Source organism: Rhodobacter aestuarii (assembly GCF_900156655.1).
In the GTDB taxonomy this organism is placed as follows: Bacteria; Pseudomonadota; Alphaproteobacteria; order Rhodobacterales; family Rhodobacteraceae; genus Rhodobacter; species Rhodobacter aestuarii.
On sequence record NZ_FTOG01000007.1, the window covers coordinates 1 to 55,588 of the forward strand.

Genomic DNA, 55,588 nt, shown 5'->3' on the forward strand with positions numbered 1-55,588 from the left:
ATCGCAGCCGTCAGCGTCGTCTTGCCGTGGTCAACGTGACCGATCGTGCCGATGTTGACGTGCGGTTTGTTCCGTTCAAACTTTGCCTTTGCCATTTCCGGGCGCCTCTGGTTCGGGGGCCGGCGTCGGCCCAATGTGACATGGCGCGTTCCCTATTGCTGAAACGCAGAAAAATCAAGCCCGGTTCGTGGGTTCATGCTGCGACGAAAGGCGAAAAATTCCCTTTGGAATACGGGCGCAGAGCCATTTTGCACGAGAGCGTTTCCGACATCAAAGGCGCGCCGATATTTGTGACAGAAACGTCGCAAAGAACGGGGCTCTGTTTTTCGCGACGAAAAGGGATTCTCACACGCGGAGTAGCCCCACCCAAGGCGCAGCTTTGGATGGGGTGGGATGCCGTGGGAGGGCGCGTGAGCGCCCGTCCCCTCAAGTGAAGCGGTTGTCGCGCGGGAAGCCGCGCGGGGCCATCCGGCCCGCACTCGCACGTTTGGCTTGCCATTCAGCAAGGTCCGGTTCGGTCCGGGTGCGGCCTGCCGGATCTTTCCAGCTCAGCCCCTCGGCCAATGCGAAGGTGATCGCATCGCTCAGGCCACCGTCTTTGTATTTTTGCAATCGCACGCCTTTGCCGCGCGCCATTTCGGGCAGTTCGGAAAGCGCGAAGACCAGCATTTTGCGGTTTTGCCCGACGCAGGCGACCGTATCGCCCGAGACAAGGCGGCACACCTGCGTGCGTGCGCCTTCGGCCATGTTGAGCACCTGCTTGCCGGTTCTGGTGGAGGCGATCATCTCTTCGCCCGGCACCACGAAGCCATCACCGTCGGAGGAGGCGAGCAGGTATTTCTGCCCCGCTTTGGGCAACAGCACATGGGTGATTTCCACCTCATTGGGCAAATCCAGCATCAACCGCACTGGTTCGCCCATACCGCGCCCACCGGGCAAGTTGGCGCCCAAAAGCGTCCACGCGCGCCCGTTCGAACCCATCAGAACAATCCGATCCGTGGTCTCGGCATGCAGCGCAAAGGCCAGCCCGTCGCCGTCTTTGAACTTCACCTCGGCGTCGAGCGGTTGGTGGCCTTTCATCGCCCGAACCCACCCCATTTTGGAGAGGATCACGGTGATGGGCTCGCGCTCGATCATCGCTTCAATCGGCACCTCGGCCACTTCGCCCGCTTCGGCAAAATCGGTCCGACGGGCACCGGCTTTGGTTCCTTTGCCATAGGCTTTGCGGACCTCGTTCAGCTCAGACGAAATCTTTTTCCATTGCGCTTTTTCGGAGGCCAGAAGCGCCTCGAGCCCCTCTTGCTCTTTCAGGAGCGCATCGCGCTCGGCGCGCAATTCCAGTTCTTCGAGCTTGCGCAGGCTGCGCAGGCGCATGTTCAAGATAGCTTCGGCCTGCACCTCGGTCAGATGCACGGGCGGGCCTGCATCTTTCGCCCAATTTTCGGCGATCAAGCTGGCTTTCGGGTCATCTTCGGTGCGGATGATCTCAATCACCCGATCAAGGTTCAGGAAGGCGATGATATAGCCTTCGAGCACCTCAAGCCGATTGGCGATCTTTTCGAGCCGGTGGCGCGAGCGGCGGCACAGCACATCGCGGCGGTGATCAAGGAAGGCGCGCAGCACTTCTTTGAGGCTGCACACTTTCGGCACACGCCCGTCGATCAGCACGTTCATGTTGAGCGAGAAGCGAATCTCCAGTTCCGAGTTGCGGAACAGCATCCCCATCAACTGGCTGGCTTCCACGGTGCGGGCGCGGGGCTCCAGCACAATCCGAACATCCTCGGCGCTTTCATCGCGCACATCGGCAAGGGCGGGGACCTTTTTCGTCTCGATCAACTCGGCCAGCCGTTCAATCAGCTTGGCCTTTTGCACCTGATAAGGGATTTCGGTGACAACGATCTGCCATTGGCCGCGGCCAAGGTCTTCGACCTCCCAACGGGCGCGCAGCCGGAACGCGCCGCGCCCCGTGCGATAGGCTTCAAGGATATTCGCCTTGGGTTCCACGATCACGCCACCGGTCGGGAAGTCGGGCCCGGGGATCAGGTCTACCAGCGCTTCATCGGTGGTGTCCGGGTCGCGGATCATTGCCAAGCACCCCTCGACCAATTCATCGAGGTTGTGTGGCGGAATGTTGGTGGCCATGCCGACCGCGATGCCCGAGGCGCCATTGGCGAGCAGGTTCGGGAAGGCGGCGGGCAGCACGACGGGTTCGGTCAGCGTGCCGTCATAGTTGGGGCGGAAATCGACCGCGTCTTCGGCCAAGCCCTCAAGCAAAGACTCGGCTGGCGGGGCCATCCGCGCCTCGGTATACCGGCTGGCCGCCGGGCCATCGCCGTCAATATTGCCGTAGTTGCCTTGGCCATCGACGAGCGGATAGCGCATCGCAAAATCTTGTGCGAGCCGCGCCATGGCGTCGTAAATCGCGGCGTCGCCGTGGGGGTGATAGTTCCCCATCACATCGCCCGAAATCTTCGCCGATTTCCGGAAGCCGCCATTGGAGGCGAGCCGCAATTCCCGCATCGCAAACAGAATGCGCCGATGCACGGGCTTAAGCCCGTCGCGCGCATCGGGCAGCGCGCGGTGCATAATGGTGGACAGCGCATAGGTCAGATAGCGCTCGCCAATGGCGCGCACCAGCGGCTCTGCATGGGTCGAATGGGGCGGAATATCGTCGTCGCTGCTCATGAGAGCCGTGTAATTCGGGACCGCGCGCCGGTCCAGCACGAAAAGTCGCAGCTATCGAATGTGCGCAAAGGCAACAAAATGGTTAACGCGGCGGTTGACTCGGCTGGGTGCGACATGTTGGACAGAGTATGGTAATCTTTATGTGAGTGGGTCCCTTGGGGGAGGGTATCATGATCCGAATGTCTTTTTTTACGCTCGTTCTTCTTTATTTCGTCTTGGTTTTGCTGGGGCGACCAGACGAGGCCGCGAAATTGGCTGCGGCGCAACCTGATGCTGCACAGGCGAGGCCGAGCCTTTTGGCCAGAGCCGATACTGCGATCTTGACCGATGATTTGCTAATGCAAGCCGTCGTGCGCGAAACGCCCGAGCCGCGTGTTGTGCCTGCGCGCTTGGTGCCGATGCCGGGCCCCGCCTTGCGGCCTGCGCCCGAATACCGTGTCAAAGATGACGTTGTTACCCCGGCGAGCCCGCGCATTTATGCCGTGCAAGCCAGCCGCGCTAATGTGCGGGGCGGGCAGGGCACATCGCATCCGGTGGTGGGAAGCCTAAGCCGTAACGAAGAGGTTTTGGTGGTCGCTGATCCGGGCAATGGCTGGGTGCATGTGCGCGTTGAGGGCGATGGCATCGACGGCTGGATGGCGAAACGACTGCTTCGGCCAGCGTCTTAAGGCGCGCGCTGGCGCGCCAAGGCTGTTGCCCGAAGACGGGCCTTCGCCTATCCCGTGGGGGTGGCTAAATCCGTAGGGGCGCAGCATGGCAAAGACGATCCTGATCACCGGCTGTTCGTCGGGCATTGGTTATGATGCAGCGCATGGGCTGCACAAAGCGGGTTGGAAGGTTTTCGCCACTTGTCGGCGTGAGGAAGATTGCGAACGGCTGCGCGGCGAGGGGCTGACCTCGTTCCAGTTGGATATGGCCGACCCGAGTTCAATTGAGGCAGGCTTTAACGAGGCTTTGGCGCGCGGGCGCGGGCGGTTGGATGCGGTTTACAACAACGCCGCTTTTGCCTGCCCCGGCGCGGTCGAAGACCTGCCCGCCGATGCGCTGCGCGAAGTTTTTGAGACCAACCTTTTTGGCCTGCATGATTTGACAACACGCGCCATCAAGGTGATGCGCGCGCAGGGTGAAAATGGCGAAGGGCGAATTGTTCAATGTTCTTCTGTTCTTGGGTTGATCGGCATTCGCTGGCGCGGGGCCTATGTTGCCAGTAAGTTTGCGCTGGAGGGGCTCACGGATGTGTTGCGCCGCGAAATGCGCGACACGGGCATCCACATCATCTCGCTCAACCCCGGCCCGATCCCGACCAAGATTCGGGTCAATTCGATTCCGCATTTTGAGCGCTGGGTGGATTGGAAAGCCTCGGCCCGCCGAGAGCAATATGAAACCTCGCTGCTCAAGCGCCTCTACAACCCGCCAAACAAGCCCGACACCTTTGAGTTGCCCTGTTCTGCGGTGACCGAAAAGCTGATCCGCGCGCTGACGGATGAGCGGCCGAAATCGCATTATTACGTCACCAACGCGACCTATCTCGCGGCGGTGGCGCGGCGCATTCTCCCCCTGCGGGCCCAAGACTGGCTGTTTGCGAAAGCCTGAGGCATCGGTGTGCTTTTAGCGCAAACAGTTTCCGCGACGTGACGTAGCGACACAGCAGGGGGTCGTTTTTCATCTGTCTTTCGCTGCGGTCGCATTGTAACAAAATTGCCGAAACGGGAATCCGCCCCGCCCGGGGTGGCGAAATAAACTAGGGAGACACCGCAGATGAAGGTCCTCGTGCCTGTGAAGCGCGTGATCGACTATAACGTGAAAGTCCGTGTGAAAGCGGATGGCAGCGGGGTCGATCTGGCGAATGTGAAAATGTCGATGAACCCCTTCGACGAAATCGCCGTCGAAGAGGCGATCCGTCTGAAAGAAAAGGGCGCGGTCTCTGAGATCGTCGTGGTTTCTGTCGGCGTGAAACAGGCGCAAGAAACGCTGCGCACGGCGCTGGCGATGGGCGCGGATCGCGCGATCCTCGTGGTTGCCGCCGATGACGTGCATACCGATATCGAGCCGCTCGCGGTGGCCAAAATCCTCGCGAAAGTTGCTGAAGAAGAGCAACCCGGCATGATCATCGCGGGCAAACAAGCGATCGACAATGACATGAACGCCACGGGCCAAATGCTCTCGGCGCTTCTGGGCTGGAGCCAAGCGACCTTTGCCTCTGACGTCACCGTCGAAGGGGAATCGCTGAAAGTCACCCGTGAGGTGGACGGCGGTCTGCAAACGATCTCGGTCAAGCTGCCGGCCGTTGTGACGGCGGACCTGCGGTTGAACGAGCCGCGCTATGCTTCGCTGCCCAACATCATGAAAGCGAAGAAAAAACAGCTCGACGAGAAAACCGCGGCCGATTACGGCGTTGATGTGACGCCGCGCCTGACCGTTGTGAAAACCTCGGAGCCGGCTGGCCGCGCTGCCGGGATCACCGTGGGCTCGGTCGATGAACTCGTCGGCAAACTCAAAGATGCGGGGGTGCTCTGATGGCCGTTCTCCTGATTGCTGAACTGCATGGTGCTGCGCTTGCCACCGATGCGACCGCTAAAGCGCTGACCGCTGCCAAGCAAATGGGTCCGGTGACGGTGCTTGTGGCCGGTGCGGGCATTGCCGATGCGGCGGCTGCTGCGGCCGCGCTGGATGGCGTCGAAAAAGTGCTGACCGCAGACGATGCCGCCTATGCGCATGGTCTGGCTGAGCCGCTCGCCGATTTGGTTGTTTCGCTCGCCTCGGGCTACACCCATATCGTGGCGCCCTCGACCGCCTCGGCCAAAAACGCCCTGCCGCGCATCGCTGCGATGCTCGACGTGATGGTCCTTTCGGACATCACCGGTGTTGTCGATGCGGACACGTTTGAGCGCCCGATCTATGCCGGCAACGCGATCCAAACCGTGAAATCGGCGGATTCGGTGAAAATCGCCACTGTTCGAACCGCATCGTTCGAAGCGACCGGTGCTGGCGGTTCGGCTGCGGTGGAAGCCGTGGCGGCGGCGGGCGACAAGGGCCTGTCGAGCTGGATCGAAGACAAAGTGGCCGAATCTGATCGTCCCGAGCTGACCTCGGCGAAGATCGTTGTCTCGGGCGGCCGTGGCGTTGGCTCGGAAGAAGATTTCGCGCTGATCGAAAAGCTGGCCGACAAACTTGGCGCTGCCGTGGGGGCCTCGCGTGCCGCTGTCGATTCGGGCTTTGCGCCGAACGATTGGCAAGTGGGTCAAACCGGCAAAGTCGTTGCGCCGGACCTTTATGTGGCCGTTGGCATCTCGGGGGCGATTCAGCACCTTGCCGGGATGAAAGATTCCAAGGTCATCGTTGCGATCAACAAAGACGAAGAAGCGCCGATCTTCCAAGTTGCCGATTATGGCCTTGTGGCTGACCTGTTCGCCGCCGTTCCGGAACTGACCGAGAAGCTCTAATCGCCTTTCTCGAATGGAAAAGCCCCGCCGATTTGGCGGGGCTTTTTGTTTTTCAGATGTATTTGCGGACTTCTGGCGCCAATGCTTCGGCAATTTCCTGATGCACGATCGGGCCGGGCATCGTGTTCGCCGCGGGTTCTTCAAGCGGCGCGAAATGCATGCCCACCGTTCCGGTGGAGCGCGCCATGGTTGAAGGGTTCACCTTCACGAGCCCATCGGCGAGCGGCGCAATTTCTGCCACCATGTCTTTGCTCACCAAAAGCGGTTCCGGCCCAAGCGGGTCGCTTTCAAGCGGGGCATGGTAGTCTGCCACCCACAAAAGCAGCTTCGGCCCGGTCACTTTCTCCAAAAGCCCGCGCATCCGCGCGATCCAAGCGGTGCGCAATTCGGTCACCAACGTGTCAAACCGATCCGGCGCGAATTCCTGCAAAGAGGTCAGCATGTGCCGGGTGAAGTTGAACTCGGTGAAATCGACATCGTCAAAAACCGCGCGCATCAGGTTGGACGCCCGCAAGAACCGATCATTGCGGCGCGGGTGCACAGCGTAGAAGCGGTTCGACATATTCGGCGCGCCCAGAAGCTGAATGATCGTCAGATTCGAGGATTTCGCAATTTCAGGAATTTGCGGCTCGCTGTAAAATACATCAATCCCGGCATTAAGATAGCCGAAGTTCACCACCGGAAATTCCAACCGGTCTTCCAAAAGCGCCGGCCACGGATCGGCAATGAACTTGCCATAGGTCTCGGTGCCGCCCAATGCCCCCACGAAAGGTTTTGTCAGATCGCGGCGCGGCCCCCGGAACAACAGTTTAGATTTGCCATAACGGCATGGAAAATAGTCAAGGGCACCACTGCCCGCATATTCGAAGGCCATTCATCCCACCTCAGATTTTCGACTCACCCACAGGCAGGGTGGCCCGAAAGCCTTGCGAAAGAGCTAAAGGGAAAATTGACACTATTAGAATAGGACTTGCCGCAGTGCAGCATCGGGCTTAGGGTTTTTCCAATCCGAAGGAGGAGCAATCATGACGATTGAAACCGTTGGCGTTGTCGGCGCCGGGCAGATGGGCAACGGTATCGCCCATGTTTTCGCGCTTTCGGGCTATGGCGTTATCCTCAGCGATGTGGCCCCGGCAAGCCTTGAAAAGGCGATGGCCACGGTCCGCAAAAACCTTGACCGTCAGGTGAGCCGCGAGAAAATCACTGCCGAGGCGCGGGATGAAGCGCTGGCGCGCATTCGCACCACGCTCGACATCAGCGAGCTTGGCCAGACCGATCTGGTGATTGAAGCCGCGACCGAACGCGAATCGGTCAAACAGGGCATCTTTGACAGCTTGCTGCCGCATCTGAAGCCCGAAACCATTTTGGCGACCAACACGTCCTCGATCTCGATCACCCGGCTCGCCTCGCGCACCGACCGGCCGGAAAAGTTCATTGGCGTGCACTTCATGAACCCGGTGCCGGTGATGCAACTGGTCGAATTGATCCGGGGCATTGCTACCGATGAGGCGACCTTCAAGACGCTCTTGGGGGTGATCGAAACCTTGGGCAAAACCTCGGCCTCGGCCGAAGATTTCCCGGCGTTTATCGTGAACCGGGTGCTGGTGCCGATGATCAACGAGGCGGTCTACACGCTTTACGAAGGCGTGGGGAACGTGAAATCCATCGATATGGCGCTGAAACTTGGGGCCAACCACCCGATGGGCCCGCTGGAACTGGCCGATTTCATCGGGCTTGATACCTGCTTGGCCATTATGAACGTGCTGCATGACGGGCTGGCCGATACGAAATATCGCCCCTGTCCGCTGCTTACCAAATATGTCGAAGCGGGCTGGCTTGGCCGCAAGACCGGGCGCGGTTTCTACGATTATCGTGGCGAAACCCCGGTGCCGACGCGCTGATCGTGACTTAACGGCCCTGCTTGCGCGTGCTAGGCAGGGCCATGACACACAACCCCATCCCCACCAAAGAACAGATCCTCGCTTGGCTCGCTGATAACCCCGATCACGGGGCAAAGCGCGATTTGGCCAAAGCCTTTGGCCTCAAGGGCACCGCGAAGATCGAGTTGAAACGGCTTTTGAAAGAGTTGGCGGCGGAGGGAAAGATCCAGCGCCGCAAACGCCATTACCATGATAGCGACAGCCTGCCGCCGGTGACGGTGCTTGAAGTGCTCCCCCCCGATGCGGCTGGCGATCTTTGGGCGCGGCCGATGGAATGGGGCGGCGCGGGCGAGCCGCCGCGCATCTTGATGCATTTGCGCCGCGATGACCCTGCAATTGGGGCTGGCGACCGGGTTTTGGGGCGCATCGCCAAAGGGGCCGAGGGCTATGAGGCGCGCATCATCCGCAAAATCGGCGTGGCGAGCCACCGCGTTGTCGGCATTTTCCGCAAAGGGGCCGAGGGCGGGCGGATCACGCCGATCGACAAGGGCGATATGAAGGAATGGATCGTCCCGGCTGGCGCTGCGGGCGAGGCCAAAGACGGTGAACTGGTCGAGGCAGAGCAAACCGGGCCGAAGGGTCGGATGGGCCTGCCGCGGGCGCGGATCATTGAACGGCTGGGCGACCCAAGCGCCCCGCGCGCGGTCTCGCTGATTGCCATTCACCAGCACGGCATCCCCGATGATTTCCCCGATGATGTGGTGGCCGAGGCCGATGCGGCAACGCCCGCCGAACTGGGCAAACGCGAAGATCTGACCGATTTGCCGTTCGTTACCATCGACCCGGCGGATGCGCGCGACCGCGATGACGCGTGCCTTGTGTTGCCCGATGAAGATCCGGCGAATGAAGACGGTTATATCCTTTGGGTGGCGATTGCGGATGTGGCGCATTACGTCCGCCCCGGCTCGGCGCTGGATCGCGAGGCGCGCAACCGGGGCAACTCGACCTATTTCCCCGACCGGGTTGTGCCGATGCTGCCCGATCGCCTTTCGGGCGATCTGTGCTCGCTTCATGAAAACGTGCCGCGCGCGGTGCTGGCGGTGCAGATGAAGATTGGGTCTGATGGCCGCAAAATCTCGCATCGCTTCACGCGGGGTATGATCCGTTCGATTGCCTCGCTGGAATATGCGCAGGTGCAAAATGCCCGTGAAGGCCGCCCTGATGAGAAAACCGCACCCTTGGTGGACGATATCATCGCGCCGATTTATGCTTGCTACGGCGCGCTCAAACGTGCGCGCGCGATCCGCCAGCCGTTGGAGTTGGACCTGCCCGAGCGGCAGATTGTGATTGATGCGGCGGGCAAGGTCGCTTCGATCAAGTTCAAGGAACGGCTCGACGCGCACCGCTTGATTGAAGAGTTCATGGTGCTCGCCAATGTCGCCGCCGCTGAGGAACTGGAGCGCCTGCGCAAGCCGCTTTTGTATCGTGTCCATGAAGAGCCGCCAGCGGATAAGATTGAGGCCTTGCGCGAAGTGGCGCAGGCTTCGGGCTTCAACTTGGCCAAGGGGCAGGTGCTCAAAACCGCGCATCTCAACCGGCTTTTGGAGGCGGCAGAGGGCAGCGAGTTCGATGAGTTGATCAATATCTCGACCTTGCGCTCGATGACCCAAGCCTATTACGCGCCGCAGAATCTGGGGCACTTTGGCTTGGCGCTGCGGTCTTACGCGCATTTCACCTCGCCCATTCGGCGCTATTCCGACCTGATCGTGCATCGCGCGCTGATTGCCGGGCATGGCTGGGGCAAGGACGGGTTGAGCCAAGCGGATATCGAAACGCTCGACGAAACCGGGCAGCATATCTCCGATACCGAGCGTCGCTCGATGACCGCAGAACGCGACACGACCGACCGGTATTTGGCCGCCTATCTCAGTGACCGGGTCGGCAGTGAATTGACCGGGCGGATTTCCGGTGTGCAGAAATTCGGTGCCTTCGTGAAGCTCGATGACACCGGGGCCGATGGGCTGATCCCGATCCGCTCGGTCGGGCGCGAGTTCTTCCATTATGACCGCGAGGCGCAGCAGCTTGTGGGGGCTGATACCGGCACGGTGATTGGCATTGGGCAGCGCGTCGTGGTGCGGCTTGCCGAGGCGATCCCGGTCACTGGCGGGCTTGAGCTTGAACTGTTGGAGTTGGACGGGGCCAGCTTGCCCGGTGGTGGCAAAGGCGGGCGCAGGCCATTTAAGCACGGGCGCAAACAAGGCGCGCTCAAAGCCAAGAAACGCGCTGTCGCTCGCAAGGTGAAGCGCACGCGCAAATAGCAAAAGGGCCGGGAAATCCCGGCCCTTCGCTTATCTGATCTTGGCCTTAGCCGATCGCGACGGCTTTCACTTCGTCATCGACGTAAGGCACATATTGGGCGAAGTTCTCAGAGAACATTTCGACCAGTTTTTGCGCTTGGGCGTCGTAAGCCGCGCCATCGGTCCAAGTCGCGCGCGGGTCAAGCAGCGTGGTGTCAACGTCATGCACCGCCACCGGCACGTCAAAGCCGAAGTTCGGATCTTTGCGGAATTCGGCATTGTTGAGCGAGCCATCCAGCGCGCCGGTCAAAAGCGCACGGGTCGCTTTGATCGGCATCCGTTTGCCCACGCCGAAAGCGCCGCCGGTCCAACCGGTGTTCACCAGCCAGCACGACGCACCGGTTTTCGCGATCCGCTCGGCGAGCAGTTTGCCGTAAACCTCGGGGCGGCGCGGCATGAAGGGCGCGCCGAAGCAGGTCGAAAACGTCGGGATCGGCTCAGTCACGCCCACTTCGGTGCCCGGGGTCTTCGAGGTGAAGCCCGAGAGGAAGTGATACATCGCTTGCGCCGGGGTCAGCCGCGCGATCGGCGGCAGAACGCCATAGGCGTCGCAGGTGAGCATGATCACGTTTTTCGGCTGGCCACCCAAGGCGGTGTCCGAGGCATTGTTGATGTAGTGCAGCGGATAGGCGCAGCGCATGTTTTCGGTCAACGAGCTGTCGGTGAAGTCAAGCTCCAGCGTTTCCTCGTCATAGACCATGTTTTCGACCACGGTGCCGAACATCGAGCAGGTGTTGTAGATATCCGGCTCGGCTTCTTTCGACAGGTTGATCGTCTTCGCGTAGCAGCCACCTTCAAAGTTGAAGATGCCGTTGTCCGACCAGCCATGTTCGTCATCACCGATCAGCACGCGCGACGGGTCAGCCGACAGCGTGGTTTTACCGGTGCCCGACAGGCCAAAGAACACCGCCGAGTCATCGGGGTTGCCGATGGCGTGGTTGGCCGAGCAGTGCATCGCCATAATGCCTTCGCCGGGCAGGATGTAGTTGAGCAGCGTGAACACGCCTTTTTTGTTTTCACCGGCGTAAGCAGTGTTCGCGATCAAAATGGTTTTCTTCGCGAAGTTCAGCGCGATCACCGTTTCGGTGCGGCAGCCATGGCGCTCCGGGTCGGCTTTGAAGCTCGGGCAGTTCACGATCGTCCAATCGGGGGCGAAGGTGTCGAGCTCTTCGCGCTCGGGGCGGCGCAGCATGGTGCGCATGAAGAGGCTGTGCCAAGCGAGCTCGGTCACCATCCGCACGTAAAGGCGGTGTTCCGGGTCGGCGCCACCATAAAGGTCTTCAACGAAGTAATCTTTGCCCTTCATGTGCTCGAGCATGTCGGCGTGCAGCACGTCGAACTTGTCGGCTTCCATGGGCTTGTTGTTTTCCCACCAGATCGTGTCTTCAACATCGGGGGTACGCACAACATGTTTGTCTTTGGGCGAGCGGCCCGTATGTGCACCCGTGGAGCAATAGAAAGCGCCGCCTTTGCCAAGCTTGCCTTCACCGCGCTTGATTGCCTCCTCGATCAGCGCGGGCTCCAGCAGGTTGTAATAGACATTGCCGAGACCAGTAATGCCCTGATCTTCCAGGCGTTTGGCTGGGTTCACGCGTCCGATGGTCATTTTTCGCTCCCGTTGCCGCAATACGCTGCGGCGCAGTGATTCCTCCCGGCATCCGTTACGTAGGGATGCCGATCCGCGCAAGAATATTGCGGACACATGCGCTATAGCATGCTGCCTTTGCAAAAGAACAGAAGCCTTTGTCACAGCTAGCGCAAACACCCAAGATTTAGCGCAACCAATGTCATGAGGTGAGACATATTAGTCAAACCTTCGCTTTTTTAACCTCAACTGATTCCGTCACGGGCTCCGATTCGCACATCGGAGTTGATTCCGTTGCATGGAAAAGAGACAATGACGATCAAAGATAAAACTAAAACGACGTCATGAGGGTGCAGCACATGTCGAGGATCGCACTGGTCGATGATGACCGGAACATTCTAACTTCCGTTTCAATGACTTTGGAAGCGGAAGGTTACGAGGTCGAGACCTATAATGACGGGCAGGCCGCGCTTGACGCTTTTAACAAGCGTCTGCCCGATATGGCTGTGCTGGATATCAAGATGCCCCGGATGGATGGGATGGAGCTGCTGCAAAGGCTGCGCCAGAAGACCTCAATGCCGGTGATTTTCCTCACCTCTAAAGATGACGAGATTGACGAAGTGCTCGGCCTGCGCATGGGCGCTGACGACTATGTCAAGAAGCCCTTCAGCCAGCGGCTCTTGGTGGAGCGCATTCGCGCGCTTTTGCGGCGCCAAGAAGCGATTTCCACCGGCGAAGTGCCGACCACCGAGGAAACCAAGGTGATCGTGCGCGGGTCTTTGACGATGGACCCGCTGCGCCATTCGGTGACGTGGAAAGGCAAAGAAGTCACGTTGACGGTGACCGAATTCCTTTTGCTGCAAGCTCTGGCACAGCGTCCGGGCTTTGTGAAAAGCCGCGATCAGCTGATGGATGTGGCCTATGACGATCAGGTCTATGTCGATGACCGCACGATTGATAGCCACATCAAACGCCTGCGCAAAAAGATGCGTGCCGCCGATGATGATTTCACCGCTATCGAAACGCTTTACGGTATCGGCTATCGTTACAACGAAGAATGACACTGGCCGAGCGCATAGGGTTTGGACGGTCGGAGATGCGACGCCCTGCGAAATCCGAAACGGATGTGGTCCTTGGTGAGGATTGGGTCGGCCCGACAAGCGCGGTCGATGCAGATCTGGCCAAGGGGCGCAAGCGGCGTAGTTTCATCTCGCTGAACCATTCGCCGCTGGCGCGGAAGATCATTACCTTCAACCTGCTCGCCATGGTGGTGATGGTGGCGGGGGTGCTTTACCTCAACCCGTTCCGTGACAGCCTCGTGTTCCAGCGCGAAAGCGCGATCGTGAGCGAGGCGGAACTGGTTGCCGATGTATTCGAGGCGCATATGCCCACCGCCGCGCCCGTCAACCTTGCTGCGGGCGATGGGATTGACGTGATTGAAGCGATGCGCGGGATTGAGTTGCCGCCCGGCGCAACGATCTATGTGTTCGATGCCGCTGGGAACTTGATCGCGGATTCCTCGGTCGTGGGCACGGATGACCGGGAACCTGTCGCGGGGCTCGGCATCGACACCCGCTCCACCATGCTGACGGATCTGTTGAACCGAGGCTGGGATTGGGTGGCCTCTTTTGTGCGCCGCGACCATGAGGCGACGCAGCCGGTCAATACCCGCGAAATCGCCGAACAATTGGCGCCCCAAGTGCGCGCCGATCAAACAGTGATTTCGACAAGCCGCGATCCGTCGGGCGCGACGATCTTTTCTGTCGCGACTGGGCTTTATCAAAATGAGCGGCTCGTGGGCACGATGGCAATGACCTCTGCCGCAGGCGAGATTGACCAATTGGTGAGGGTCGAACGCGAGCAAGTGCTGCAGATGTTCGTGATTGCGATCATCGTTTCGATTGGGCTCTCGCTTGTTCTGGCCTCGACGATTGCCAATCCGCTTTCGGATTTGGCCGCCGCCGCCGAGATCGGGAGGGATAAAAACTCCCGCAAGGTTTCGCCGGGTCGGGTGCGCATTCCCGATCTGACGGCGCGGCCGGATGAGATTGGTCGTCTCTCTGGGGCGCTGCGCGGTATGGTGGCAGCGCTTTACGACCGGATCGACGCGAATGAACAATTCGCCGCCGACGTGGCCCATGAGATCAAGAACCCGCTGGCCAGCCTGCGCTCTGCCGTGGCCTCGCTTTACGTTGTGAAGCGCGAAGACCAGCGTGTCCGGCTTTTGGAAGTGATCGACCACGATGTGAAGCGGCTCGACCGGCTGGTGAGCGATATTTCCAACGCCTCGCGGCTCGATAGTGAGTTGGTGAAGGAAGAAGAAGAACGCTTCGATCTGATGAAGATGGTGATGAACCTTGGCGAATATTTGGGTGGCCAAGCGGCTGACAACGGCGTCGAATTTATCACCGATCTGCCGAAAGAGCCGATCTTTATCACCGGGCTAGAGGCGCGCTTGGCGCAGGTCTTTGTGAACCTGATCACCAATGCGATCAGCTTCTGCGAAGACGGCGATGCGGTCCGCGTTTGGGCGCGCAAGCGCGAAAATCGGGTGCTTGTTGTGGTGGAGGACACCGGGCCGGGCATTCCCGAAGAAGCGCTGACCAAGGTCTTCAAGCGGTTCTATTCGCAAAGGCCCGAGGGCCAGTTTGGAGACCATTCGGGCCTTGGGCTCGCGATCTCCAAGCAGATCGTCGAGGCACATGGCGGCGTGATCTGGGCCGAAAACATCCGTCCGACCGATGCCGATATCACCTCTGAGCCGCTGGGCGCCCGTTTCGTGGTCGGCCTCCCGGTCTAAGCGATGCGCGGCGCGGCGGATAGGGTTCATGCCACCGTCGTTGCGCGTCATCCGGATGCGGGCGTTTTGATCCTTGGGCCGTCTGGGACCGGCAAATCGAGTCTTGCGCTACGCTTGATGGCCTTCGGGGCACATCTGGTGGCCGATGATCGGGTCATCTTGAGTGCCGAAGGCGGTGCGCTTTTTGCACGCTGTCCCAATACCCTTTCAGGGCTGATCGAGGCGCGTGGCGCGGGCATCTTGCGGGCAGATGCATTGCCTGTTGCCAAAATCACGCTGGCTGTCGATCTGGGGCAGGAGGAAACGGAGCGCCTTCCCCCTTCACGTGAGATTGCCTTTTGTGGTGTCACCCTGCCCCTTGTGCTGCGCTTGCAACATGGTCATCTTGAGGCGGTCATCTGGCAATGGCTGAAGGCCGGGAGAGAGATGTGACGCAAAGCGCGGGAACCGGGGCGCCGACACGGCTGGTGATTGTCACCGGCCCTTCGGGCGCAGGCCGCACAACCGCGATCGCTGCCATGGAAGATATGGGCTATGAAGCGATCAACAACCTCCCGCTCAGCCTTGTGTCGCGATTGATTGATGGTCCCCTGCCGCGCCCGATGGCGCTGGGCATCGATGTGGGGAACCGCGATTTCTCGGCCGCTGCGCTGATTGAATTGATCGACCGTCTGACCCGTGCGCCGCAGTTGCGGCTCGAAGTGCTTTACTTGGATGCCTCTGCCGAGGCGCTGATCCGCCGCTATTCGGAGACGCGGCGCCGCCATCCGCTTTCACCCGAAGCGCAGCCGGTGGCCGGGATCGAGCAAGAGCTTGATCTGCTGGAACCCATTCGGATGCGGGCGGATGTGTTGGTCGATACCTCGGCGCTTAGCCCGCATGAATTGCGCGCCGAAGTGGCGCGCTGGTTTGATATGGGCGAGATCGCGCGCCTTGCGATTTCGGTGCAGAGTTTCAGCTACAAACGCGGCACGCCGCGCGGGCTCGATATGATGTTCGACTGCCGCTTCCTGAACAATCCGCATTGGGTGCCCGATCTGCGCCCGCTCACCGGGCTTGATGCGCCTGTTGCCGCGCATGTGATGGGCGATCCGCGCTATGAAGAGTTCTTTTCGCGCGTGCGCGACCTACTCTTATTTCAACTTCCAGCGCATCTGGAGGAGGGCAAGGCTCATCTTGCGGTTGGGTTCGGTTGTACCGGTGGGCAACACCGTTCCGTTGTTATGACCGAAGCTGTCTGCAAGGCCCTTGCACAGGCTGGCTGGCAAGTGTCTAAACGGCACAGGGAATTGGAGCGGCGGGCACAAACGCAGCCTGCACAGAAAGGGGCAAAAGGCGCGTGATCGGGATCGTGATCGTGGCACATGGTGGGCTGGCGCGAGAATATCTTGCGGCGGTGGAACATGTTGTGGGCCCGCAAGAGGGTATCCGCGCGATCACCATTGAAGACGATCACGACCGCAGCGCCAAGCAAGCCGAAATTCGCGCCGCCGCTGACGCGGTGGATGCGGGGCAAGGTGTGGTGGTGGTCACCGATATGTTTGGTGGCTCGCCCTCGAACCTGAGCCTGATGGCCTGTGAGGCGGGGGGGCGCGAAATCATCTATGGCGCGAACCTACCGCTTCTGATCAAATTGGCGAAATCGCGCAGTCTTGGCGTGCATGCGGCGGTGGAAGCCTCGCTGGATGCGGGGCGCAAATATATCAATTGCTATTCGACGGGCGGAGTCGCGGGGAAGTGAGCGTCTCGAAGGTTTTGAAGATCGTCAATGAAAAGGGCCTGCATGCGCGGGCTTCGGCGCGTTTTGTGGAAGTGGTCGAAGATCATGATGCCCGCGCCGAGGTGGAAAAAGACGGCATGAAAGTCTCTGGCGATTCGATCATGGGGTTGTTGATGCTGGCCGCGTCGCGTGGCACCTCGATTGAGGTCACCACCTTTGGGGCGCAGGCCGAAGAACTGTCCGATGCGCTGGAGGCCTTGGTGGCCGACCGCTTCGGCGAAGAAATGTAAGCCGCAAGGCAAGAGGTTCAGTGTGAACGCAGATGGGCGCGTCAGCGCAGAGCAGATAGAACAGAAACCCTATGACAAGGGGCGTCTGTCCTATGCTGGCACCTTCACCAACCCGTGGAAAGCGGGCACGATCCGCGCGATTGAATGGGCCACTGCAAAGCTGAAATTGCTTAGCCTGATCCGCAAGTTTGAGCGTCGTGGCGCGCCCTTTGGGCAGCCGTTTTGGCCGCAAGCGCTTGAGATCATGGGGATCAATGTCACAACGCCGCCCGAGCAGATTGCCCGCATCCCGAAAGAGGGCCCGCTTGTGGTGGTGGCGAACCACCCGCATGGCTTGGTGGATGGGATGGTGCTGGCCTATCTGATTGGCCAAGTGCGCACGGATTATAAAATTCTGACCCGGTCGCTTTTGACGGGCATTCCGGAAATTGCTGAATTCATGCTGCCGGTGCCCTTCCCGCATGAGCCAAATGCGCAAGAAGAAAGCCTGAAAATGCGGGCGGAATGCATGTCTACGCTGAAGGCGGGGGGCGTGATTGTGCTCTTTCCTGCGGGGGCAGTGGCGCATTCGAAGACCTATTTCGGCCCGGCGATTGAGGGTGAATGGAACCCATTCACCGCGAAAATGCTGGCGCGTTCGGGCGCATCGGTCTTGCCGATCCATTTCCCGGGCAAGAACTCGCGGCTTTATCAAATTGCCAACAAGCTGAGCCCGACTTTGCGGCAAGGCTTGTTGCTTTATGAAATCCGTCGCGCGCTCAACAAGCCGCAGCATCCGGTGATTGGTCATGCCAAATCGGCCGAAGATATCGCCGCCGCGCTGAAGAACCCGCGTCAGTTCTTGGCCGATCTGCGCGCAGAAACGCTGGCCTTGCGCAACTAAGCCAGCACTCGCTCCATGTCGCGGTGCGGGATGCCCGCATCGTCATAAACCGGGCCAAAGGCGACAAAGCCCAGCTTTTCATAAAAGCCCATCGCTTGCACCTGCGCGCCGAGTTGCACGCGGGTGCAGCCTGCCGCGCGCAACCGCTCACAACCCTCTAAGATCAGAAGCTTACCAAGCCCCGTGCCGCGCGCGGGCATGGCCACGCAAACGCGCCCGATCTTGCCCAGATCGCCCTTCACAAACAGCCGTGCGGTGCCCATCGGCGCATCGCCTTCGAGCGCCAGAAGGTGGATCGCCTCGCCATCAAGGTCATCCCATTCCTCGGCCTCGGCAATGCCCTGTTCTTCAATGAACACCTGACGGCGCAGCGCATGGGGGGCCGTCAAATCGCTTGTTTCGATGATCTTCATGCGAAGTAATCGCGCAAAATGCGGGTGTAGATGCTTTTCAGCGCGGTGATTTGCTCAACCTCAATGCGTTCGTCCACTTGGTGCATGGTTTTGCCCACAAGGCCAAATTCCAGCACCGGGCAATGGTCTTTGACAAAGCGCGCATCGGAGGTGCCGCCCGAGGTGGAAAGCTCCGGCGTCACGCCTGTTTCCGCCTCAACCGCACGCGCGACCAGTGCCACAAATTCGCCCGGCGGGGTCAGAAAGCTTTCGCCAGAAACCTCGGTGCGTAGGGCGAATTTCACCCCGCTTGTGGCCTCGATCCCTTCCACCAGTCCGTCGGCCCACGCGCTGATCGTGGCGGAGGAATGCGCATCGTTGAAGCGGATGTTCACCGTGGCCCGCGCTTTTGCCGGGATCACGTTATTGGCCGGGTTGCCGCAATCAATCGTGGTGATCTGCAGGGTTGAGGGTTCAAAATGCTCGGTCCCCTCATCAAGCGGTTTGGCGGTCATCTGCCCAAGCAGATCCACCAGCCCATGCAGCGGGTTTTTGGCGCGATGCGGATAGGCGGAATGGCCCTGCACCCCCTCGGCTTCAATGTAAAAGGTCATCGAACCGCGGCGGCCAATTTTCATCATCTGGCCCAAGATTTCGGGGCAGGTGGGTTCGCCCACGAGGCAGACTGACATCGCCTCGCCCTCAGCGACCATCCAATCCAAAAGCGCGCGCGTGCCATCGTGGCCCGGCCCTTCTTCATCGCCAGTGATCGCCAGCACAATCGCGCCCTCGGGCGGCGTTTCGCGGACAAAATCCACGGCTGCGGCGGCAAAAGCGCCAACGCCCGATTTCATATCGGTTGCGCCGCGCCCCCAAAGCACGCCATCGACAATGTCCCCGCTAAAGGGATCATGCGTCCACGCCGCCGCATCGCCCACCGGCACCACATCGGTGTGACCATTGAAGCCAAAGGTCTTGGCGCCCCTTTCGCCCCAGCGGGCAAAGAGGTTTGGCACACCGCCACGATCCACCCGCGTGCAGGCAAACCCGGCTTCGCTCAGCAGCTTTTCCAGTAGCACCAATGCGCCGCCTTCTTCGGGTGTGACAGAGGGGCAGCGGATAAGATCGGCGGTGAGCGCTATCGGATCGGTGGTCATGGCAAGCTCCTGTTTCATGCAAGCCTTAGCCGGGCTGCGGGCAAGGCGCAACGCGCGCGCGATGTTGCTTTGGCGCAACCTCCGAGAATGGCCGGAAATTTCTGTTTTGAATCAGTCCAAAACTATCCTAACGTATAAGCAATAAACGACCCGAGGCAGGGCAACACGAGCAGGGCAAAAGCCCCCAATGAAAAGGCCGAATGGCCACGGACGGACCGGCAAATTGCCGGAGCGGAGCATTTGTTGCTCTGCCCTCTAGGAGAGGGCAGGACATGGCAACCGGGCGCGAGCTTGGATACAATACCTCTGCGTCGGCAACGCAGATGGCGCAAACGATTTTTGGCGATGGGGTGAGCGTGGTTTCGGCCAGCTACACCGGCGCATCCTCATCCGCAGCGGTTTACTATTACGGTGATTCCCGCGCGCCAGAGACGACACCAAGCGATACGGGCGTGATCCTATCGACCGGGAACGTGTCGGATTTTACTCAGCGCAATGGCGATCCGAACCGCTATTCCAACACCTCCACCAACACTTGGGGGCAGGATAATAACTCCGGTTTCAACGCTTTGGCGGGCACGCGCACCTATGATGCGGCCTATCTAGATGTGACATTCGTCCCCGACAGCGATGTGATGACGATCAGCTTCACCTTCGCCTCGGAAGAATATCCCGAATACGTCAATTCGATCTATAACGACGTGGTCGGGCTTTGGGTGAATGGCAGCTCGGTTGATGTGGAGCTGAACGCCTCGGTCAACGGGGTGAACGGCACCAATAACGAGAACCTCTACATTTCCAACACCGGGGATGACTACAACACCGAGATGGACGGGTTCACCGTCACCATGTCTGTGACGTTCAAAGTTATCCCGGGGCAGGTGAACAGCCTGCGCATCGGTATCGCGGATGTGAGCGACTCGAGCTATGACTCGAACCTCCTGATCGCGGCGAATTCTGTGCAGACGGTGCTGATCGCTGCCGATGATGAGATCACGCTTGGCGAGAATGGCAGCCGCACGCTGGATGTTTTGAGCAATGACATCAATGGCACCAGCGGGACGCTCACGATCACCCATATCAATGGGGTGGCGGTCAGTGCGGGCGATACGGTTCAGCTTGCGTCGGGCGAAACCGTCACGCTGAACGCCGATGGCTCGCTACAGGTCACCAGCGACGTGGGCGAAGAAAGCGTCAACTTCACCTATGAGATCGCCTCAACCTCGGGTCACACCGATGTGGGTATGGTTTCCGTCAATGTGGTGCCTTGTTTCGTCGCAGGGACATTAATCGCGACGCCCAATGGGCTGCGCGCGGTCGAGGCTTTGATGCCGGGCGACCTTGTGGAAACGCAAGATGCCGGGCCGCAGCCTTTGTGCTGGGTGGGGCGCACGCGGGTTGCCGCTGCGGGGGCCTTTGCCCCGATCCGCTTTGCCAAGGGTGCCTATGGCGCGGCGCGTGATGTTCTTTTCTCGCCGCAGCATCGGGTGTTGGTGCGCGATCCAGTGGCCGAGTTGATGTTTGGCGAGTCCGAGGTTTTGGTCGCGGCCAAGGATTTGGTCGATGGCCGGCAAGTCACGGTGCGCGAGGGCGGTTTTGTGGAGTATGTCCATATCCTGTTCGACCGCCATCACATCGTCTTCTCGGAAGGTCTGGCGACCGAGAGCTTTCTGCCTGGCCCTCAAGTCATGGGCGGGATGGAGAGTGAGGCGCAACAAGAGATCCAAACTCTGTTCCCCGACCTCGACCCGGCTACGGGGGAAGGCTATGGCCCAGCGGCGCGGCGTATGCTGCGCAGTTATGAGGCACAGGTGCTGCAGCGGATGGTCGCCTGAGCATGGCGCAGCGGGACGTGGGCTGGTTTGCGGCGCATTTGCCAAGTCGCGGCGCGGTGAGTTTCGCCGAACCGGGCCTTGGTGCGCAGCTTTCGCGCGGCAGCCTGATGTTGGAATTCACCCTGATGCAGGGGGAGGTGGGGCCTTTAGGGCTTGTGCACCTTGGTTCGCGCGAAGGCTGGCTGCGGTTTTTCTCGCTCGCGCTTGATGGGGAGGGGCATCTAAGCCTTGTGCAGCGTCAAGGCGACGCGGTGCATGCGCTTTCGCTTGATGTCTCAAGCGCCTGTCAAGCGGGTGGGCGCATGCGGGTGACGTGGAGTTGGGACTGTGAGAAGGGCCTCAGTCGTCTCAGCTTAGAGGCGGTGGATGGTGGCAGCCTGCGCCAAAAGCTTGGGCATGATCCACTGGCAATGCCGCGCGCGGATTTGGCGGCTTTAGCGGCAGCGCAAGACGGCACGCAACTTGGGCCGCGGGTCGAGTGGTTGGCGCTCGGCGATCATGTTCAGCCCGTCGGGCCCGGGGCTTGTTTTGCACCTGCAACACCGATTGCGACGCCGAAAGGCGAACGCCCCGCCGCCAGTTTGAAAGCGGGAGATTGGGTCGAGACCGCGGATGCTGGGCCGCAGAAGGTTTTGTGGTCTGGGCGCGTTTCCTTGCCTGCGCTTGGCGCCTTACGTCCGGTGCGGCTTTGTGCGCCGTTCTTTGGAGCCACGCGGGATTTGTGGTTATGGCCGCGCCATCGTGTGGCCTTGGGAGGCGCGGCGGTGGATTACCTTTTTGGCGAGGATGAGGTTTTGATCGGCGCGCAGCATTTGGTGGATGGCGTTAGCGCGCAGCAACCTGACCGACCTTGTGTTTTGAATTGGCACGGAATTTTGCTTGAGGGGCACCATCTTTTGAGTGCCGATGGCTGCTTGATCGAAAGCCTGAGCCTTGGGCGGCTTGCACGCACGCCCGCACTGGCGCGCACCACCGCCTTGGCCGATTTGGGCTCGGAGTTGCCGTTGCATGGGGCTGCCGCGCGGCGGGTTTTGCGCACTTACGAAGCCCAAGCTTTGGCGGCAGAGCGTCGCCGCCGCGATGGCCCGGTTGCCGCCTGAGCAAAATCGGACGCGACACATTCGGTCTTTGATCAAGCTTCGCGCGAATTTTTATTGCGCTGCACCTGCAAAATGCCTAAGCACTCGGGAACCGCAAAACAACCGCGCCGAATCCCGGCGCAGATGGGGCTGACATGACCGAGACGATCCTTCTTGCCGACCTGCTTGCGCTGACTGAGGCGACGCTTCCCGAGATTGCGAAACTGACCGCCGAGGCGACTGCGGGCCTGAAGGCTAAAGTCAGCCGGGGCGACAAAATTTCCAATGCCGCGCTGGAAGAGGACCAATTTACGGCCCATGCTTTGGCGTGGCTTGCCACCTATAACCAGTCGCTGATCCAACTGCGCGGCTGGGCGGGCCGTGTCGCCGAGGCGGGCCAGTTTGGTGAGATGGAGCAGCTTTTGCTGCAAATCGGCTTTGGCGAATACCTCAACCAGATCGCCGGTGGCATCCCGATGAGCCAAGGCGAAACCGCGCGCCTGACCGACCTTGGCGTTGCGTGGGAGCCGTCGGAGGCCGCGCGCAGGCTGATGGCCGAAGGCAATACCAATGCCGCGCGCATGGCGCTGGTGGCACGGATGCAAGACAACCAAGGCCGCGCGCTCTTTGGCACCTCTGGCTTGGATGAAGAGTTGGAAATGATCCGCGATCAGTTCCACCGTTATGCCGAGGAACGCGTGATCCCGAATGCGCATGAATGGCACCTCAAGGACGAACTGATCCCGATGGAGATCATCGAGGAACTGGCCGAACTGGGCGTCTTTGGCCTCACCATCCCGGAGGAATACGGCGGGTTGGGCCTGTCCAAAGCCTCGATGGTCGTGGTGACCGAGGAGCTTTCGCGCGGTTACATTGGCGTCGGTTCGCTTGGCACGCGGTCCGAGATTGCCGCGGAACTGATCATCTGCGGCGGTACCGAAGAACAAAAGCAAAAATGGCTGCCGGGGCTGGCCTCGGGCGAGATCCTTTCGACCGCTGTTTTCACCGAACCGAACACCGGCTCGGACCTTGGGAGCCTGCGCACCCGTGCGGTAAAGGATGGCGATGACTGGGTGGTGACGGGCAACAAAACTTGGATCACTCACGCCCAACGCACCCATGTGATGACGCTTCTGGCCCGCACCGAGCCTGACACCACCGATTGGCGCGGCCTGTCGATGTTCTTGGCAGAAAAGACCCCGGGCACCGATGACAACCCCTTCCCGACGCCGGGCATGACCGGCGGCGAGATCGAGGTTTTGGGCTATCGCGGCATGAAGGAATATGAGCTGGGCTTTGATGGCTTCCGCGTGAAGGGCGAAAACCTTCTGGGCGGCGAGACCGGCAAAGGCTTCAAACAGCTTATGGAAACCTTTGAATCGGCGCGCATCCAAACCGCTGCCCGCGCCGTGGGTGTGGCGCAGGCGGCCTGCGAGATTGGCATGCAATATGCGATCGACCGCAAGCAATTTGGTAAATCGCTGATCGAGTTTCCGCGCGTCGGCGGCAAGCTCGCGATGATGGCCGTTGAAATCATGATCGCGCGGCAGCTGACCTATTTCTCGGCTTGGGAGAAAGACCACGGCCATCGCTGCGACGTTGAGGCGGGTATGGCGAAACTGCTTGGCGCCCGCGTGGCTTGGGCCTGTTCGGACAATGCTTTGCAAATCCACGGCGGCAACGGCTTTGCGCTTGAATACACGATCTCGCGTATCCTGTGTGACGCCCGCATCTTGAACATCTTCGAGGGTGCGGCGGAAATTCAGGCGCAAGTGATTGCGCGTCGCCTGCTGGGTTGAGCCGTTTCAAATTGCATCAAGCGGGGCCATTCTTGGCCCCGTTTTTTATTGCGCCTCCAAAGGTTTCGCGCAATCTGGCGGGAAAGGAGACCGCCATGATCCGTGATGCCCGCCCTGAGGATGCTGAAGCGATTTGCACGATCTATAATGACGCCGTGCAAAACTCGACTGCGATCTGGAACGAGATTTTGGTGGATGCCGAAAACCGCCGTGCGTGGATTGCTGAGCGCCAAGCAGCAGGCTTTCCGGTGCTGGTCTGGGACGAGGACGGACAGGCCTTGGGCTATGCCAGCTTTGGCCCGTTTCGCCCGCATGATGGTTATCGGTTGACGGTCGAGCATTCGGTCTATGTCCACCCCGATCATCGCTCCGGCGGCAAGGGCGCGCAGTTGATGGAAGCGCTGATTGCCCGCGCGCGGGCGGAGGGCTTTCATGTTATGGTGGCGGCGATTGATGCGGCGAACATAGGCTCAATCCGCCTGCACGCGCGGCTCGGCTTTGCTGATGTGGGGGTGATGCGCCAAGTGGGCAAAAAGTTCGGGCGTTGGCTTGATTTGGCGCTGATGCAATTGCTGCTAGATGATCGGCCTCAGCCCTGACGGGCAATGGCGTCGATCAACCGCCGCCGCGCCTCTGGCAATTGTTTGCGGGCGTGGTCTTCTGCAAAGCGGGTCAGGAAATGGCCAGTGAGGGAGAGGCCCTCGCCAATCTCCCCCCAAGTGGCCGGGCCTTGGCCCAAAAGGCAAAGCGGCAAAGGCAACAGGCGTGGGGCCCAATCGCCCGCGCCACCGCGGCTCACTGCCCGGCCTGAGCGAGGTGAAACATAGGCCAGATCATCGCGCGTGCCGGTGACCGCGCAGCGGGTGAGGTCGAGTCCGCTGCCAAGCTCTTCAAGCAGTGCCATTTCCCAGTGCAGGTAATCCACCACCCAGCCCTCTGCCGCTTGCCCGATGACGGTGAAAAGCGGCTCGGTTGCTGCGTAAAGACGCGGATGCGGGTCGCGCTCGGCCAGCACAAAGGACAGCATCGCACAAACCGAATTGAGCCCCATCAGCGCGAGCCGATCAGAAAGCGCGCCCGCACGCGAGGCCAACGGCTCAACGGTGAAACTGCCCAAATGATCCTCAAGCCGCGCGCGCCAAGTGAGCGCGACATGGCTGCCCGGCATCAATGTGGCCGCCATCTTGCGCGATGCCCCGCCGCGTACCACGCCAAGGTGGCGGCCATGCATGGCCGTAAACACCTCGACAATCGCCGAGCTTTCGCCATGCAGGCGGGTTGAAAGGATCGTGCCTTGGTCTTGCCAGTCCATCTGTTTCGCCACAGGCGGGGGGCTGTCTGCCCCCCGAACCCCCCGAGGATATTTGGACAAAGTCGAAGGGGAAAGTCAGTCTTTCAGACCGTCTTCTTCCAAAAGCGTGCGGCCATGCCGGGCCTCGAGCTCGATCACCCAAAGATCGGGGTCAAAGCTGCGTTGCTTGCGGATGCTTTCATCCACCTCGCGCTCGGGGCCCTCGGTCAGCACCGCCCAAGCCTCGCTATCGGTCATCAGGTCAAAGCGGCGCGTATAGAGCTTTGCCTGCCCATCCAGCGTGGCGCATTTCACCATCACCGCACCACTATCGGGTTGCCCCTTGGCGGCGATATAGGCGGGGATATTGTTCAGCTCCAACCGTTTGAGATAAGCCCGCACCCAAAGTTCGGCGCGCAAACGGGGCGGCATAGTCAGTTGCCGTCCTTGAAGTCGAGCCCCATTTCTGAATAGCGCTCGGCTTCATCTTGCCAGTTCTCGCGCACCTTCACCTGCAAGAACAGATGCACCGGGCGGCCCATGAAATCGGCCAGATCATGGCGTGCGGCGGTCGAGATGCCCTTGATCGTCTCGCCACCCTTGCCCAGCACAATGCCCTTATGGCCATCGCGGCTGACATAGATCACTTGATCGATCCGGGCGGAGCCATCGGGGCGTTCTTCCCAGTTTTCCGTCTCGACGGTCAACTGATAGGGCAGTTCTTCATGCAGCCGCAGGGTCAGCTTTTCGCGGGTCACTTCGGCGGCGATCATCCGCATCGGCAGGTCGGCGATCTGGTCCTCGGGGTAATACCACGGGCCAACGGGCAATTCACCCGCAAGCCAACTCCGCAGATCATCCACGCCATAGCCCTTTTCGGCCGAGATCATAAAGGTCCGCACAAAGGGGAATTCGGCATTGGCTTTCTCGGCCAATTCCAAAAGCCGCTCGGCTTTCACCTTGTCGATCTTGTTGATGGCAAGCGCGACGGGTTGCGTGCCTTCGCGCGATTTTAGCGCCTCAAGAATGGCCATCACCCCATCGGTCAGGCCGCGATGCGCCTCGATCAAAAGCACCACAATATCGGCATCGGCGGCACCGCCCCAAGCGGCGGTGACCATCGCCCGGTCAAGGCGGCGGCGCGGGCGGAAGATGCCGGGGGTATCGACAAAGACGATTTGGCTTTGGCCCGCCATGCAAACCCCGCGAATACGGGCGCGTGTGGTTTGCACCTTATGGGTGACGATCGAGACCTTCGCGCCGACCATCTGGTTGAGCAGGGTAGACTTGCCGGCATTGGGTTCGCCGATCAGGGCAACAAAGCCCGCGCGGGTGGTTTCGGTCATCTGGACTCCTGAAGTTTGCTGCGGGATAGTCCATTCCTTCCCGCAAGGCTAGCACGAACCTGCGGGATTGCTATCCAGATCATTGTGGAGGGGCGGCTTAGCCCTGTTCCAGCCGCGCTAGCAGCGCCTTGGCGGCAGCTTGTTCGGCTTGGCGTTTGGAGCCAGCCACGGCCTCTTCGCTATCGCCTGAGTCGAGTTGCACGGCGATGCGAAACTTGGGCGCGTGGTCGGGGCCGTCGCGGCCAAGCGTTTCATAGCGCGGCGGGGCCATGCCGCGCGCCTGCGCCCATTCTTGCAGCGCGGTTTTCGGGTCACGGGCATCTTGTTCGACCGTGTCGATACGCTTGCCCCAAAGCCGCAGCACAAGCGCCTTGGCGACCTCAAACCCGGCGTCCAGATAGACGGCGGCAATCACCGCCTCCATCGCATCGCCCAAAAGCGCTTCCTTGCGGCGCCCGCCTGACATCATTTCAGAACGGCCGAGTTTGAGCACCGCGCCAAGGTCGATCTCGCGCGCGACGGCGGCGCAGGTTTCTTTGCGCACCAGCGCGTTGAAGCGCGGCGCAAGTTGGCCCTCAGAGGCGGCACGGTCGGCGCGAAACAGCGCCTCCGCCATCGAAAGCCCCAACACCCTGTCGCCCAGAAATTCCAGCCGCTGGTTGTCGGGCCGGGTCGGGGAGCCCAGCGAAGAATGCGTGAGCGCCCGCACCAGAATTTCTGGTTTTTCAAAGCTATGGCCGAGCCGCGTCATGAACGCGGCGAGATCCGCCGAGACCTTCATTCAACCGCCTTGAAGAACCGATCCGACCGCCAGGTCCAGAAGTAGAAGAGCGATTTGCCCGCCGAAGAGAACATCACCCGGTCGGCGCGGCCCACCAGATATTCCGCCGGCACAAAGCCCACGCCGCCAATGCTTTGCGGGAAGCGGCTGTCTTCGGAATTGTCGCGGTTGTCGCCCATGAAGAAGTAATGGCCTTCGGGCACGGTGAAGACCGGCGTATCATCGGCGCGACCGCCATTGATGATGTTCAGAATGTCGTGGCTCACGCCATTCGGGAGCGTTTCGATCTGGCGCGGCTTGATGCAATCGGCGCCTTCGCCCACCGGCTCATTGGCGCAGCGCGGGCGGCCCCCTTGCGGACCTTGCGGCTCATAGGTTTCGACGAATTGGCCACCGTCTTGCAGCTTCACCGGCGTGCCGTTGATGTGCAAAATGCCCCGCACCATCTGGATTTTGTCACCCGGCAAACCGATCAGCCGTTTGATGAAGTCGACGTTCTTGGTTGGGTGGCGAAACACCACCACATCGCCGCGTTCGGGCTCAGAGGCGAAGATCCGCCCCTCGACCGGGCAGGGCGAGAAATCTGGCCCTGCGAAGGGGCAAGAATAGCGCGAATAGCCATAGGCCATTTTGTTGACGAAGAGGAAGTCGCCGATCAGCAGCGTGTCCTTCATCGAGCCCGAGGGAATCCAGAACGGCTGGAAGAAAAGGGTACGAAAGACCCCGGCAATCACCAGCGCCCAAAACAGGGTGCGGAGGGTTTCGCCGATGCCGCCTTCGGATTTGCTGGCCATGCTCTGCCTCTTCTTAAAAACTTTGCCTTCCTTGGCGCGTCACGGGGATCAAGTCAAGGAAGCGGGCGGGCCTCGATCACTACGAAAGCTTGTGCCCAAGGGTGATCATCGGTGAGTGTGACATGCACGATGGCCTCATGGCCTTCGGGGGTCATTTTGGCGAGCCGCTCTGCGGCCCAGCCGGTCAGTTCCATGATCGGTTGACCCGTTGGCAGATTGACCACCGCCATGTCTTTCCATGAGATGCCCATCGCAAGCCCGGTGCCCAAGGCCTTGGAACAGGCCTCTTTTGCGGCCCATCGCTTGGCATAGGTGCCCGGCGTATCGGCGCGGCGTTCGGCTTTGGCGATTTCGGTGGGGGTGAAGACGCGGTGCCGAAAACGGTCGCCGAACCGCTCCAGCGTTCCGGCGATGCGTTCGATATTTGCAAGGTCAGAGCCGATGCCAAGGATCATGCGTTGCTCACGCCCGAGCTGCGTCCATCAGCCGCCGCATTTCCGCAATTGCCGGGCCAAGCCCGATGAAGACCGACTCGGCAATCAGGAAATGGCCGATGTTGAGTTCGGCAATTTCCGGGATTTCGGCAATCGGCATCACGGTTTCATAGGTCAGCCCGTGACCCGCATGGACCTCTAGGCCAAGGCTGGCAGCGAGCGCCGCGCCTTTGCGCAAAGCGGCAAGCTCGGCATCGCGTTCGGCGAATTTGCCTGCGTAATGCAGGTCGCAATAATGGCCCGTATGCAGTTCCACCACAGCCGCCCCAATCGCGGCAGAGGCCTCAATCTGGCGCGGATCAGGGGCGATGAACATCGACACCCGCGCCCCCGCCTGACGCAGTGGCGCGATATAGGCGGTGAGCCGCGCCTGATCTTTGATCACGTCGAGCCCGCCTTCGGTGGTGCGCTCTTGGCGCTTTTCCGGCACAAGGCAGACAGCATGGGGTTTGGTCGCAACGGAAATGCGCTGCATTTCTTCGGTTGCCGCCATTTCGAAGTTGAGCGGAATGCGCAAATTGGCCTTCAGTTCCGCCATGTCGGCATCCGAGATATGGCGGCGGTCTTCGCGTAAATGCGCGGTGATCCCATCGGCCCCGGCCTCTTGTGCCAAAAGCGCTGCGCGCAAGGGGCTTGGATAGGACGCGCCGCGGGCATTGCGCAGCGTGGCCACATGGTCGATGTTGACGCCAAGGCGGATCGAACGGGTCATTGGGGCCTCCGGGGGATCATTGGCGCCACTATGCCCAAAGCTTTGCGCAGAGGGAAGATGCCGCTTAGCCACGCCCCGGTTCGTGATCGGTTTTATCGTTGTTTTCGACGGCTTCGTTCGACTGGATCTTCTGCGGCGCAACCAAGGCGCCCTCGGGTGCACATTCCACAGGCTCAGCTTCAACGGTTTTGCGTTGTGGCAGCTTCGCTTTAAGCTTCGCAAGCCGTGCCTTCAGCCGCAATTTGCGTGCTTTTTGATAGGCCGTCACCAGTGGCAGCGCGATGTAATAGCCAATAGCCCCGGCAACCGTTCCCATGACCACACCGCCCAGAAGATAGGGCAAGAAGATGTCATAGAAAAATTCGGACATCCCGCTCCATTGCGTCGGGGCGCTGGTGAAAATGGCGATCAGATTGTGGCGTGTATCGACAAAGGCTTGGGCAAAGATATCTAGCAGCCCTTCGGCATGGCTCGCATCATAGCTTTCCCATGTCATCCAGTGGCCAAGCTTGATGGCGCTTAGCGCGATCAGCGGGAAGGTCAGCGGATTGCCGATCACCGTCGCAAAGAGCGAGGCCAGCACATTGCCGCGGAAAAGCTTGGCCAGCACAGCCGCCACAATCAGGTGAATGCCAAAAAGCGGCGTGAAGGACACGAAGATACCGATGAAGATACCGCGGGCAATCCGGTGCGGCGGGTCGGGCAGACGGTTCAGTCGGTGGCGAATATAAGTAAAAGCCCGCCCCCAGCCGCCGCGCGGCCAAAGCGAGTCTCGCAGCACCGCCTGCCAGCTGCGCTTGTTTCGCCTCTTGAAAACCACGTCTTCCCTTCCGCCCCCATCAGGGCTTGCGCGCCAGATCTCGCCAGCGTTCCACCTGCGCAACATCTGATTCTGCCTCAAGGGCTGTCAGAAGTCTGTGCAGGTGTTCGGCATCGCGTAACTCGACCTCTACGACAAGCGAGTAAAAGTCTGGTTTGCGATCGACAAAATTCAGGTCGGAAATGTTGGCTTTTTGCGCGCCGATCAGCGTGCAGATATGGCCAAGCACCCCGGCATCATTCGAGATCGTGAGCTTGAGCGAAACCGAATAGGCGGGCGGGTGTTCGCCCTCTTGCCAATGCAGGTCCACCCAGCGTGCGGGCTGGTCTTCAAATTCTTCAAGCGCGGGGCAGTCGATCGCATGGATCACCACGCCCTGACCGCGATAGGTGATGCCGACGATTCGCTCGCCCGGCAGCGGATGGCAGCAGGCGGCGCGGCGGAAGCTTTGGTCCGCGCCAAGCCCAAGCACAGCGCGGCTGGGTTCAATCGTGGCCGGGCCGCGCGTTGCAAGTTCGGGATAGAGTGTTTCCACCACTTCGCGCGCAGTAATTTCGGCAGAGCCAAGCTGGGCCAGAAGCTCGGTTTCATCCGGCAGGCCCAAGGTTTTGGCCGCCGTGCGCAAGGCTTTGTCGGAGACTTTGCGGCCAATATGCTCAAAGGCCACCCGCGCGAGCTCGGTGCCGAGTTTGACAAACCGGCCTCGGTCTTCTTCACGTAGGCTTTTGCGGATCGACGCTTTGGCGCGACCGGTGGCCACAATATCAAGCCAAGTGGGCTGCGGGCGCTGACCTGCGGCGGTGATCACCTCGACCGATTGGCCGTTTTTAAGCCGGGTCCACAGCGGCACGCGAATGCCGTCCACCTTCGCGCCCACGCAGGAATTGCCGATCCGGGTGTGGATCGCATAGGCAAAGTCAATCGGCGTGGCGCCTTTGGGAAGTTTGATCACATCGCCCTTGGGCGTGAAGCAGAACACTTGGTCCGAATACATCTCGAGCTTGACGTTCTCGAGGAATTCGTCGTGATCGCCTTCGCCAAAGCGTTCATTGAGCGATTTCAGCCATTTGGCCGGATCCACGGCAAAGGGGTTCAGCGCGCGTTCGCCATCACGGTAGGACCAATGCGCGGCCACGCCCGCCTCGGCCACCTCGTGCATCTGCCGGGTCCGAATTTGCACCTCAACCCGTTTGCCATCGCGCCCCGACACCGTGGTGTGGATTGAGCGATAGCCGTTCGATTTCGGTTGGCTGATGTAATCTTTGAACCGCCCCGGCACCGAGCGCCAGCGCTGGTGAATGAGGCCAAGCACGGTGTAGCAATCCGCCACGTCTTGGGTGATGACGCGGAAGCCGTAAATATCGGACAGGCGCGAGAAGGTGAGGCTCTTCTCTTCCATCTTGCGCCAGATCGAATAGGGGCGTTTGGCGCGGCCAAAGACATCGGCCTCGACCCCCGCCTTTTCCAACTCATGGCGAATGTCGGCGGTGATCTGCGAGATCACATCGCCCGATTCCTTTTGCAAGGAAACGAAACGGCGAATGATCGAGGTGCGCGCCTCGTGGTTGAGCACTTTGAAGGCGAGGTCTTCCAACTCCTCGCGCATCCATTGCATCCCCATCCGGCCAGCGAGCGGCGCGAAAATCTCCATCGTTTCGCGTGCCTTTTGGGCCTGTTTTTCGGGGCGCATGGAGCGGATCGTGCGCATATTGTGCAAACGGTCGGCCAGCTTCACCAAGATCACCCGCAAGTCTTTCGACATCGCCATGAACAGCTTGCGGAAGTTTTCCGCCTGTTTCGTGGCGCTCGACGAAAGTTGCAGGTTGGTCAGCTTGGTGACGCCATCGACCAATTCGGCGATTTCATTGCCGAACATCGCTTCGACCTCGGTATAGGTCGAGCGGGTGTCTTCGATTGTGTCATGCAAAAGCGCGGTGACGATGGTGGCATCATCAAGCCGCTGCTCGGTCAAAATCGCCGCGACGGCGACGGGATGCGTAAAATAGGGCTCGCCCGAGTGGCGGAACTGCCCTTCATGCATCTGCAACCCATAGGCGTAAGCCCGGCGGATCAGATCAGCATTGCAGCGCGGGTTATAGTTGCGAACGAGCGCGATCAGGTCTTCGACGTCGATCATTCGCGCGCGCTCGCCCCCTTGGTCTTATTCGCGGCCTTGCGCGTCCATCAGCGCGCGCAGCATGCGCTCTTCGTCCATGTCGTCCGCTTTCGGACGGTCCACTTCACCCGACATCAGCATCGCCATCGAATCCTCTTCGGGTTCGTCGACTTCGATCTGGGTTTGGTTGCTTTCGATCAGGCGCTCGCGCAGATCGTCGGCCAGTTGGGTTTCTTCGGCGATTTCGCGCAGCGCGACCACCGGGTTCTTGTCATTGTCACGATCAATCGTGAGCGGGGCACCGGCGGCGACTTCGCGCGCACGATGGGCCGCGAGCATTACCAGCTCGAAGCGGTTCGGAACCTTGTCAACGCAGTCTTCAACCGTCACGCGGGCCATGATCATCTCCAGAAGAACGGGGAGGTGTGAACCGCCTACTTAGTCGCTTGATCCGGGCTTGACAAGCCGCCCACTCCGCCAAACGGCGCAGAAAACGGCACAAGCGCGGCTTTTTCGGCCGGATCAAGGCTCTGCACCATTTCCTGCACGGTTTTGCCTGTTGCCGGATGGCGCCACAGCGGGGCGATTTCGGCGAGGGGAATCAGCACAAAAGCGCGATCCGCCAGCCGTGGATGCGGCAAAATCAATTGGTCTGGAGCTTCAGTCATTTGCTGTTCAAGCGGCAGGCCACGCCAATGGGCCTGTGCTTGCGGATCGGGCAGGATGGTTTGGCCGACGGCGATCAGGTCCAGATCAATGCCGCGCGCGCCCCAACGCTTTTCGCGCACCCGCCCAAGACGCGCCTCGACCCGATGTAGCGCAGCGAGGGTGGCTTCGGCGGGCAGCGTCGCTTCAAATACGGCACAGCCGTTCACATAGTCGGGGCCCGAACCGGCCGGAAATGCGGGTGAACGATAAAATCGGCTAATCGCCTTTAAGTTGAGCGCCTCTGAGCGCAAAAAATCCATAGCCGTCACAATGCTTTGTGCCGGTGACCCAACAAAACTTGGAAGATTCGCGCCGAAAGCAATAAAAAACGTGCTAGTATACATAAAGACAGATACCTTCCCCACTCGGCGCTTGTTATCCACGCGCTCTATCAGACGGTTTCTGCGGCGTATTGTGCATATCGATTTCCGCGTCAACCACTCGGCATAGGCCGCCGCGGAACCGATGGAAAGGACTTATTGATGTTTTACAAAGACGAACGTCTGGCGCTCTTTATCGACGGTTCGAATCTTTATGCGGCTGCCAAAGCGCTAGGATTCGACATCGATTACAAGCTCCTACGGCAAGAATTTGAACGCCGTGGTAAGCTGGTCCGGGCTTTCTACTACACAGCACTGCTTGAAAACGAGGAGTACTCCCCGATCCGCCCGCTGGTGGATTGGTTGCACTACAATGGCTACGCCATGGTGACCAAGCCGGCGAAGGAATACACTGATTCCATGGGCCGCCGGAAGGTGAAGGGCAACATGGATATCGAGCTGGCGGTCAATGCGATGGAACTCGCGCCGCGGCTTGATCATGCGGTTCTGTTCTCGGGCGACGGGGATTTCCGTCCGCTCGTGGAAGCGCTGCAACGCATGGGCGTGCGCGTTTCGGTTGTGTCCACGATCCGTAGCCAGCCGCCGATGATCGCCGATGAGTTGCGCCGTCAGGCCGACAATTTCATCGAGCTCGACGCGCTGCGTGACGTGATCGGGCGTCCGCCGCGTGAGCCGCGTGAAGGCGTTGAGACGGCGGAAGCCTGATCTCTTCTAAACAAATGCAAAAGGCGGCGGTCCACTCCCGCCGCCTTTTTGCATGGCGCGCTCAGTTACGCGGCGCAGCAGCGCGGCGTAGCCGGTCGTTGATGGCGCGACCAAGACCCGTTTCGGGGATTGGGGCAACCGCAATTGCGGTAGCGTTGCGCGCCGTTGCGAGCTTATCCGCGGCGCGCAGTGTAGCGAAAAGGGCCGCCGCAGCTTCAACCAAATCCGCCGTGGCGGAAAGCGTCAGATCGGCTTTCGGGCCTGAGCCAAAGCCGATGAACACTTCCCCATCACGCTTTTCCGTTGCGTTGAGCCGCACCGCTGCGCCGGGGGCGTAGTGTGAAGTCAGTTGGCCCGGGGCATTGGGCTTGGCCGCATTGCCACCGCTGGCCAAGGACGCGCCAAGCGCCTCTTCCAAGGTCTCTGCAGGCAGGCCACCGGGGCGCAGCATCGTGGGTGGATCAAGGGACAGGATTGTCGATTCAACGCCCACCGCGCAGGCCCCACCATCCAGCACCGCAGCGATCTTGCCCGACAGACCTTCCAGCACATGATGAGCTTCGGTTGGGCTGACTTTGCCGGATGGGTTGGCCGAAGGCGCGGCAAGCGGGCCGCCAAAGGTTTCCAAGAGCGCGCGGGCAAGGGGATGCGCGGGCATGCGCAAGGCCACCGTCTCAAGCCCCGCACTTACCAAATCCGAAATCCCAGCCTCTTTGCGCAGGGGCAAAACCAGTGTCAGCGGGCCGGGCCAAAACGCTTGCGCCAACGCCCGCGCTTGCGGGGTAAACACGGCAATCTCTTCCGCCATCGCCATATCGGCCACATGCACGATGAGCGGGTTGAATTGTGGCCGCCCTTTGGCGGCAAAAATCCCTGCAACGGCGGTTCCATTGCGTGCATCACCGCCAAGGCCATAGACCGTTTCGGTTGGGAAGGCGACCAACGCGCCTGCGTGCAACAGCGTGCTCGCGCGTGCCAGCCCTGCGGCATCGGCCCCCAGACGTTCGGTCATTTCCGGCATGGTCCTTTTGTGACGCTGCGTTGCAGTAGACGGAGCTTTCCCCTGCGGTAACCTGCCCCTGACTTCTGATTTCAGCACATACGCGCGCGAGGGCCATTTGCCAAGCGCGCCGCCGACCGCCTTGAGGAGACTGTCATGGCCTATCGCTCCCCCGTTGCCGATATTCGCTTCATTCTCGACAAGGTGGTGCCGCTTGCGCCGGTGGCGGCCACCGAGCGCTTTGCCGAGGCCACGGGGGATACCGTGGAAGCGGTTTTGCTTGAGGCGGGGAAACTCTGTGATGAGGTGATGGCGCCGCTTTTGCGCGCGGGGGATTTGCATCCCGCCAAGCTGGAAAACGGTGTGATGCGCACCAGCCCCGGCTTCAAAGACGCTTATGCGCAAATTGCCGAGGGGCATTGGGTTGCCGTGGCGGCGTCGCATGAGTTTGGCGGGATGGGGTTGCCGCAAACTCTGTGCGTTGCGATCAACGATATGATGTCGGGGGCCAACCTTGCGCTGCAACTCAAGCCGCTTTTGACCCAGGGCCAGATCGAGGCGCTGGAGCACCACGCCAGCGATACGTTGAAAGCGCTTTACCTTCCCAAGCTGATTTCCGGTGAGTGGTCGGGCACGATGAACCTGACCGAACCGCAGGCGGGCTCAGATGTGGGGGCGCTGCGCAGCAAGGCCGAGCCGTTGGGGGATGGCACCTATGCGATCACCGGGCAGAAGATTTTCATCTCTTGGGGTGATAGCGACATGGTGGAGAACGTCTGCCACCTTGTTTTGGCGCGGCTTCCCGATGCGGTGCCGGGCACCAAAGGGATTTCGCTTTTCATGGTGCCGAAGTTTCTCCCCGATGCGGCGGGCAATCCGGGCACGGCGAACAGCCTCAAGGTCGTGTCGCTTGAGCATAAAATGGGCCTGCATGGCTCCCCCACTTGCGTGATGAGCTTTGAAGGCGCGACCGGCTGGCTGGTGGGGGAACCCGGTAAAGGCATGGCAGCCATGTTCACGATGATGAACAACGCGCGGCTGGCCGTCGGCGTGCAAGGCATTGGCGTGGCCGAGGGCGCTTATCAAAAGGCGCTCGCCTATGCGCAAGAGCGGGTGCAATTCGCGCCCATTATTGAACATGCGGATGTTCGCCGGATGCTTGCAGAAATGCGTGCAGATATCTTTGCCGCGCGCTCCATCGCGCTCGCTTGTGCGGTGGCGCTGGATATGGGCCGTGCGACGGGCGAGGCCGATTGGCATGCCCGCGCCGCGCTTTTGACCCCGATTGCCAAGGCCTATGGCACCGATGTGGGCATCCATGTCGCCGATCAGGGTATCCAGGTGCATGGCGGCATGGGCTTTGTGGAAGAAACGGGCGCCGCGCAATATCTGCGCGATGTCCGCGTGACGGCGATTTATGAAGGCACCAATGGCATTCAGGCGATGGATCTTGTGGGCCGCAAAATGATGGACGATGGCCGCGCCGCGTTCCGTCTTTTGCAAGAGGTGGAAGATGCCGCAAAAGCCGCGCGCGAAACCCTGCCCGATCTGGCAGAAGCCGTTTGGCAAGCCGCTGAAACCATGCGCGAAGCGACCGAGGGCCTGATCGCCCAAGGCACGCAAGATCGGTTTGCGGGGGCGGTGCCCTATCTGCGCGCCTTCGCGCGGGTGTTGGGGGCGCATTACCATTTGAAAGCGGCCCTTGCCGACGAGGTGCGCGCAAAATTGGCGGCGGTTTATATTCGCCGGATTTTGCCGCAGACGGAGGCTGATCTCGCATCTGTGCGGGCGGGGGCGGTTGACCTTTACGCGCTTTCGCCTGAAGACCTCGGGGCATGAAAACAAAGAACGGCCTGAGCTACCCGATTGAAACCCCGCCCGCTTTTGGTGACACGATCGAGGTCGCCGAAGGGGTCTTGTTGTTGCGCTTGCCGCTGCCGCTCGCGCTGGATCACGTCAATGCTTATGCGCTTGATGATGGCGATGGCTGGACGCTTGTCGATCCTGGGATGAATGCGAGCGCCTGCCTTGAGGCGCTAAGCCGCGCGCTGGATGGCCCGCTTTCCGGCAAGCCCGTTCGCCGGGTGATCGTGACGCATTACCACCCCGATCATATTGGTCTTGCGGGCTGGTTGCAGGCGCGCGGGGCCGAGCTTTGGACCACCCGCACCAGTTGGTTGTTTGCCCGGATGCTTTGCCTTGATGAGCAAGCGCTGCCGGTGCCCGAGACCATAGATTTCTGGCGCGCAGCGGGCATGGACCCGGTGTTGCTTGAGTTTCGCGCGACAGAGCGCCCCTTCAACTTTGCCGATTGCGTGCACCCTTTGCCGCTTGGGTTCCGCAATATGGCCGAGGGGGATGTGATCCGCGCGGCGGGCCGCAATTGGCGGGTGCGGATCGGGCAGGGCCATGCGCCCGATCATGCGACCCTGTGGAGCGAGGATGACGGGCTGATCTTGGGCGGCGATCAGCTTTTGCCCTCAATCTCGGCCAATCTGGGTGCCTATGCTTCCGAACCCTTGGCCGATCCGGTAGCGGATTGGATCGAAAGCTGCCGTGCCTTCCAGCCCCATGCGCGCGAAGATCACTTGGTTTTGCCGGGCCACAAGTTGCCGTTCTACGGCCTGCCGCTCCGCCTGCGCCAAATGATCGACAATCACGAAGGTGCACTTGCGCGCTTGCGCACGCGTTTGGCGGAGCGTCCGCATACGGCGGTGGAGTGTTTCCCGGTGCTGTTCAAACGCGAGATCGGCATGTCCGAATATGGGCTCGCACTGGTGGAAGCCGTGGCGCATTTGAACCACCTCTATCTGCGCGGTGAAATTAAGCGCGAAATGCGCGAGGGTGTCTCTTACTGGAGCCCTGTCTAGTTTCGCCGTGCCCCGGCGTTGCCCAGACGGAACACCTGCGCATTTTCTCGGTCCTTTCAGACGGGCGGCGGTTGTCTTTGCGCTGTCGTCCGTGTTTCACGCGAGCAAGGCATGGTCTGCGCATCATGCGATATTCTTGTGGGAGATTGGGCAGATGCGCCGACTTTTCATCTGTATGACGGCCCCTGTGGCACTGGCCGCTTGTGGTGCGGAGCCGGTTTGGGCGCCGGATGAGGCGGTGCAAGCGGCGCATTATTCCACAGGCAAGCCGCCTTCGGTGACGCTTTTTACGGTGATTGGCACGACCACCGGCGCAGGCGGGCATTCGGCGCTGATGATCGACGGGTCCGAGCGCGTGATCTTTGATCCGGCCGGGACTTGGAAGCACCCGACTGTACCAGAGCGCAATGACGTCGATTACGGCATCACCGATCAGATGTATAAATTCTACATCGACTATCATTCGCGTGAGACGTGGTTCGTGCGTGAACAAACTCTGCCTGTCTCGCCCGCGATTGCCGAGGCGCTGATTGACCGGGTGGAAGCCAACGGCGCCGTTGCGAAAATGATGTGCGCCAATGAAACCTCGGCCATTTTGCGCGATATTCCGGGCTTTGAAAGCATCCCGCAAACCACCTCGCCCGTGAAACTGTCAAAAGCCTTTGGTCAGTTGCCGGGTGTGGTGACCGATGATCATTATGACAATGATCCCGACGACAATTCGGGCGTGCTGATGATTCAGGCCGAGCCGTTCATACACGGTACGAACCTGCCCTATTAAGCGTTCCGCTTGGGGCAAAGCGCGCGGGCCAAGCGTTTGCGCGCCTTTTTAGCCGACCAGCCAGAGCGCCACGTATAGCGTGGCAAGCCCACCCAGAATCGCCGCAAATGTGTTGCGGGAGACAAGCCCCACTCCCACTGTGGCAGCGGCGGCGGCAAGGCGTGCGGGGTCGGGCTGCCCTCCGGTGGCAGAGGGCCAAAGAACGAGCGGGGCGACCAGCCCCGGCAGCACCGCGACGGCGGTGTAGCGCAGATAGCGTAGCGCCCATTCGGGCAGCGGTCGGTTGCCGATCAGCCCCAAGAATGAGTAACGCAAAAAGAAGGTGCCAACGCCAAGCGCGAGGATGATCACCCATGTGATCGGCGCGCCGTAATATTCTGCTGTGGTCATTGCAGCGCCCTCCGCTTGGTCAGCCAAAGCTCGGTTTGTGCGCCTGCGACCATTGCCAAAAGCGCCGCGATGATCAGCCCGGTGCCGGCGGGCAAAAAGGCCAGCACCAGCGCCATGATCACAGAGACTGCCGCCGCGACCAGATGCGGGATCGAGCGCAGCATCGGCGCGATCATCGCCAAAAACGTCACCGGAACGGCAAAATCGAGCGCAAAGGCGGGCGGGATCGCTTTGCCCAAGAGCGCCCCCACAAGGGTGGAGCTATACCAAAGCGGCACGATCGGCGTGCAGGCGCCGGTGTAATAGGTCAGTTTCGCGGCCAAGCTTTGCTTGGGGGCGCGGTTGTAATCCGCATCGGCCAGCGCAAAAGCCTGATCGACCATCGAATAGGCCACAAATGCGCGTTGCCAGGTCGATGCCGCGCCCAGATGCGGGGCCAGCGAGGCGGAATACATTGCCATCCGCAGGTTCACCGCAAGTGCTGCCAAAATCACCATCACCGTGCTGGCGTGATCATTCATCAACTGCACGGCGGTAAATTGCGAGGCGCCCGCGATCACCAGAACGGAAAAGCCCATTACCTCCAGCAGGTCAAAGCCCGCCTCGTTGCCAGCGACCCCAAACAACAGGCCAAAAGGCGCGATCACCAAAATGAAGGGCAAAGCCTGCCGAAATCCGCGCCAATAGGCGACGGAGAGCGGTCCAGCAGGCGCGGAGGGCGTGTTGGTCATGGTGGGGCTTGCTCGTTGGAGTGCAATAGGCGAGTTCTAGGGGGCGAAGGCTGCGCCGCCAAGGGCGCGATTGTATCGGGGGCAATATGCGCATTGCAGGGCTGGTGCTGGCAGGTGGGTCTGGGCAACGTATGGGCGCGGAAAAGGCGCTCATTACGCTTGGGGGGCAAACGCTACTCTCCCATGTGGTGGCGCGGCTCGCGCCACAGGTCAAGGTGCTGGCTTTGTCGGCCAATGGCGATCCGGCGCGATTTGACGATTTGGGCTTGCCGGTCTTGGCCGACCCAGAATCCGAATTGGGCGCGGGGCCGATGGTGGGGGTGCGTGCCGGGTTGCGCTGGGCCGATGCCGAAGGCGCACAAGCCTTGGTCACCGTGGCGGTGGATACGCCCTTTTTGCCGACCAATCTTGCGGTGCGTTTGCTCGCCACAGGCGGGGCGGCATATGCAAAAAATGCAGGACGCGCGCATTACACGGCGGCGCTTTGGTTGACCGCAGACTTGGCCCGCTTTGATCGGTTGTTTGAGACGGGGGAGCGGCGGATGCGTCCCTACCTTGAAGGCGCGCATGTGGTCGACTTTCCCGGCACGCCGGACCCATTCACCAATATCAATACCCAAGCCGATCTGGCGCGGGCGGAAGCGGCGCTGGGCGGGGGCGCGGTGTGAAGATATTGCTGCGCCACGGGCTGGAGCCTGCGCAGCGTGCACAGGCGGCAGGGCTGTATTGGCGCGCTTTTGGTGGAAAACTGGGCCGGGTGATCGGGCCAGAGGCGAAGGCGCTGCGCTATATCGAGCGGGTGATTGACCCGGCGCATGTGATCGCGGCAACCGATGAAGCGGGCCGGGTGCTCGGCGTGGTGGGCTTTCGCACCCCGCAAGGCTCTTTCGTGGCCGGAACGCGCGAGGATCTGGTCGCGGTCTATGGTCGCTTTGGGGCGCTATGGCGAGCCTTTGCTTTGGCAATCTTGGCACAAGACTTGCCCGATCAGACGGTGTCGATTGATGGGCTGGCTGTTGCCGAAGAGGCGCGCGGCCTTGGGCTCGGTGGCGCGCTGATGAAAACACTTTGCGAGCAAGCACAGGCACAGGGTTTTGGCAAAGTCCGGCTCAATGTGGTGGGCGAGAACCTGCGCGCGCGCGAACTTTATGACCGGCTCGGCTTTGCCGTGACCGGGCGGGTGGACCGCTGGATCACGGCCGCGCTTTACGGCTATCGCACCGTGGTGGAGATGGAGCGGCAGGTGTGATCGGCGGAGCTTAGTCGAAAGTGCCGGTCACGCGACCCAGCAACATGAATGCCCGTGCGGTGCGGGTTTCGGCCAATTCCGCCACCTCCTGATCGGTGGCGTTTTGTTCAAACTCCACAAAGGTCCGGTCGAACTGGCGCAGGAAATGGTGCGCCGCATCGCGAAAGATCGTATCGGTGCGCATACGGCCCGCCGTCAGCGCCAGCGAGGACCGATCGCGCACACCGCCAAGCGCGGCGATTTCGCGGCCTCGCTCGCCTTGGGCAAAGCGGCGCCACAGCTCGGGCCGGGCGCGGTCGGGTTTCAGGTCATCCATATAGATGCCATCTTGCGCGAGCAGGTTCAGCACATCTTGGGCGGCACGCAACAGCTTCGCCATGGTGCGGTTTTCAAGCGCGCGGCGCAGGGCCCGGAAGCCCTCTTTATCCTCGGCATTATCGGGGAATTGCATCGCACGGATGAAATCTGCCATCGACACCGGCGGGGCCAATTCTTCTGCCGGGGTGCCAAGCGCGAGCGTGGGCTGATCATCGACAGGGGCGGCGGGTTTGGGGGGCACCAGCGCGGCCTTGCGGTCGGCCGAGGGTTGCACCGCCCCATGGTCGCGACGCGACGAAAACGTGGCGAGCGCGGTTTCGGCCTGACGTGCGGCCATCGCCACCTCATCAAGCTTTTTCTCAAGCGCTTGGCCCGCTCCGCTGCGCACTTGGTTTTGCGACACCCAAGCGGCCCGCATCGCTTCGACCGAGGCGCGCAGTGCCTGCGCTTCGGCGCGCATTTCACGCGCGGTGCGGGTGGTGATGGCCGCGACCCAGATCATCACAATGGGCAGCACAATGCCGACAAGCGTCAAAATCACCGAGGCCGCATCTAGGCCGGCCTCGGAGCTGCCGTGAGGAACAAACACCCAAAACGCCCCGACCATGCCAAGCCAGACCGCGCTCAGGCCAAGCGCAATCCATTCGGTGCGCGAGGTGCGCGCCGCGGGACTATCCGGCATCACGCCGGGGTCAGGATGCTTACGGTCCGGTCCGGGCTCGCCCATGACTGCCCACCTTCACCTTTCCTTCGGTCAGACGAACTTCACCGAGAGGATCTCGTAGCTGCGTTGACCGCCGGGCGTGCGCACATCGACGCTGTCACCCTCGTCTTTGCCAATAAGCGCGCGCGCAATCGGTGATTTGATGTTCAAGAGCCCGCGCTCCAGATCGGCTTCATGTTCGCCGACAATCTGATAGGTGCGCTCTTCATCGGTGTCTTCGTCCACCAAAGTCACCGTGGCACCGAATTTGACCGAGCCAGAAAGTTTGGTCGGGTCGATCACCTCGGCGCGGCCAAGGATCGCTTCAAGCTCTTTGATCCGGCCCTCGACAAAGCTCTGCTTTTCACGCGCGGCGTGATATTCGGCGTTTTCCGACAGGTCGCCATGTTCGCGCGCTTCGGCAATCGCCTTAATCACAGAGGGGCGCTCGACCGTTTTCAACGTCTTGAGTTCTTCGTCGAGCACTGTGTACCCGGCGCGAGTCATCGGTATCTTTTCCATGGAGGCCCTTGACCTGTTGTGGCTTGCACTTGTTTTGCGCTTCACGAAGGTAAATCCGCCAAGCGGGTCCGGTGTCAAGGGCCGGGGGCGTTTTTCGGCGATAGGGCGCCGCTGGCGTGCACGCAAATTCCCGCCACTTGTTGCTGCATCTGCGAAAGAATCTTGCTTTGCGGTGCGGCGTTACAATTGCTTCAAACCGGTAGTTAAGCTACCACGTTGCGCGGAGCACGCGATTTTGAAGGCTGAAGGGAACTCGAGATGTCCGAGATCGAACGCGAGTCGATGGAATACGATGTGGTGATCGTGGGGGCTGGGCCCTCCGGTCTGTCGGCGGCGATCCGTCTCAAGCAGATCGACCCGGATCTGAACGTTGTCGTGTTGGAAAAAGGCTCCGAAGTTGGCGCGCATATCCTTTCTGGTGCGGTGCTCGACCCCAGCGGTCTTGATGCGCTGATCCCGGATTGGAAATCCAAAGGTGCCCCGATCAAAACCCCGGTGAAGGAAGACAAGTTCTACCTTCTGAGCGGTGATGGGCACATGAATATCCCGCATTGGCCGATGCCCAAGCTGATGTCGAATCACGGCAACTACATTGTCTCGATGGCGAATGTCTGCCGCTGGCTCGCCGAACAGGCCGAGGAACTGGGCGTCGAAATTTTCCCGGGCATGTCGTGCTCGCAAATCGTGTGGGATGGCAACCGCGTCGCCGGTGTTGTGGCGGGCGAAATGGGCTTGGCCTCGGACGGCACCCCCGGCCCGAACTATGAACCGGGCATGGAGCTTTTGGGCAAATATGTCTTCTTGTCCGAAGGCGTGCGCGGCTCGCTCAGCAAAGAAGTGATCGCCAAGTTCAACCTGTCTGAGGGCAAATGCCCGCAGAAATTCGGGCTTGGCATGAAAGAAATCTGGGAAATCGACCCCAAGAAGCACAAAGAGGGTTCGGTGACCCACACGATGGGCTGGCCGCTTGACCATAATGCGGGCGGCGGGTCGTTCATCTACCACATTGAGAATAATCAGGTTTACATCGGCTTCGTGGTCCACCTGAACTACGAAAACCCCTATCTCTACCCCTATATGGAGTTCCAGCGCTTCAAACATCACCCGATGGTGGCGGAGCTTTTGGAAGGCGGCAAACGTGTGGCCTATGGCGCGCGCGCGATCTCCGAAGGTGGCTGGCAGTCGATCCCGAAACTGACCGCGCCGGGTGTGGTGCTTTTGGGCTGCTCGGCGGGGCTGGTGAACGTGCCGCGCATCAAGGGCAACCATAATGCCATGCTCTCGGGCATCGCTGCGGCCAATGCGGCGGCGGCGGCGATCAAGGCCGGGCGTGAGGGCGACGAGCTGACCGCCTATGAAGACGATCTGCGCTCTGGCCCGATTGCGAAAGACCTTAAACCCGTTCGCAACGTCAAACCGATCTGGTCGTGGTGGGGGATCTGGGCTTCGATGGCGCTCGGTGGTCTTGATATGTGGACCAACTCGCTCTTTGGCTTCTCGTTCTTTGGCACGCTCAAGCACAAAAAGACCGATGCGGCCCATACTGGCTTGGCCTCCAAATTCAAGCCGATCGACTATCCGAAACCCGATGGCAAATTGAGCTTTGATCGGCTGACCAACGTGAGCTTCTCTTTCACCAACCACGAAGAGAGCCAGCCGTGCCACCTGAAGCTGAAAGATCCGTCGGTGCCGATTTCGGTCAACTTGGCGAAATATGCCGAGCCGGCGCAGCGCTATTGCCCGGCAGGGGTCTATGAGGTGCTCGGCGAAGGTGCGGATGCGAAGTTCCAGATCAACTTCCAAAACTGCGTCCATTGCAAAACCTGCGACATCAAAGACCCGTCGCAGAACATCACATGGACCACGCCGCAAGGTGGCGACGGCCCGAACTACCCGAATATGTAAGACCTGCGTCACATCGACGTGTTGCGGGGGGAGCCATGGCTCCCCCCGATTGCATAGGGCGCCCTAGGTCGCTACCTTTCGGGCAACCTGACGACAAGGACCCTTTCCGTGCCCTTTGCCAAAACGCTTTCCCGTGCGCTTTATCTGCTTCCGACCCTTGCCTGCCTCGCGGCACTGCCAACCTTCGCGCGCGAAGATGGCGGCGCTTATCTGGCGGGGCGGGCGGCGCTGCTTGACAATGATTTCGCCCAAGCTGCGCCTTACTATGACCGCCTGCTTCTAACGCTGCCCGACGACCAGAAGGTGCAAGAGGGCGCACTTTTCGCCCATGTGGCTTTGGGCGAGGTCGAAAAAGCCCGCGATATTTCCAAAGCCATCGCCTCCGGGGATGGGGCCCCGACGCAGGTCGCGGTGCTTGTGTTGCTTGCCGATGCGGCGATGTCAGATGATTTTGCGGCGGGCACGGCGCTGCTTGAAGGTGGGGCCGATGCGGGCCAGTTGGTCGGCGGCCTTTACAAAGCTTGGGCCTTGGTCGGCCAAGGGCAGATGTCGGAGGCGATGCAGGCCTTTGATGCAATCGCGAAGATCGACGGGCTGGAAGGCTTTGCCGGCTATCATCGCGCGCTCGCCTTGGCGCTCGTGGGCGATTATGAAGGCGCGGAAGAGATTTTCTCAGGCGCACATGCCAATATCTACAACGGCACCCGCCGGGGCGTTTTGGCGCATGTCGAGATACTCTCGCAGTTGGAACGCAATGAAGATGCGATTGCGTTGCTTGATGCGAGCTTTGGTGCGCCGCTCGACGATATCCTGACCGATATCCGCGACCGGCTTGAAGCGGGCGAAACATTGCCCTTCACGGCCATTGGTTCCGCGCGCGAAGGTGTGGCCGAGCTTTTTTATTCCGTCGCGCAAGCGTTGAACGCAGATTCGATCCCGGGTTTTGCGCTTTTACACGCGCGGCTCGCGCTGTGGCTTCGCCCCGATCATACCGATGCCGCATTGCTCACCGCTGCGATCTTGGAGCAGGTGCAGCAATATGATCTGGCGATTTCGGCCTATGCGATGATCGGCACTGATAGCCCGGCTTTCCATGCTGCCGAAATGGGCCGGGCCGAGGCGATGGTGGAGGCTGGGCGCTCGGATGCGGCGATTGAGGTGCTGGAGCAGTTGACCCGCACCCATGCGGACCTGCCCGGCGTTTGGGTGGCGTTGGGCGATAACCTGCGCCGCGAGGATCGCTTCGCCGAGGCTGCGAAAGCTTATGACAAGGCGATTGAGCTTTCGGGCGAACCCAAGCGCAGCGAATGGGGGCTGTGGTACGCCCGCGCGATTGCGCAGGAACGCTCTGGCCAATGGGAGCAGGCAGAGGCGGGCTTCCGCAAGGCGCTGGAGTTGAACCCGGGCCAGCCCGCAGTGCTCAACTATCTTGGCTATTCCTATGTGGAAAAGCGCCAAAACTTGGATGAGGCGCTTGATATGATCCAGCGCGCTGTCGCTGGTCGCCCGGATGATGGCTATATCACCGACAGCCTTGGCTGGGCCTATTATCGGCTGGGTCGCTACACGGAAGCGGCAGAGCAGATGGAACGCGCGGTCGAGTTAATGCCGCAAGATGCGCTGCTGAATGACCATCTGGGCGATGTCTATTGGGCCGTTGGGCGCAAGCGCGAAGCCGAATTTCAATGGCGTCGTGCGCTGAATTTTGGCCCCGCACCTGACCTTGATCTCGACCGGGTGCGGCGGAAGCTGGAAGTCGGCCTGGACGTGGTTTTGAAAGAAGAAGGCGCAGCGCCGCTGCATTCTGACAAATGAGCCAGTTTGAGGTTTTTGCCCCCGCCAAGGTCAATTTGGCGCTGCATGTCACCGGGCAGCGGGAAGATGGCTATCACCTGCTTGATAGCCTTGTGGCCTTTGCGCCGGTCGGCGATATGCTGCAGCTTTCGCCCGCAGAGAGCCTTTCGTTGAAGGTCACCGGGCCGGAATCGCGCGGTGTGCCGGAAGGGCCGGAAAATCTGGTGCTAAAAGCGGCGGCGCTTTACGGGCCGGGCCCCGGTGCGGCGATCCATCTGGACAAATGCTTGCCTGCCGCGTCAGGGATTGGCGGTGGCTCATCGGATGCGGCAGCGGCTTTGCGTGGCATGGCGGCATTGCGCGATGTGGCTTTGGCCAGTGGCGCTGCTGTGGTGAAGCTGGGCGCCGATGTGCCAATGTGCCTTGATCCGCGCCCCGCACGCACCGAAGGCATTGGCGAGGAACTGACCCCGGTGGCTCTGCCGCCCTTGCCCGCTGTTTTGGTCAACCCGCGTGTCGAAGTGTCGACGCCTGCTGTCTTCAAGGCGCTGGCTTCCAAAACTAATCCGGCGATGGAGCCGATCCCGGCCTTTGTCGAGGCTGCGGATTGCATCGCGTGGCTTGCGCGGCAACGCAATGATTTGCAGCCGCCCGCCGTGGCGCTGGCCCCGGTGATTGCCGAGGTGCTGGCGGCATTGAGCGCGCTGCCGGGCTGCAAACTCGCGCGTATGTCGGGCTCTGGCGCGACCTGCTTTGGGCTTTTTGAAAGCGATGCGGCGGCAGAGGCCGCACAGGCACAACTGGCAGCCGCGCAGCCCGGTTGGTGGTCCGCGCATGGGGCGCTTGGCGATCAGGCTGCAAAAGCGGCCCCGCGGCTTAGGTAGCGCGGGACAGCATGCCCAGATAACCGATTAAGGTGCCCACAAGCACAAGCCCAAACGGGAATTTGTGGTGCCCCCAACTGACCCAGTCGGGGGTGGCGGCGCGCACCGCAGGAATGGCACGCGCGCCGCGATGCGTGATGAACGCGGCGATCAGGCACGCCTGCAGCAGCAAAATCATCAGCCAAATATGGTTTGGGTTGGTCGAGAAAAAGGGGGCCGCCGCCGCCGCGAATTTCACATCGCCCATGCCCACACCTGCGGCCATGTTCAAAAGCAATCCGATGCCCAGCACGACCGGCAAGTTGACCCAGCGCCAGGCCCAAACCTCCAGCGGCAAGACGAACAGCCCCACCACCGCGAAAACGGCGATCAAGGCCATCACCGCCAGATTACGGATTTTCATATATTTGAGGTCGGTGTAGATCACCCAAGCGCAGATTGGGATGCAGAATTTTAGCAACACCGATGCCGCTTCCGGGGGGCTTAGATCCAGCATCTCAGCCCCTCCGGCTGCCGGCATCAAGCGCTTCCAGCGCCCGTGCCGCTTCGTCGAAATAAACGGGTGAGGTGTCGACCGCATCTTGCAAGAGGCCCCGGCCAATCGTCACATCGCCCTTTTTGATGGCGGAAAGCCCCGCTGTGTAAAGCAGCTTGGCGCGCTCGGTCTGGGTCATCTCAATCACCGGCAGGTCATATTTGCCTTGCGCGGCGCGGGCCATCACGAGGTTGTTCTTGGTGGTGAAATTGCCCGGATTATAGGTCAGCGCTTCGGCAAAGAGTTTTTCAGCCCCTTTTGCATCGCCGCGGGTCAGCTTGGAAAAGCCCCAGTTATTAAGAACCCCAGAGGGCTGCGTGGTCAGGCCGGAAGCGATTTCATAGAAGCTGTCGGCCTTTTTCCAATTCTGATCGCTGTCGGCGACCATCGCTTCAAGCTTGTAACGCTCAAAGGTTTCATGCGTCGGCGGGATGGTGTTCAGCGTCGCCTTCGCCCCCGCCCAGTCATTTGAGCGGATTTGCGCATCGGCCAGCGCGACCTTGTCATCGGCTGTAGCGCCTTCCATGCTGACGACGCGCTTCCAGACCTTTGCCGCGCGCTCAGGCTCATTGGCACGCACAAGCGATTTGGCGAGCCCGCGTTGCAAATCGATCCGGTCGGGGCTTTCATTCGTGGAGCGGGTGAAATAGGCCACCGCTTCGCGTGGGTCGCCCACCGTCAGCATGATGTCTGAAAGGTTGGTCGCATCGACCGCATTCACGGTGTCCAATGCGCGGTCAACTTCGGTTTTTTCGCTGCCCATGCAGCCCGCAAGAGCGAGCGTGCCGCCCATAAGAGCCGCAAGAAAGATCGGGTGGCGCATATTGCTGCGTCCTTTTGCTCGTGCCTCAACGCTCGGTCAGCAGAAGGTATTCACCAACCCCACGCCTCACGAGCTTGAACGGTCTGTCCTCGGGGGGATCATAATCGGGTTTTTCCGATTTTGCGAGCGCATGGCGCAGGTTTTGCCGGATCGCGTCCGATTGGCCACTGTCGAGACCATAGGCGATGCGGAACACCCGAGCGGCCTCGGCGGGCTTGTTTTGCTCCATCAACACCACGCCCAAGTTGTTCCACGCTGGGACGAAGGTTTCGTCTTTTTCCGTCGCGCGCCGCAGCACTTGTTCCGCCTGCCCAAGGCGTCCAAGCTTTAGATCGGCAGAGCCAATCGCAGAGAGCACATCCACCGTGGCGCCTTGGTCTGCTGCCGCTCGGTAATAGGCTTTCAGCGCAAGTTCATATTCCCCCGCTGCCATCAGGCGATGGCCGACCAAAAGCCCGTCTACGCCTTCACCCTTAGCGGTGCCGGGAGCGTAAGGGGTTTCGCTTGATGGGCCAAGGCCGCCCGGAGAACAGGCGGCCAAAGTGCAGATTAGGGCAGTTGTCAGGGCGCGGGCGCGCAGGGCCATGGGTCACATCTGGCTGATGGAGTTGAAGTTTTCCATCATATCATGGACCGACGGTCCGACAAGGATGATCAGGAGCGGCGGCACGGTGAACATCATGGTGCCGAGCGTCATCTTGACCGGGATCTTGTTGGCGGCTTCTTCGGCGCGCATGATCCGCTTGTCGCGCATGTCGGCCGCATAAAGGCGCAGCGCTTCGGCGATGGATGTCCCGAATTGTTGCGACTGGATCATCACCGTCACGAAGGAGGCTACATCGGGCACGCCCGAGCGGTCCGCGAAGGCCCGCAGAACCGAGGGCTTATCAAGACCAGCCTTGATCTCATGGGAGACGGTCTCAAATTCTTCGGCAAGCGCGGGGTAGGATGACATCAGTTCTTTCGAAACGCGGATAATCCCTTGGTCAAGCGACAAACCGGCTTCAACGCAGACCAGAAGCATGTCGAGCGCATCGGGGAAGCCATCCTGAATTTCGGCGGTGCGGGCGGCGACCCGCTTGTTGATCCAATAGGTCGGCGCGTAATAGCCCAGAACGCCTGGACCAATCACCGCCATGATCGCGATGGTTGAACTGAGCGGGACGGGCTTCGTGGCGTTATAAAGCATCACATAGGCGACGCCGAGCAACAAAAGGCCGATGGCCAGTCCGAACTGGATCGCGTGATAGGTCCGCACGGCATTCGCACTGCGATAGCCCGCCTTTTGTAGCCACTTGCGGCTTTCGGACATTTCTTCCTTGCTTTTGGGTTCAAGGAAGTCTGCGAATTTTTCAAGCTTGTCACTGCCGCCGGTATTGCGTAGCGGTTGCGCGTTTTTGGGCGCTGCATTTGCGGTACGGCCCTTCTGTGCCGAGACCGAGGCCCGAAGCTTATCGAGCGGATCTTCGCGCTTCTTGACCATCAACGGCAAGGTGGCAAGAACCATGAGCGCGGCGACGCCTGCGAGTGCAATCACCGGACCCATCGGCCCGAGCATATCGGTCAACATGGTGGTGAGCGTGTCGATGGACATCGTGGCCTCCTCAGACCTTGATCGTGGTCATGACCTTCATGAACAGCACATTGCAGCCCAGCAGGGCAAAGGCAGCAATGGCGGCGGGCACGAAGGCGGGGGTGTCTTTGACGGCGTCATAGTAATTGGGCGACACGATGGAGATGGTGACCAGAACCGCCACCGGGAAGCCAGACAGGAACATCCCCGACCATTTCGGTTCGGCGGTGATGGCGCGGACACGGCGAAATAGCCGGAACCGCGAGCGGATCACTTTGGCGAGCCCTTCAAGCACCTCGGCCAAGTTGCCGCCAGAGGTTTGCTGGATAGACACTGCCACGGCGAGGAAGCGCAAATCCTGCATGTCGAGCCGTTCGGCCAAGTCGCGCAGGCTGTCGACCACGTTGCGGCCATAGGCGGCCTCGTCCGCGATAATCCCGAATTCGGTGCCCAAAGGATCGGGGATTTCTTTTGCGACGGCTTGAACGGCGGAGGAAAACGGATGCCCCACCCGCAAGCTGCGCACCATCAGTTCCACCGCATCGGGAAGCTGCTCTTCCGCCAATTTCAAACGCTTATTGGCTTTGCCATTGATCCAGAAATAAACGCCGCCAACGCCCATGACCACAGCCAGAACTGCGCGCACCGGGGTGGACGCTTGCGTGCCAAGGCTCAGCCCCAAAAAGGCGACAAAGCTCACAAGCGCCATCACCGCGATCAGCATGGTTGGCGAAAACGCGATATTTGCCTTTTGCGCCTTGGAGGCGAGCAGCGAATAAAGCGGGATGCCTTGGGCGTTGAGGTGCTGGGTCGCCTCCTTGCGGAGTTGCTCCAGAACCTGTTCGCGCCGTTGCCCTTTGTCGAGCATATCAAGGCGGCGGTTGACCTTGTTGTTGAGCGAGATCGACTTGCCGAACATCAGCAGGTAGATCCCCTCGACCAGCAAAAGCACGGCAACGAAGATCAGACCGTAGATGATGGGGGTGGGGGAAATGATCATGGCAGTGATCGCTCCAAATCAGTCAGTGACGGGGTCGTAGATGGTCGAGGGCAGGTCATAGCCCCATTGGCGGAACCGATCAGAATAGTGGCTGCGCACGCCAGTGGCGGTGAAGCGGCCAATGATCTTGCCATCGGGGGCGAGGCCAAGGCGCTCGTAGCGGAAGATTTCCTGCATCGAGATCACGTCACCTTCCATGCCGGTGATTTCAGTGATCGAGACCATGCGGCGCGAACCGTCTTGCAGACGCGAGGCTTGCACGATCAGGTTCACAGCCGAGGCGATCTGGCTGCGCACGGCTTTGATCGGCATCTCAATCCCGGCCATCGCCACCATGTTTTCCAAACGCGAGATCCCATCGCGCGCAGAGTTGGCGTGGATCGTGGTCATCGAACCATCGTGGCCGGTATTCATCGCCTGCAGCATGTCGATGACCTCTTCGCCGCGCGTTTCGCCGACGATGATCCGGTCTGGGCGCATCCGCAAAGCGTTGCGCAGACAGTCGCGTTGGGTCACGGCGCCCTTGCCCTCAACGTTGGGCGGGCGGCTTTCCATCCGGCCGACATGGGTCTGTTGCAGCTGAAGTTCGGCCGTGTCTTCGATCGTCAGAATACGTTCGGAGTTGTCGATAAAGCTGGAAAGCGCATTGAGCGTGGTGGTCTTACCAGAGCCCGTCCCGCCCGAAACGATGACGTTCAACCGGGTTGCCACAGCTGCTTGCAGATAGGCCGCCATTTCCTCGGTGAAGGCGCCGAATTTCACCAGATCATCAATGGCAAGCTTGTCTTTTTTGAATTTCCGAATGGAGACAAGCGAACCGTCCACCGCAATCGGCGGCACCATCGCGTTGAAACGCGAGCCATCCGCCAAGCGAGCGTCAACATAGGGGTTGGATTCATCGACCCGGCGCCCCACGGCGGACACGATCTTGTCGATGATCCGCAACAGGTGCTTTTCATCTTTGAAGGTCACATCCGAGAGCTGCAGCTTACCGAAACGCTCTACAAAGATCTGGTTCGGGCCGTTCACCAGAATATCGGAGACGGTATCGTCTTGCAAAAGCGGCTCTAGCGGGCCGAGGCCCATCACCTCGTCATAAAGCTCCTGGTGCAAAGTCGAACGTTCGGCGCTGTTCAAAGCAACCGACAATTCGGTCATTGCCTCGGCGGAAATTGCCGCGATCTCGGACTTGAGTTCGGATTCAGAGGCATGCTCAAGCGCTGCGAGGTTGAGGTTTTCCAAAAGCCGCTTATGCAGCTCCACCTTCAACTCGCTCATCCGTTCTTTGCGCTTGCGATCTTTGTCTGCCGTCGCGGCTTGCGCTGCACTTGCCCCGCTGTTGGGCATAGCCCGACGTTGAACGAGGGGCGGCTTTGCGGGTTCGTTGGAAGCGGCGGCGAGCGGTACCGGCGGCGGCGCGGCAGCCGCAGGCGCCGCTTGAGCGGGCTTGGCGGGGGCACCTGCGGCGGGTTTCTTATAGCGCGAGAACATGCGGCTTCCTCCGGGACGGTCTTCAGGCGGTCGCTGCTTCGGCTGCGCGGTTCAAGTCGGCAATCGATTGTGCGAGCTTCTGAATTTCTTTGCGCAGCGGCGATTTGGCGGCGGAAAGGGCAAGCGGCAGGCCGTGGTCGTTTGCCTGCGTCACCACCCGCCCAGCATCCGAGAGCAGCACCTCCAGCGAGATGTCGAGACTTTCGGCGAGGCGTTTGACGCGCGATTTTCCGTTCAAATCGGTGAATTTCGGCGCGCGGTTCAACACATAGCGCAGCTTTTCGGCGGGCAGGTTTTCGGCCTTAAGCGCGCGGATCATCCGCAGCGTATTCTGGGCTGAGCGCATGTCGAGTTCGATAAGCGCGAAGTAAAGATGCGCCGCATTCAACACCGTCTCGGTCCAGCTGATGACCGTCGAGGGCATGTCGATCACGACGAAATCGAAATTCGTGCGCGCCATTTCGATCAGCCGCGAGATATCTTCGCCGGTGACAATGTCGAGCGGCAGCATTTCCGGCGGCGCGGTCAGCACCTGCAGCCGGTCGTTAAAGCTCAAAAGCGCCTGATTGAAGCTTTCGCTATCCATGCTGGACGTATCTTGCAGCAGTTCAAACACAAGATCGCGGCGCGGCAGATCAAGGTAGGTCGAAGCGGAGCCGAACTGGAAATCGAAATCCAGAAGGCAGACACGCGGCGGCGTGACCGGGTTCTTTTTCGATTGTTCCGGGTTTGCCAATTCCCACGCGAGGTTCACGGCAAAGGTCGTTGCGCCCGCGCCACCAGACAGGCCGTGCACGGGCAGGACAACGCCATCACGCCCACCACCCGACGCCTTCATGGTCGGCGGTGCAGCATGTTCGGGCTGATCCGACTCCGTCGGCTCTGCGGCGGGTTGACCAAGCCGTTCCACCGCTTCATGCAGCGCCCCTTCGGGGAGCGGGTAGGGCACAAAGTCATCAGCCCCAAGGCGGAGCAATTGGTGCAAGGCAATCGGGCTTACCTCTTCCGCGATCAAGATCACGCGGATGCCTTTTTCTTTCGCTGAAGTGATGATGCCAGAAATCCGGCCGAGATCGCCCTCATCATCGCTGTCGACCGCGATGGCAATGAATTCAAGCGATTCAGAATCTGGTTGGTTCAGAAAGATAACGGCGTCTTCAAACGTCAGGTCGCCCCAGCTTTCACCAAGCTCGGCTTCCATATCCTCAATCAGAAGATCGAAATTCGATACGTCCCGCGAGACCGTACAGGCCACGATCGGCGCGGGCTCAGGGGAAAGAATAGCTGCAGCACTCATTGCCTCGGTCCTTTGTTACGCATTGCGTGACGACCGCCGGCTCGGGGTGAGGGGCCCGGCGATTCAGCCACGAAACGGGCACGACTCGGCGGACGTGCCTCTTCCTGCTGAACCGAAATTCGCCAGCAATCTGGGCGACATTGGGGCCGGATTGTTCCAATTGTGGGGTAATCGGAGACGATAAACGCCGTGGGCGGACCTTGTTGCCAAGGTCCGCCCACGAGTTGCAAGGAATGCGGCGTTAGTCGCCGAGCTTGTCTGTATCGGACGCCATGGCCGGGGTTGCAGAACTGACATAGTCGCGGAAGATCAGTTCGGCGTATTTCCCGTTCAGGAATTGCGGTTCGCGTTTGATCAGGCCCGTCACTTCGGTCACGGTACGGCGGTTTTGTTCGTTCGGGTCTTGCGTGTAGACCAGAGGCTGTGTTTCGCCGAAGGAGACAACCGCCTCAAGCCGCGAGCGAGAAATGCCATGTCCGGTCAGGAAGTTGACAACGGCACGCGCCCGGCGCAGGCCAAGTGACTTGTTATAGGCATTGGAGCCAACAAGATCGGTATGGCCGTAGACGCGGAATTTGACCTCGGGGAATTGTTTGATCCAATCCGCCTGTTTGACCAGCGCGGCTTGGGCATTCGCGTCCAGCACATCTGAGTTGAAGGCGAAATTGACCGTATTGGGCACATCTTGCGCGAATTTACGCGTGAGGCTGACAATGAACTCACGGTTGCCGGACATTACCAGCGAGTTGTTCATTGTGGCATTGCCAAAGCCGCCGGCGTCGAATTCCGTACCTGCCTCGGAAAGAAATTTATCGCTGCTACAGGCCGCAAGGGCCAGAGTGGCGATTACCATGACGGTGTAACGCATCGCGCCATTCGGCATCTTGGGGCCCCTTAGCTGCATTGGTTCACTCCATCAAATAGCCGTAGGAGCCGGAGAAGTCTTGCTTGGCCACTTCGCCCGCCGCGCCAGACACCGGTTGCGCTGAGGTTTTGCCCATCAAGAACAATTCCGATTCTGTGGGCAGCCGCACCCGGTCGGTGGGCATTGCCAGCGCCTCGCCACGCGTCGGCGAAACCAGATGCGGAGTCACGATGATCACCAATTCGGATTGGTTGCGCTCAAACGAGGCAGAGCGGAACAGCGCGCCCAGCACGGGCACATCGCCAAGCCACGGGATTTGGCTGTTCACATCGTTGAAGTCGTCTTGCAAAAGCCCGGCAATGGCGAAGCTTTCCCCATCGCGCATCTCGACCGTGGTCGAGGTTTCGCGCCGCTTAAACGCGTTCACGGTGAAGCCGCCATTGGTCATGGTGACCGAGGTATCGATTGCCGAAACCGCCGCCGCGATTTCTAGGTTGATCAGATTGCCGTCAACCACGCGGGGCGTGAAGGTCATTTCCACGCCGAAGGGCTTGTAGCGGATGGTGACGGTGTTGTTGTCGACCACCGGGATTGGGTATTCGCCGCCAGCCAGAAACTTCGCTTCTTGCCCCGAAAGCGCGGTCAGGTTCGGTTCGGCGAGCGTGCGCACCATCCCCTTGCTTTCAAGTGCTTCCATCAGAACGGCAAATTCCATGTTGCCGACGGTGAAGCCAAGGTTGACCGCGCCGGATTCGCCCGAGATTGGCACAGTCCCGCTGTCAAACACATCGCTCACTGCGCCCGAGCTCTGGGTGAAGTTGCCAGTGCCTGAAATCAGGCCGGT

The 55,588-nt window shown here is 60.5% G+C and carries 57 protein-coding genes (1 of these 57 cut by a window edge); 26 read left to right on the top strand and 31 right to left on the bottom strand.

The features are described 5' to 3' along the window. Together BW967_RS10605 and parC are read right to left on the bottom strand one after the other, a co-directional pair. On the bottom strand, positions 1-95 hold a 95-nt coding region (locus tag BW967_RS10605), incomplete at its 3' end, for a GTP-binding protein (RefSeq protein WP_018590913.1). Positions 96-426: 331 nt separating this feature from the next. Continuing rightward, positions 427-2,685, bottom strand: coding sequence for a DNA topoisomerase IV subunit A (gene parC, locus BW967_RS10610; protein WP_076485060.1), 2,259 nt, complete (start codon positions 2,683-2,685; stop codon positions 427-429). 170 nt (positions 2,686-2,855) lie between these two features. Between parC and BW967_RS10615 the strand changes: the two genes are divergently transcribed. From BW967_RS10615 to BW967_RS10630, 4 genes are all read left to right on the top strand, one after another. Next, a complete protein-coding gene (locus BW967_RS10615; protein WP_083952146.1) occupies positions 2,856-3,353 on the top strand; it encodes an SH3 domain-containing protein in 498 nt (165 codons plus the stop codon). A gap of 85 nt (positions 3,354-3,438) precedes the next feature. Then, entirely contained in the window at positions 3,439-4,278 is an 840-nt protein-coding gene (locus BW967_RS10620; protein WP_076485062.1) for an SDR family NAD(P)-dependent oxidoreductase, read from the top strand. Positions 4,279-4,443: 165 nt separating this feature from the next. Beyond that, positions 4,444-5,202, top strand: a complete 759-nt coding sequence (locus BW967_RS10625) for an electron transfer flavoprotein subunit beta/FixA family protein (protein WP_076485063.1) — start codon at positions 4,444-4,446, stop codon at positions 5,200-5,202. Beyond that, on the top strand, positions 5,202-6,128 hold the full coding sequence (locus BW967_RS10630; RefSeq protein ID WP_076485064.1) for an electron transfer flavoprotein subunit alpha/FixB family protein: 927 nt from the start codon (positions 5,202-5,204) through the stop codon (positions 6,126-6,128). Before BW967_RS10625 ends, BW967_RS10630 begins: the two co-directional genes overlap by 1 nt. A gap of 52 nt (positions 6,129-6,180) precedes the next feature. Here BW967_RS10630 and BW967_RS10635 read toward each other — a convergent pair whose 3' ends face one another. After that, positions 6,181-7,002 carry a DUF6473 family protein gene (locus BW967_RS10635; protein ID WP_076485065.1) on the bottom strand — a complete coding sequence of 274 codons (822 nt, stop codon included), beginning with the start codon at positions 7,000-7,002 and terminating at the stop codon, positions 6,181-6,183. 151 nt (positions 7,003-7,153) lie between these two features. Between BW967_RS10635 and BW967_RS10640 the strand changes: the two genes are divergently transcribed. Together BW967_RS10640 and rnr are read left to right on the top strand one after the other, a co-directional pair. Next, on the top strand, positions 7,154-8,029 hold the full coding sequence (locus BW967_RS10640) for a 3-hydroxybutyryl-CoA dehydrogenase (protein WP_076485066.1): 876 nt from the start codon (positions 7,154-7,156) through the stop codon (positions 8,027-8,029). A 41-nt stretch (positions 8,030-8,070) separates the two neighbouring features. Continuing rightward, on the top strand, positions 8,071-10,326 hold the full coding sequence (rnr, locus tag BW967_RS10645) for a ribonuclease R (protein WP_076485067.1): 2,256 nt from the start codon (positions 8,071-8,073) through the stop codon (positions 10,324-10,326). A gap of 46 nt (positions 10,327-10,372) precedes the next feature. On the opposite strand, the gene BW967_RS10650 is transcribed toward rnr, so the two are convergent. Further along, positions 10,373-11,971 (bottom strand): phosphoenolpyruvate carboxykinase, encoded by a 1,599-nt coding sequence (locus BW967_RS10650; RefSeq protein ID WP_076485068.1) that lies wholly within the window; start codon positions 11,969-11,971, stop codon positions 10,373-10,375. 338 nt (positions 11,972-12,309) lie between these two features. On the opposite strand from BW967_RS10650, the gene BW967_RS10655 reads away from it, so the two are divergent. From BW967_RS10655 to BW967_RS10685, 7 genes are read left to right on the top strand one after another with little or no spacing between them, the layout of a single operon-like run. Then, positions 12,310-13,011: a response regulator transcription factor gene (locus BW967_RS10655; protein WP_076485069.1), complete on the top strand. Its 702-nt coding sequence runs from the start codon at positions 12,310-12,312 to the stop codon at positions 13,009-13,011. Continuing rightward, entirely contained in the window at positions 13,008-14,750 is a 1,743-nt protein-coding gene (locus BW967_RS10660; protein WP_083952148.1) for a stimulus-sensing domain-containing protein, read from the top strand. Before BW967_RS10655 ends, BW967_RS10660 begins: the two co-directional genes overlap by 4 nt. 3 nt (positions 14,751-14,753) lie before the next feature. Further along, positions 14,754-15,182, top strand: coding sequence for an HPr kinase/phosphorylase (locus tag BW967_RS10665; protein WP_076485283.1), 429 nt, complete (start codon positions 14,754-14,756; stop codon positions 15,180-15,182). Beyond that, positions 15,179-16,093 (top strand): RNase adapter RapZ, encoded by a 915-nt coding sequence (rapZ, locus tag BW967_RS10670; protein WP_245826521.1) that lies wholly within the window; start codon positions 15,179-15,181, stop codon positions 16,091-16,093. Before BW967_RS10665 ends, rapZ begins: the two co-directional genes overlap by 4 nt. Next, complete coding sequence (locus BW967_RS10675) at positions 16,090-16,491, top strand: PTS sugar transporter subunit IIA (RefSeq protein WP_076485071.1); 402 nt, start codon at positions 16,090-16,092, stop codon at positions 16,489-16,491. The genes rapZ and BW967_RS10675 overlap by 4 nt, the downstream gene beginning before the upstream one ends. Further along, positions 16,488-16,760 (top strand): HPr family phosphocarrier protein, encoded by a 273-nt coding sequence (locus tag BW967_RS10680; protein WP_076485072.1) that lies wholly within the window; start codon positions 16,488-16,490, stop codon positions 16,758-16,760. The genes BW967_RS10675 and BW967_RS10680 overlap by 4 nt, the downstream gene beginning before the upstream one ends. Before the next feature lie 22 nt (positions 16,761-16,782). Further along, positions 16,783-17,643 carry a lysophospholipid acyltransferase family protein gene (locus tag BW967_RS10685; protein ID WP_076485073.1) on the top strand — a complete coding sequence of 287 codons (861 nt, stop codon included), beginning with the start codon at positions 16,783-16,785 and terminating at the stop codon, positions 17,641-17,643. Here the strand turns inward: BW967_RS10685 and BW967_RS10690 are convergent. Together BW967_RS10690 and dapE are read right to left on the bottom strand one after the other, a co-directional pair. Further along, positions 17,640-18,056, bottom strand: a complete 417-nt coding sequence (locus BW967_RS10690; RefSeq protein WP_076485074.1) for a GNAT family N-acetyltransferase — start codon at positions 18,054-18,056, stop codon at positions 17,640-17,642. The genes BW967_RS10685 and BW967_RS10690 overlap by 4 nt on opposite strands. After that, positions 18,053-19,192: a succinyl-diaminopimelate desuccinylase gene (gene dapE, locus BW967_RS10695; protein WP_076485284.1), complete on the bottom strand. Its 1,140-nt coding sequence runs from the start codon at positions 19,190-19,192 to the stop codon at positions 18,053-18,055. The genes BW967_RS10690 and dapE overlap by 4 nt, the downstream gene beginning before the upstream one ends. 272 nt (positions 19,193-19,464) lie before the next feature. On the opposite strand from dapE, the gene BW967_RS10700 reads away from it, so the two are divergent. The 4 genes from BW967_RS10700 (at position 19,465) to BW967_RS10715 (ending at position 24,504) form a co-directional block, all read left to right on the top strand. Then, complete coding sequence (locus BW967_RS10700; RefSeq protein WP_076485075.1) at positions 19,465-21,027, top strand: Hint domain-containing protein; 1,563 nt, start codon at positions 19,465-19,467, stop codon at positions 21,025-21,027. A gap of 2 nt (positions 21,028-21,029) precedes the next feature. Continuing rightward, complete coding sequence (locus BW967_RS10705) at positions 21,030-22,127, top strand: Hint domain-containing protein (RefSeq protein ID WP_076485076.1); 1,098 nt, start codon at positions 21,030-21,032, stop codon at positions 22,125-22,127. 134 nt (positions 22,128-22,261) lie between these two features. After that, positions 22,262-23,905, top strand: a complete 1,644-nt coding sequence (locus BW967_RS10710; protein WP_076485077.1) for an acyl-CoA dehydrogenase family protein — start codon at positions 22,262-22,264, stop codon at positions 23,903-23,905. Between the two features lie 95 nt (positions 23,906-24,000). After that, on the top strand, positions 24,001-24,504 hold the full coding sequence (locus tag BW967_RS10715; protein ID WP_076485078.1) for a GNAT family N-acetyltransferase: 504 nt from the start codon (positions 24,001-24,003) through the stop codon (positions 24,502-24,504). Here the strand turns inward: BW967_RS10715 and recO are convergent. From recO to folK, 11 genes are all read right to left on the bottom strand, one after another. Then, entirely contained in the window at positions 24,495-25,217 is a 723-nt protein-coding gene (recO, locus tag BW967_RS10720; RefSeq protein ID WP_076485079.1) for a DNA repair protein RecO, read from the bottom strand. The two genes, BW967_RS10715 and recO, sit on opposite strands and share 10 nt — an antisense overlap. Positions 25,218-25,292: 75 nt before the next feature. Continuing rightward, positions 25,293-25,628, bottom strand: a complete 336-nt coding sequence (locus tag BW967_RS10725; RefSeq protein ID WP_076485080.1) for a DUF1491 family protein — start codon at positions 25,626-25,628, stop codon at positions 25,293-25,295. Positions 25,629-25,630: 2 nt separating this feature from the next. Continuing rightward, positions 25,631-26,542, bottom strand: coding sequence for a GTPase Era (gene era / locus BW967_RS10730; protein ID WP_076485081.1), 912 nt, complete (start codon positions 26,540-26,542; stop codon positions 25,631-25,633). A gap of 97 nt (positions 26,543-26,639) precedes the next feature. Continuing rightward, positions 26,640-27,323 carry a ribonuclease III gene (rnc, locus tag BW967_RS10735; protein WP_076485082.1) on the bottom strand — a complete coding sequence of 228 codons (684 nt, stop codon included), beginning with the start codon at positions 27,321-27,323 and terminating at the stop codon, positions 26,640-26,642. Further along, positions 27,320-28,117: a signal peptidase I gene (lepB, locus tag BW967_RS10740; RefSeq protein WP_076485083.1), complete on the bottom strand. Its 798-nt coding sequence runs from the start codon at positions 28,115-28,117 to the stop codon at positions 27,320-27,322. The genes rnc and lepB overlap by 4 nt, the downstream gene beginning before the upstream one ends. Positions 28,118-28,170: 53 nt before the next feature. Next, positions 28,171-28,572, bottom strand: a complete 402-nt coding sequence (gene acpS / locus BW967_RS10745) for a holo-ACP synthase (RefSeq protein WP_076485084.1) — start codon at positions 28,570-28,572, stop codon at positions 28,171-28,173. Positions 28,573-28,579: 7 nt separating this feature from the next. Further along, the gene (locus tag BW967_RS10750; RefSeq protein ID WP_076485085.1) at positions 28,580-29,323 is read right to left on the bottom strand and encodes a pyridoxine 5'-phosphate synthase; all 744 of its coding nucleotides are present in this window, start codon (positions 29,321-29,323) and stop codon (positions 28,580-28,582) included. Positions 29,324-29,387: 64 nt separating this feature from the next. Continuing rightward, the gene (locus BW967_RS10755) at positions 29,388-30,143 is read right to left on the bottom strand and encodes a DUF2062 domain-containing protein (RefSeq protein WP_083952152.1); all 756 of its coding nucleotides are present in this window, start codon (positions 30,141-30,143) and stop codon (positions 29,388-29,390) included. A 19-nt stretch (positions 30,144-30,162) separates the two neighbouring features. Further along, positions 30,163-32,280: a RelA/SpoT family protein gene (locus tag BW967_RS10760; protein WP_076485086.1), complete on the bottom strand. Its 2,118-nt coding sequence runs from the start codon at positions 32,278-32,280 to the stop codon at positions 30,163-30,165. A 24-nt stretch (positions 32,281-32,304) separates the two neighbouring features. Next, a complete protein-coding gene (gene rpoZ, locus BW967_RS10765) occupies positions 32,305-32,658 on the bottom strand; it encodes a DNA-directed RNA polymerase subunit omega (protein WP_076485087.1) in 354 nt (117 codons plus the stop codon). Positions 32,659-32,693: 35 nt separating this feature from the next. After that, positions 32,694-33,350: a 2-amino-4-hydroxy-6-hydroxymethyldihydropteridine diphosphokinase gene (gene folK / locus BW967_RS10770; RefSeq protein WP_245826523.1), complete on the bottom strand. Its 657-nt coding sequence runs from the start codon at positions 33,348-33,350 to the stop codon at positions 32,694-32,696. A gap of 99 nt (positions 33,351-33,449) precedes the next feature. On the opposite strand from folK, the gene BW967_RS10775 reads away from it, so the two are divergent. After that, positions 33,450-34,013: a LabA-like NYN domain-containing protein gene (locus BW967_RS10775; protein ID WP_076485089.1), complete on the top strand. Its 564-nt coding sequence runs from the start codon at positions 33,450-33,452 to the stop codon at positions 34,011-34,013. Positions 34,014-34,074: 61 nt separating this feature from the next. Here BW967_RS10775 and BW967_RS10780 read toward each other — a convergent pair whose 3' ends face one another. Continuing rightward, the gene (locus tag BW967_RS10780; protein ID WP_076485285.1) at positions 34,075-35,025 is read right to left on the bottom strand and encodes an L-threonylcarbamoyladenylate synthase; all 951 of its coding nucleotides are present in this window, start codon (positions 35,023-35,025) and stop codon (positions 34,075-34,077) included. 144 nt (positions 35,026-35,169) lie between these two features. On the opposite strand from BW967_RS10780, the gene BW967_RS10785 reads away from it, so the two are divergent. The 3 genes from BW967_RS10785 to BW967_RS10795 all read left to right on the top strand — a co-directional run bounded on the left by BW967_RS10785 (position 35,170) and on the right by BW967_RS10795 (position 38,664). Then, complete coding sequence (locus BW967_RS10785; RefSeq protein WP_076485090.1) at positions 35,170-36,852, top strand: acyl-CoA dehydrogenase; 1,683 nt, start codon at positions 35,170-35,172, stop codon at positions 36,850-36,852. After that, positions 36,849-37,883, top strand: a complete 1,035-nt coding sequence (locus BW967_RS10790; RefSeq protein ID WP_076485091.1) for an MBL fold metallo-hydrolase — start codon at positions 36,849-36,851, stop codon at positions 37,881-37,883. The genes BW967_RS10785 and BW967_RS10790 overlap by 4 nt, the downstream gene beginning before the upstream one ends. Positions 37,884-38,037: 154 nt before the next feature. After that, positions 38,038-38,664, top strand: a complete 627-nt coding sequence (locus BW967_RS10795) for a hypothetical protein (protein ID WP_076485092.1) — start codon at positions 38,038-38,040, stop codon at positions 38,662-38,664. Between the two features lie 48 nt (positions 38,665-38,712). Here BW967_RS10795 and BW967_RS10800 read toward each other — a convergent pair whose 3' ends face one another. Further along, positions 38,713-39,054, bottom strand: coding sequence for an AzlD domain-containing protein (locus BW967_RS10800; protein WP_076485093.1), 342 nt, complete (start codon positions 39,052-39,054; stop codon positions 38,713-38,715). Next, positions 39,051-39,785, bottom strand: coding sequence for an AzlC family ABC transporter permease (locus BW967_RS10805; RefSeq protein ID WP_076485094.1), 735 nt, complete (start codon positions 39,783-39,785; stop codon positions 39,051-39,053). The genes BW967_RS10800 and BW967_RS10805 overlap by 4 nt, the downstream gene beginning before the upstream one ends. An 86-nt stretch (positions 39,786-39,871) precedes the next feature. On the opposite strand from BW967_RS10805, the gene mobA reads away from it, so the two are divergent. Together mobA and BW967_RS10815 are read left to right on the top strand one after the other, a co-directional pair. Further along, positions 39,872-40,453: a molybdenum cofactor guanylyltransferase MobA gene (gene mobA, locus BW967_RS10810; protein WP_076485095.1), complete on the top strand. Its 582-nt coding sequence runs from the start codon at positions 39,872-39,874 to the stop codon at positions 40,451-40,453. Beyond that, positions 40,450-41,034, top strand: a complete 585-nt coding sequence (locus tag BW967_RS10815; protein WP_076485096.1) for a GNAT family N-acetyltransferase — start codon at positions 40,450-40,452, stop codon at positions 41,032-41,034. The genes mobA and BW967_RS10815 overlap by 4 nt, the downstream gene beginning before the upstream one ends. A gap of 10 nt (positions 41,035-41,044) precedes the next feature. Here BW967_RS10815 and BW967_RS10820 read toward each other — a convergent pair whose 3' ends face one another. Then, positions 41,045-42,079 carry a hypothetical protein gene (locus tag BW967_RS10820; RefSeq protein ID WP_076485097.1) on the bottom strand — a complete coding sequence of 345 codons (1,035 nt, stop codon included), beginning with the start codon at positions 42,077-42,079 and terminating at the stop codon, positions 41,045-41,047. A 27-nt stretch (positions 42,080-42,106) separates the two neighbouring features. Further along, the gene (greA, locus tag BW967_RS10825) at positions 42,107-42,577 is read right to left on the bottom strand and encodes a transcription elongation factor GreA (RefSeq protein ID WP_076485098.1); all 471 of its coding nucleotides are present in this window, start codon (positions 42,575-42,577) and stop codon (positions 42,107-42,109) included. Between the two features lie 258 nt (positions 42,578-42,835). On the opposite strand from greA, the gene BW967_RS10830 reads away from it, so the two are divergent. The 3 genes from BW967_RS10830 to BW967_RS10840 all read left to right on the top strand — a co-directional run bounded on the left by BW967_RS10830 (position 42,836) and on the right by BW967_RS10840 (position 47,160). Next, complete coding sequence (locus tag BW967_RS10830) at positions 42,836-44,482, top strand: electron transfer flavoprotein-ubiquinone oxidoreductase (RefSeq protein ID WP_076485099.1); 1,647 nt, start codon at positions 42,836-42,838, stop codon at positions 44,480-44,482. Positions 44,483-44,590: 108 nt separating this feature from the next. Beyond that, positions 44,591-46,297: a tetratricopeptide repeat protein gene (locus BW967_RS10835; protein WP_083952156.1), complete on the top strand. Its 1,707-nt coding sequence runs from the start codon at positions 44,591-44,593 to the stop codon at positions 46,295-46,297. After that, positions 46,294-47,160, top strand: a complete 867-nt coding sequence (locus BW967_RS10840; protein ID WP_076485101.1) for a 4-(cytidine 5'-diphospho)-2-C-methyl-D-erythritol kinase — start codon at positions 46,294-46,296, stop codon at positions 47,158-47,160. The genes BW967_RS10835 and BW967_RS10840 overlap by 4 nt, the downstream gene beginning before the upstream one ends. Here the strand turns inward: BW967_RS10840 and BW967_RS10845 are convergent. From BW967_RS10845 to BW967_RS10885, 9 genes are all read right to left on the bottom strand, one after another. Continuing rightward, the gene (locus tag BW967_RS10845; RefSeq protein WP_076485102.1) at positions 47,153-47,656 is read right to left on the bottom strand and encodes a prepilin peptidase; all 504 of its coding nucleotides are present in this window, start codon (positions 47,654-47,656) and stop codon (positions 47,153-47,155) included. The genes BW967_RS10840 and BW967_RS10845 overlap by 8 nt on opposite strands. A gap of 1 nt (position 47,657) precedes the next feature. Beyond that, complete coding sequence (locus tag BW967_RS10850; RefSeq protein WP_076485103.1) at positions 47,658-48,518, bottom strand: tetratricopeptide repeat protein; 861 nt, start codon at positions 48,516-48,518, stop codon at positions 47,658-47,660. Between the two features lie 25 nt (positions 48,519-48,543). Then, positions 48,544-49,104: a tetratricopeptide repeat protein gene (locus BW967_RS10855; RefSeq protein ID WP_076485104.1), complete on the bottom strand. Its 561-nt coding sequence runs from the start codon at positions 49,102-49,104 to the stop codon at positions 48,544-48,546. A 3-nt stretch (positions 49,105-49,107) separates the two neighbouring features. Then, complete coding sequence (locus tag BW967_RS10860; RefSeq protein WP_076485105.1) at positions 49,108-50,112, bottom strand: type II secretion system F family protein; 1,005 nt, start codon at positions 50,110-50,112, stop codon at positions 49,108-49,110. 10 nt (positions 50,113-50,122) lie between these two features. Next, positions 50,123-51,091 (bottom strand): type II secretion system F family protein, encoded by a 969-nt coding sequence (locus tag BW967_RS10865; protein ID WP_083952158.1) that lies wholly within the window; start codon positions 51,089-51,091, stop codon positions 50,123-50,125. A gap of 18 nt (positions 51,092-51,109) precedes the next feature. Next, positions 51,110-52,582: a TadA family conjugal transfer-associated ATPase gene (locus tag BW967_RS10870; RefSeq protein ID WP_076485106.1), complete on the bottom strand. Its 1,473-nt coding sequence runs from the start codon at positions 52,580-52,582 to the stop codon at positions 51,110-51,112. A gap of 22 nt (positions 52,583-52,604) precedes the next feature. Next, positions 52,605-53,879, bottom strand: coding sequence for a CpaE/TadZ family protein (locus tag BW967_RS10875; RefSeq protein WP_076485107.1), 1,275 nt, complete (start codon positions 53,877-53,879; stop codon positions 52,605-52,607). Positions 53,880-54,120: 241 nt separating this feature from the next. Beyond that, positions 54,121-54,762 (bottom strand): OmpA family protein, encoded by a 642-nt coding sequence (locus BW967_RS10880; RefSeq protein WP_245826532.1) that lies wholly within the window; start codon positions 54,760-54,762, stop codon positions 54,121-54,123. A gap of 25 nt (positions 54,763-54,787) precedes the next feature. Further along, positions 54,788-55,588 carry the 3' portion of a type II and III secretion system protein family protein gene (locus tag BW967_RS10885; RefSeq protein ID WP_076485108.1) on the bottom strand. 621 nt of this gene lie beyond the right edge of the window, so 801 of the gene's 1,422 nt are visible here — the last part of the coding sequence; its start codon lies off the right edge, out of view; the stop codon is at positions 54,788-54,790.

What these genes read in the sequence shown, in the direction of transcription:
- parC (WP_076485060.1), bottom strand. Translation starts at nt 2,685, where the DNA reads ATGAGCAGCGACGACGATATTCCGCCCCATTCGACCCATGCAGAGCCG.
- BW967_RS10615 (WP_083952146.1), top strand. Translation starts at nt 2,856, where the DNA reads ATGATCCGAATGTCTTTTTTTACGCTCGTTCTTCTTTATTTCGTCTTG.
- BW967_RS10620 (WP_076485062.1), top strand. Translation starts at nt 3,439, where the DNA reads ATGGCAAAGACGATCCTGATCACCGGCTGTTCGTCGGGCATTGGTTAT.
- BW967_RS10625 (WP_076485063.1), top strand. Translation starts at nt 4,444, where the DNA reads ATGAAGGTCCTCGTGCCTGTGAAGCGCGTGATCGACTATAACGTGAAA.
- BW967_RS10630 (WP_076485064.1), top strand. Translation starts at nt 5,202, where the DNA reads ATGGCCGTTCTCCTGATTGCTGAACTGCATGGTGCTGCGCTTGCCACC.
- BW967_RS10635 (WP_076485065.1), bottom strand. Translation starts at nt 7,002, where the DNA reads ATGGCCTTCGAATATGCGGGCAGTGGTGCCCTTGACTATTTTCCATGC.
- BW967_RS10640 (WP_076485066.1), top strand. Translation starts at nt 7,154, where the DNA reads ATGACGATTGAAACCGTTGGCGTTGTCGGCGCCGGGCAGATGGGCAAC.
- rnr (WP_076485067.1), top strand. Translation starts at nt 8,071, where the DNA reads ATGACACACAACCCCATCCCCACCAAAGAACAGATCCTCGCTTGGCTC.
- BW967_RS10650 (WP_076485068.1), bottom strand. Translation starts at nt 11,971, where the DNA reads ATGACCATCGGACGCGTGAACCCAGCCAAACGCCTGGAAGATCAGGGC.
- BW967_RS10655 (WP_076485069.1), top strand. Translation starts at nt 12,310, where the DNA reads ATGTCGAGGATCGCACTGGTCGATGATGACCGGAACATTCTAACTTCC.
- BW967_RS10660 (WP_083952148.1), top strand. Translation starts at nt 13,008, where the DNA reads ATGACACTGGCCGAGCGCATAGGGTTTGGACGGTCGGAGATGCGACGC.
- BW967_RS10665 (WP_076485283.1), top strand. Translation starts at nt 14,754, where the DNA reads ATGCGCGGCGCGGCGGATAGGGTTCATGCCACCGTCGTTGCGCGTCAT.
- BW967_RS10690 (WP_076485074.1), bottom strand. Translation starts at nt 18,056, where the DNA reads ATGAAGATCATCGAAACAAGCGATTTGACGGCCCCCCATGCGCTGCGC.
- dapE (WP_076485284.1), bottom strand. Translation starts at nt 19,192, where the DNA reads ATGACCACCGATCCGATAGCGCTCACCGCCGATCTTATCCGCTGCCCC.
- BW967_RS10700 (WP_076485075.1), top strand. Translation starts at nt 19,465, where the DNA reads ATGGCAACCGGGCGCGAGCTTGGATACAATACCTCTGCGTCGGCAACG.
- BW967_RS10705 (WP_076485076.1), top strand. Translation starts at nt 21,030, where the DNA reads ATGGCGCAGCGGGACGTGGGCTGGTTTGCGGCGCATTTGCCAAGTCGC.
- BW967_RS10710 (WP_076485077.1), top strand. Translation starts at nt 22,262, where the DNA reads ATGACCGAGACGATCCTTCTTGCCGACCTGCTTGCGCTGACTGAGGCG.
- BW967_RS10715 (WP_076485078.1), top strand. Translation starts at nt 24,001, where the DNA reads ATGATCCGTGATGCCCGCCCTGAGGATGCTGAAGCGATTTGCACGATC.
- recO (WP_076485079.1), bottom strand. Translation starts at nt 25,217, where the DNA reads ATGGACTGGCAAGACCAAGGCACGATCCTTTCAACCCGCCTGCATGGC.
- BW967_RS10725 (WP_076485080.1), bottom strand. Translation starts at nt 25,628, where the DNA reads ATGCCGCCCCGTTTGCGCGCCGAACTTTGGGTGCGGGCTTATCTCAAA.
- era (WP_076485081.1), bottom strand. Translation starts at nt 26,542, where the DNA reads ATGACCGAAACCACCCGCGCGGGCTTTGTTGCCCTGATCGGCGAACCC.
- rnc (WP_076485082.1), bottom strand. Translation starts at nt 27,323, where the DNA reads ATGAAGGTCTCGGCGGATCTCGCCGCGTTCATGACGCGGCTCGGCCAT.
- lepB (WP_076485083.1), bottom strand. Translation starts at nt 28,117, where the DNA reads ATGGCCAGCAAATCCGAAGGCGGCATCGGCGAAACCCTCCGCACCCTG.
- acpS (WP_076485084.1), bottom strand. Translation starts at nt 28,572, where the DNA reads ATGATCCTTGGCATCGGCTCTGACCTTGCAAATATCGAACGCATCGCC.
- BW967_RS10750 (WP_076485085.1), bottom strand. Translation starts at nt 29,323, where the DNA reads ATGACCCGTTCGATCCGCCTTGGCGTCAACATCGACCATGTGGCCACG.
- BW967_RS10760 (WP_076485086.1), bottom strand. Translation starts at nt 32,280, where the DNA reads ATGATCGACGTCGAAGACCTGATCGCGCTCGTTCGCAACTATAACCCG.
- rpoZ (WP_076485087.1), bottom strand. Translation starts at nt 32,658, where the DNA reads ATGGCCCGCGTGACGGTTGAAGACTGCGTTGACAAGGTTCCGAACCGC.
- BW967_RS10775 (WP_076485089.1), top strand. Translation starts at nt 33,450, where the DNA reads ATGTTTTACAAAGACGAACGTCTGGCGCTCTTTATCGACGGTTCGAAT.
- BW967_RS10780 (WP_076485285.1), bottom strand. Translation starts at nt 35,025, where the DNA reads ATGACCGAACGTCTGGGGGCCGATGCCGCAGGGCTGGCACGCGCGAGC.
- BW967_RS10785 (WP_076485090.1), top strand. Translation starts at nt 35,170, where the DNA reads ATGGCCTATCGCTCCCCCGTTGCCGATATTCGCTTCATTCTCGACAAG.
- BW967_RS10790 (WP_076485091.1), top strand. Translation starts at nt 36,849, where the DNA reads ATGAAAACAAAGAACGGCCTGAGCTACCCGATTGAAACCCCGCCCGCT.
- BW967_RS10795 (WP_076485092.1), top strand. Translation starts at nt 38,038, where the DNA reads ATGCGCCGACTTTTCATCTGTATGACGGCCCCTGTGGCACTGGCCGCT.
- BW967_RS10800 (WP_076485093.1), bottom strand. Translation starts at nt 39,054, where the DNA reads ATGACCACAGCAGAATATTACGGCGCGCCGATCACATGGGTGATCATC.
- BW967_RS10805 (WP_076485094.1), bottom strand. Translation starts at nt 39,785, where the DNA reads ATGACCAACACGCCCTCCGCGCCTGCTGGACCGCTCTCCGTCGCCTAT.
- mobA (WP_076485095.1), top strand. Translation starts at nt 39,872, where the DNA reads ATGCGCATTGCAGGGCTGGTGCTGGCAGGTGGGTCTGGGCAACGTATG.
- BW967_RS10820 (WP_076485097.1), bottom strand. Translation starts at nt 42,079, where the DNA reads ATGGGCGAGCCCGGACCGGACCGTAAGCATCCTGACCCCGGCGTGATG.
- greA (WP_076485098.1), bottom strand. Translation starts at nt 42,577, where the DNA reads ATGGAAAAGATACCGATGACTCGCGCCGGGTACACAGTGCTCGACGAA.
- BW967_RS10830 (WP_076485099.1), top strand. Translation starts at nt 42,836, where the DNA reads ATGTCCGAGATCGAACGCGAGTCGATGGAATACGATGTGGTGATCGTG.
- BW967_RS10840 (WP_076485101.1), top strand. Translation starts at nt 46,294, where the DNA reads ATGAGCCAGTTTGAGGTTTTTGCCCCCGCCAAGGTCAATTTGGCGCTG.
- BW967_RS10845 (WP_076485102.1), bottom strand. Translation starts at nt 47,656, where the DNA reads ATGCTGGATCTAAGCCCCCCGGAAGCGGCATCGGTGTTGCTAAAATTC.
- BW967_RS10850 (WP_076485103.1), bottom strand. Translation starts at nt 48,518, where the DNA reads ATGCGCCACCCGATCTTTCTTGCGGCTCTTATGGGCGGCACGCTCGCT.
- BW967_RS10855 (WP_076485104.1), bottom strand. Translation starts at nt 49,104, where the DNA reads ATGGCCCTGCGCGCCCGCGCCCTGACAACTGCCCTAATCTGCACTTTG.
- BW967_RS10860 (WP_076485105.1), bottom strand. Translation starts at nt 50,112, where the DNA reads ATGTCCATCGACACGCTCACCACCATGTTGACCGATATGCTCGGGCCG.
- BW967_RS10865 (WP_083952158.1), bottom strand. Translation starts at nt 51,091, where the DNA reads ATGATCATTTCCCCCACCCCCATCATCTACGGTCTGATCTTCGTTGCC.
- BW967_RS10870 (WP_076485106.1), bottom strand. Translation starts at nt 52,582, where the DNA reads ATGTTCTCGCGCTATAAGAAACCCGCCGCAGGTGCCCCCGCCAAGCCC.
- BW967_RS10875 (WP_076485107.1), bottom strand. Translation starts at nt 53,879, where the DNA reads ATGAGTGCTGCAGCTATTCTTTCCCCTGAGCCCGCGCCGATCGTGGCC.
- BW967_RS10880 (WP_245826532.1), bottom strand. Translation starts at nt 54,762, where the DNA reads ATGCCGAATGGCGCGATGCGTTACACCGTCATGGTAATCGCCACTCTG.